This window comes from Desulfothermus naphthae, assembly GCF_054657475.1.
The window spans coordinates 1,150,246-1,207,108 of sequence record NZ_BAAHYQ010000001.1; the positions used below are offsets into that span (position 1 = coordinate 1,150,246).

Consider the following 56,863-nt stretch of genomic DNA (forward strand, 5'->3'; position numbering starts at 1 on the left):
GGACATGGGACCCAATAAGTCAGCTTTTCCTCACAGTCCTCAAAAAACCTGCTGATTGTTCCTTCTTTAACGGTTGGAGAAGATGTCAAAACCGTCTTTTTTGTGTACATGAAGGTCTTTTGCCTCTCCATTGCCAGCTCTACCGGATCCCCTTCTTCCTTAGCATAGGTTGGATACCTTGCTACCTCATCACAAAAAACATACTCAATAGGAGTGCTGGCCAAAGACCCTGGGGACTGAGCACTTGCCAAATAAATAACACAATCGTGAAAATGCATCTCTTCAAGCTTAAATTTGTCTGCACTTGGATGTTTTTTGTCCCTAAGCCTGGGACAAGACTCTATCATCGGTTGAATTCTGGTTGTAGAAACCTTTTTAAGCGTCTTCTCTGTATCATAAACTATCAAAACAGGCCCTGGACTTTCATCTATAACCCACCCCAGACTGTTCAAAATAACTTCTGTCTTTCCAAGCTGGGTACCCCATTTTAAAACAATCATGCGAACCTTTGGATCTGAGAATGCGTCCATGACCTCCCTTAGATAAGGGACCCGTGAAGTCTTCCATCTCCCTGGCTCAGAGCTGGCAAGTCTGCTCAAAATCCTGTATTTATCCGCCCATTTGCTTACTTTTCTGCAAATGCCAGGACGCCAGGAATGCCAAATATCCTGTAAAAGCTCATTATCAGGTCTTAAGCTTGTTTTGGATCGACTTAAAACTTGCGCCATCCGCTAATCCTTCTAAAATTTCATCAACCATTTTTTGTAAAGCTTCCACCTGCTCCGCTGGACTTAACCCAAGTTTGTCACTTTTTTTTGTAAGATATTGTAATTATTGAATTCAATCATCTTTTTCTTCACTACAAATTTATCAATTAATTTTTAAAATGCTAGATAAAGGCTTTAAAGGAAGTTCCAGGGCATTATATATCTCCAGTTGAAAAGATTCTAATTCTGTTATTTGTCTCAGATGGATTGTTTTACCTTCCTGGGTTATCATAGTGGTGGTTACTCTAATTATGGTACTTAACTCTCTTCTTATTGTTTCCCATAATTTTGAAATCCCTCTTTGTCTCAATCTCCTTTGAATAACACAAAGCAGATGATAAGCTAATATGGTTAAAAAAATATGACCTGTTATTCGTTTATCTATTCTATGATAGATTGGTCTTAATTTTAGTTCACTCTTTAAGCTCCTGAATGATGCTTCTACATTTGAAAGAAGATTGTAAATCTCCCATAATTCCTTATTACTTAGCTCTGTCCTGGAAGTTCTAAGTTTGTACGCTCCTGAAAATCTTACATGAAGTTTGTCTTTATCTCTTACTCTCCAGCAAATATCCACTGCTTTGCCATTCTCTTCCTTTACTTTAATCTCATAAAATTGCGACACACTGCTGTATTTCTCTTTTATTCTTCCTATCCTCTCCAGTACCTTCGGATAACTTTTGATTCCTACTTTTCTTGTAAGAGATTGCTTGAGCCTTTGTAAATCTTTTTCCAGGCGCAGTTGAATACGATTTTTTATTGCCTCTTCCTTTTTGGCCCTACCGCTACTTTTACAATATAAAAATACCTCTTCAGGCTCTTCTACTCGTATCGCATATACTTTGCCACTATTACTCTCATGAACTATACTTTCTTCACCTGAGGGAAGTTCTTTTACTCGTCGTCTGTCTACACATATATAATCAAGTCCTTTGGCTCTGATTAGTTTTAAATTCTCTTCTGTGGCTATACCTGCATCTATAACTACTGTAAGCTTGCCTGTAAGCGATCTTGGAGAATTTATAAAAAAATCATCTAAAATCTTCTCCAGTGTTGAGGCTTCCGACACATTACCAGGAAAAATCCTGCTGGCCTTGGGAAAACCATCTTCATCAAGTATTATACCTACTGTCACTAATGGCCTATCATTTCGTTTCTCCTTAGATAGACCTCTCTTTGACAATTCTGAGCTTGTAACCTTCCCCTCAAAATATGTATTAGTCAGATCATATAAAATAAGCTGTTCTCCAAGACCAAAAAGTTCTCTTTCTCTTTTTACCACCTTCTCTTCTATAGCTTCTTTATTGGCTATCAGCTTGTCCAGAGTCCTATATAAACTGGATAGCGATACCACTTTTGCATCAATATTCATTACCTCATCAAGCCCACTTAACCGGTGAAACCATTTATGAATTTCCCTCTCACTCCCACAATTTATCAGACTCCCAACTATAAGAACTTTTGCTCTATCTATATCCTTTCTATTAAAACCTATTTCCTTTAAAATTTTTGTAATCATAAGTTTATCATATGCCCAGGCCCCTACAACTTCTGCTCCAACACATCTGACATCTTCGTTTTTTACTGAAGCAACATCAACCATCTTCCAATGAGCCTCATGTTTTGTTTTCTCCTCACTCTTTTGAAGAGCTTTTTTTCTTATTAAACCTGCAAAACGTCTTGCAGGTTTTTCAATTTTTTCAGGGACTTTTAATAACGACAATTGTCCTTTTAATAATTCCTCAATTCTATTAGCAAGAAATTTTAACTCCTCCCTGGACAGATCCAGTTTTCCAAGGTTTAAAATAGTTCTCTGCCTGGGACCATCAGGGGTTCTGTAAGATTCTACTAATTGATGGTAGAAATAAGTTTTTCCAGATTTGGGATCGGTTTTTCTAACTTTGCGGATAAACATAGGTAAGGATTATATCAAATCGGTTTTTCTTTGTCAAGATGCGAAATATTTTTTCTACCACTACATTCAGTTTTTAAAAAATTTAATTCAATAATTCCAACAGATTATAGCATTTTGCATCACAAAATCAACCAAATTTTTTATAAAAATCTTATTATTTTGACAAACTTGGGTTAAATTTTTCAACACTCCTGGAGCCTTTTTGGGCAATAATAAAAAGGCCCTTTTGGTAATAGCTATCAGCTCAGCCAGGGCATGTTCCACTTTGTCACGTGGAATCAGCTCTTTTTTGAGCCTTTTGACCTCTAGTTCCACTTTATCACCTCGAGCCTTTTCATAACGCAATCGTTCTTCCTGTAAGGTTGGCTCATTTTCATTAAGCGGTGTGTAAATGTTCTCCAACCACCACTGCAAAAATTTTTTAAGGTCCCACTTGCCCCTTCCAATTTGTGCCGACTCTGCCCCTAACCTCTTCCATGTGGTTATAGTCCTCTGGGAAACATCAAAAAGCTCAGCCAGGTCCTTAGTGGATATTACAAACATATTGTCTTTCCTCTAACCCCTTGATATTTGAAGGACTTTTTTGGCCAAAATTTTGACAAAACCTGCGCCACGTTGTGCCGTAACCTGACCCTCCCCAGGAAGGACCCGTCTTTGCATAATCTCTGATTTTGCATACTTTGCCCTATATTTACCTTGCACATTTTGTTATCTTTAAGTTTTAGTTTGTCGTCAATATTTTGACACATTCTTTTTTTTTGCCGTGTTACTTTTTTGTTAGATAATATTCATAATTATGCCAAAACTCTTTTTGGAAAACTTCTTCTATTTTTTGCTTTATGTCAGGCCAAATTTCAGGGGACTGGAAAAGCTGGGGAAATGTTACGTTTTGTGTTACTAATTTAGATATTGGTAACCAACGCTTGGTTTTTCTTTGATAGACATGGCCGCCACCCCAGGACTTTAGTTTCACTGGTATATATTTCCCCCCTTTTTGTTTGATTGGAAGATAACCACCGATAAAGGCAGATTTAATAAGCTTTCTGGGCTCTGTTTTTTTAATTCTCAATGTGACACCCTTTTTTGTTTGTCTAGCTCCAAAGTATTTGAAAGGAATAGGACCGCCTGAAATATGTATAATTGCTTCAGTGTTGTTTTTTGTGGCTCTTCTAATTTTTGTGGACCTCTTTATATCTCCTGCTTTGATATTGTATATAGAGCGAATTTTTTTACTCCCGTATGTAATAGCAGAATTAGCAGCCCTGTTTAACGCTCTGGATACAGCCTTATTAATCACATCAGCATTTAACATAGTCTCTATTTTAGACAATCCATCAATTTTTAAATTAATCTCCATTTTTAACTCCTTTTCTAGGATAGATTTTTTGTATAACAAAACTACCATTTGTTTTTTGAATTTTAAAAACTATCTCACCTTTACTGTTTAGTTCAGGTTCACAGGGCCAGCTTTGAGTATAAATAACGCCCCATTCACCATGGGGGTATGAGAATTTACCAGGTTTAAAGAGTTGGTCTTTAGTCCAACCATGGGATAATAATTTAACCAGATTTGCTTTAACCCATTTTTTTGCTTTAGGATTTGGCTTTATCATGCTATTACCGTCTTATCTTTTTAACCAATTGAAATTATTGACTCTGACCTCTCACGCATTCATAAACGGCTTTATTTTGCATTTTTGGGTCGCATGCATATATAACATTTTTTTTCTTTAAAAGAGAAATTTGAGGCCATTCTGTTTGCGTGAGGCATATTTTTGGCATATGTTCATGTCCCTTAATTTGCTTCACTGACTTCTATCTCCCATCTGGGGTTTGAGTCATAAAATTTTCTTACGATTAAACCGACTATCTGCTTGTCATCCTGCCAGAAGATTTTATTCATGGTGTCCAGGACTTGTTTCGCCAGGTTGTCAATGTCAGGTTTTTTAGCTGGTCTAATTTCGTTGTTTTGAGCTGCTATTTTTTTCCATTTAGGCCAGCTTGAAGGAATGGGTAAATAAGCGTCTATTTTGACATTAAGCGCTTGAGTAAAAGGTTTTTCTGGTCTATGCTGGTAGAGAAAATAAAGAATTTTACTCTCTTCTTGCTTTTGCTTGGAAGATTTATAAGCCTTATGAAAGCGTCCAATACGAGTAAATCTTGGCCTTTGCTGGCCTGTTGGCTCGATTGGCAGAATAATTTTTATCAAAACGGCGCCTCCTCAAGTTCTTCAAAGTTTGCAAATTCTTCACTTTCATCATTTTTTTCTTGCCTTACGGAACTAGCTGGGTTAATATCGAATCTATCAGCTAGTTCACGGATTTTTTCCTGGATTTTGCGGATCCAGGAAAGGGCTCTCTCTGGATTTCCAGAGGGAGCTTCTTTTTTTGCCAGGTCAATTTGGTAAGCAGGGTCGTCTATAACCGCATAGGATATTTCAAGCTCCCCTTGTTGAGTAATGCCAGTGATATAAATGCCATTATCTCGCAGCTCTTGATATATTTTGCCTAATTTTTCTCTTTTTTCAGCAGGAAATTCTTTTGCCAATCTTTTTTCCCTTAAATCAGGGTCTGAGGTGCCATAGTAGATCTTTGCATGTTTTTTTAACGAGTCAAAATTTTTACCAGCTATGTCTCTAAGAGACTTAGCGTTTTTGTAGAGTGGTGGCCTTGTTAGTAACATGCAGCCATCCTCCTTTCACGAGTTTTAACATACGGGCCATAAACCGACTCTAGCTGCCTTCGCCTTCCTTCACACATGGGGGCGATTAATTCTTTCATCAGGTCTATAGGCTCATGATTTGATTTATCTTTTGCTTTATCTGGCCTTTTAAACTCTAATGGCTCTCGCCGTTGTTTAGGCTTTTTTTGCGGTTGAGAACCAGGGGGGTCAGAGTGAGTTGCCTTTTTTTGCTCCTCTTTTTGCTGTTTTTTTCGCTCTTCCTCTTCCAGTATTTTTTTAGCTTTAGCAAGAATATCAGGTGGGACGGTTCTAATATCCATATCGCCAGCCAGCATATTTCGGGCAACTGCTTCTGGAGTGGCATCATTGAACTCAACCAGGTCTTTCCACTTGATTGGCGCGTTATTGTAAGCTTGCATCTCATCTTCATCGTCATAGTTGCCTTCCAGGACTTTTGAAAAATTGATTGACGTTTTAACAATCCAGTCAAAGGTTCCCCGAAATCCTCGGTCGTTATCGCCATTTAAAAAACTCGATCGTGTGGCTTTTTCAAAGAGTTGTTCCCAAATTGCCAGGTCTGGAAACTCTCTCCACCTTGCTCTGAGATGCTTGCCTCTAGAGGATCCAGGATTAAGTGCAACAAGCTTGGGTAAAGCTGACAAATTAGCCTCCACTTTTTCATTCCAGAGGTCTTTGATTTTCTTAAATGGAACAGAAACAGAGTGAGAAGAGGAAGGGGGGTCGGGTGGCGGAGTGAGTTCCACTTCGTCAGGAGTGGAACTAACCCTATCGTCAGATAGGGTATTTTTATCTTCTGTTTCTGTTTCTGTTTTTGTTTCTGTTTCTGTATAAGGGAAGCCTTCCGAAAGGCTTTTGAAAGGCTTTTGAAAGGCTTCCGAAAGGCTTCCGAAAGCCTTCTTAAAGGCTTCATTAAAAGGTTTAGGTAAGTGTTTAATAAAATTTTTAACTATATGATAATATTCAGTTTTTAAAGGAGAAGGTGGCAATTCTTCCCATAGATTTGCCCAACTTTTTAGTACATTTGGAGATTGAGGCGGATTGTATTTTACAAACCCTGGAATAAGGATTACTTGATACCTTTCATCATACTTTACCAAACCTTTTTGAGAGACTTCATAAAAGGCTTTCCGATATCTCTGAATAGGCCATCTTTTTTCTGCTGCTAATGCTTCTAAAGTTATTTTATAACAACCAATAGAATTACTAAACGGAGTAGTAAGGATATGAATAAAAACTAGCTGGGCATCATCGCTTAAAAAGGGGAACTTGTCATCGTTCCATATAAGACAATGAATTTGTCTATAACGACTCATAATTACCTCCTGATTTTTAAATTTTTTGTAAGCAAGAAAAAGTCTTCAAATACCCTTTCAAAAGCCTTCCGAAAGGCTTCCAAAAGGCTTCCAAAAGGCTTTCAAAAGGCTTCTAAAAGGCTTTCAAAAGCCTTGTCTATCTTACTTAAATTTTTAAGTAATCTTTGAAACCCTATTGAATATTTTAAAATTGGTATTAAATAGTTAATATCTTCCTGGATACTCTCAATAATATTTGAATTATAGCTTTGATACTTAGGAAAATTCGGGATAATGATATAACCTTTATCATAAAAGATTTTCCCAGCTTCCTCGAATTTTTTTAAAATCTTTCTAATTATGTCCTGTTCAAGGCCTGTATCAAATGCAATCTTTTTAAGTGGAATTTTATACACGCCTGATATTTTGACTAAAGGATTGGTTAAAAGATAAAGGAAGAGCAATTTCTCTGTTGGATCTAATTCAACAATATAATTGTCATCCCAAAAATGAGATGACACATATTTTTTTGTATAATTTGATGTGTAAGACATACTAAACTCCTTTTGTTACAAATTTTCTTTTGCTGGTTGGAAAAATTGATTTAAGATATATAATATTTGCATTTCTTTAGTCCTGAATTGCTCTTTTGCTTCTTTAATGAGTTTTTCATAAAGCTCTTGATATTCAGTAAAATCCAGAGTCACCGTTTGTCTTTCTTTATTTTCCATTATAACCTCCTCTTTTATTTGTTTTTTCTTTTTTGTATTTTTTGTGCTTCTATAAGCACATGTAGGGCATAGCCATTTATTCATATCTTTAATAACAGTGAATTGCTTACATACAGTACAAGTCCCTATTCTTTTATTAGGATTCCAACCCCATTTTTTTGCTTTATAAATTAATTCTTTTACCTTTTTCCCCATCTCACAGTTTAAGCAATACCTCTTTCCATTATTGGGATCTGCATGGAGTTGGTTATCCCTACATGCAGTGGCAGTGAGATATGCATGTAGTTTTTCGCAATAAAAACAGCGTCTTTGTTTTTCTTGTTCAATTATATCCATTCAGCTTTTCTCCATGGTTGCAATTTAAGGCCTCCTGTTGTAGAGTAAACAAAACCCCCAAAAATAATACCCCAACAGGAGACCTTCATGAGATGGATATAAAAGGAAACCCAACTAAAATGCTGGGCTCCATCCTCGACTTTCTCAAAGAAATTCTTAAAGGAGTACCAGCTATGTATATTATAACAGTTTTTTTTATATTTTCTCTTGTAGGAGCGTATCTTTTTAATGGGTCCGCTATTGGTAAGCTGTTTATAGCAGTAAGTGCATTTTGGGGTAGTATCCTGGTGATGCTCTCTCTTGATTTTATTGTTAGAAAAATCATTAATTGGAGAAAAAATTATAAGATAAAAAGATACATTCCTAACATCAAATGTGAAAAACCGCTTATTAAAATAAAAGACTCCAATTATCCCCAAATAATATGGGTAGTTTGTTATGAAAAGCCAGAATGGGAAATAGTCCCTTCTCTTCATGAGGTTCGAGGCAAACTGGACCCAAAAAGAATTAAATTCGGATTTGTTATTTGTGCTGAGTGTGGAGCGCTGTTTAAAATTGGACTTACACCAAGGGAAGATGCGGTACTGGAGTGTACCCAATGTGGTCAAAAGGTTAATGTCCTTCAGTGGTTTTCCACAATAAAAGAAATCGAAGCCGTTGCTTTGACAAAGATATGAATCAAGTTTCGTGTATTATTTTGCATATAATTATTTTAAGTCTATATACCTTTTTGATGTAGCTTGATTAGCTAATTTTCTAAGACCATCTTTTAATTTTTGGCACTGTTCAATCACATCATTTAATTCACCACGGATTTTTTGAGCTTCAGTTTGGTCGATGAGATTGTCTTCTATGGCTTCAGATACCTGCGAAGCCACATCACCCATTTCTGAGGTAAGATTGTTTACTTCTTTGAGTAGCTCTGGAATATTAGAAAAGGTAGTGCCTGGCTCTTGTGTCTCTTCATTTAATTGAGCCAGAATCCATTTTATAATGATATCGTTTCCAAGGGCCTTACAAAGGCCTGGGATTCGATGGAGTCCTGGGAAATATGAGGTTTCATTCTCTTTAAAATATTGTCTGATGCATTGATAAGGAAAACCCGTAGCCTCCGCTATCTCCTCACAGGTCTTCCCTGATTGGAGTTTAGCTAAATAAAGGGCCTGCTTTGCAGTCATAGTTTTTAAATCATATCCCATCTCATCGCTCCTTTGTTGATATATTGTTCAAAGTTTTAAAAGTGTTATTATGACTTTTAAATATATAAGGGAGAAATCGTGGATTATTCATTTGTTGAAGCTTGGGCTAAATCAAAAACAGATACTTCGCCATTAGTAAACTTATGAATCTTCACAGCCATTGGAAGAGAAGGTCTTCTTTTCCCATGTACATATCGATTAATTACTATCGGATCTAAACCACATCTTAATGCAAATTGTCTCTGGGAAATTTTGTATTTCTCAAGATATTCTTTTAAGGTCATATCGTTCCTCCTGATAGAAGGTGATTTGATTATATAATCCTTTTGGCAATATTTCAAGTCTTTTGTATATATTTTGGAATATTTACCAAAAGGCAATATTAGGGCAATAAATAATTATGATTAATTGGGATATTATTAGAAAAAGAATAAAAGAATGCTGCGAGAAAAAAGGAATAAGTTTAAGGAGTGCCTGTTTGAAAGCTGATGTGACTTATCCTAATGTCCATAGATTTGTTAGTGGTAAAAGAGCAGGAATTTCTTTAGAGGTTTTAAGTAAACTGGCAAACATTTTTGAAGTACCAGTTGGATATTTTATAGGAGAAGTTAATGCAGAAGAAATTACTGGCCGTAAACAAAATCTCACAAAAGAAGTCCACTTTGTAAAACCTAAAATTCTTTATAATGGATCTGAGAATATAGGACCTGTTGATGAGGACTATTATGCTATCCCTTTGGTTTCAGATGCTGAAGCGGGGATTTCTGGCATTATTCCTCAAGAAGAGATAAAAAGCTGGATTTTAGTTTATAGCCCTGCATTACCAGCAAGAATTAGCCAAAATTTGTTAGCCGTTAGAATCGCAGAGAATGAGTTTTCTATGGTCCCCGTTCTCCATCCAGGAGATATTATACTAGTAGATAGACAAGATTTTGTTCCAGAAGAAGGTGGCATTTACCTTGTGCGATTAGCCGAGCCAGATTGGCCTATAAGTGTAAAAAGAGTTAATTTAATTAAGAGGAATGGTCATATCCATATAGTATTTTCAAGTGATAATCCAGACAAAAAGACATATCCACCTATGATTTATGACTTTAAAGATTATGATGAAGACTTCGGAAAGGCCATAATTGGTAGAGTGGTTTGGGCGTGGAGTGACATGACGAAAAAGTAAAATCTCAATGAAAATTCCAAATAAAATTAAAATTTATCATATAATACATGTTGAAAATTTAGAAAATATCATCAAAGAAGGTTATATACTTTCCGATTACGAGATACAAAAAAGAAATAAGGAAATAACCTCTATTGGTATGGCAAAAATAAAAAAAAGAAGGTTAACAGAGCTAAAATTATCTACATATCCAGACCTGTATGTAGGACAATGTGTTCCTTTTTATTTTTGTCCAAGGTCCGTCATGCTATATATAATTTACAAAGGAAATCATCCAGAAATTAACTCGTATTGCAATCAAGAAGAAATTATTCATCTTCAAGCTGATTTTTTTAAAGTCGTTAACTATTTAAACTCCAAAAAAAGAAAATGGGTTTTCACTTTTTCTAATGCAGGATCATACCATTTTGAAGATACCAATCAGTTAGATAAGCTTAAAGACTTGAACTGGGATGCGATAAATGCTAAAGTTTGGACTAAAGTTAGAGAGGAAAAACAGGCAGAATTTTTATGCGAAGAAAAATTTGAATGGCAGCTAATAGAAAAAATTGGCGTTAAGTCTTTAAAAATTGCAAATAAGGTGAGTAATATTTTACAACATTCAAAACATAAACCTCCAATAGTAATAAAAGAGGATTGGTACTATTAGAGCCATGATACAATTTAAAAAAGGCAATATTTTAAACGAAAAAGTGGAAGCTCTTGTTAATACAGTAAATTGTGTGGGTGTAATGGGAAAAGGGATAGCCTTACAATTTAAGAAAAAATTTCCTCAAAATTATTTAGCTTATAAAAAGGCTTGTCAAGAGAAACAAGTAAAAATTGGCAAGATGTTTGTCTATAAACTTCAATTGTTTAGCAATCCTAAATATATAATCAATTTCCCCACTAAAAGACATTGGAAGGAAAAAAGCAAACTAGAATATATTAGAGCAGGCTTAAAGGATCTTGTAACAATAATAAACAAACTTAAAATAAAATCTATAGCTATCCCTCCATTGGGGTGTGGATTAGGTGGACTTGATTGGAATCTTGTAAAAGGACTTTTAGAAGAAGAATTAAAACCAATAAAAGATAAACTAGAGATTATTATATTTACTCCTCAACTAACTGACGTAACAATTTCAGTTACCAGCTCCATAAACTCAAAGCCAAAAATGACTGCTGGAAGAGCAGCTTTAATAAAATTAATAAATATATATTTAGAGGGTCTCCTTGATCCTTATATAACATTACTTGAAATTCATAAATTGATGTATTTTCTACAAGAAGCAGGTTATAATTTAAAATTAAAATTTCAAAAAGGTTATTATGGTCCTTATGCTGAAAATCTTAGACATGTATTAAATAAAATAGAAGGACATTTTATAAAAGGATATTCTGGAGATGAAAATCCCTATAACACCATTGAATTAACTCCTATGGCACTAGAAATGGCGGAAAAGATTCTTGTTAAGAATGTTGATCTTCAAAAAAAATTGAGTAAGGTTGTTAATTTGGTGGAAGGCTTTGAAAGCCCCTTTGGCTTAGAGTTGTTAGCTACGACCCACTGGGTTATAGTACATGAAAATGTCAATCCCACTGTGGAATCTGTAAGCAAGGCATTCTCTCAATGGAATTATAGAAAGAAAAAATTTACCGATAGACAAATTAAATTAGCTATTGATACTCTCAGAAGATCAAATTTTATTTTTTCCAAAGAGCTAAAACAATAGAAACTATAGTGGTAATAATAAAACCTATTGCTGAGACTTTAAAAGTTAACGACATGATTGGATAATTAAAAGCATCCTTTAAAAGGGTACCGCAAAGTGTAAGTCCAAATAGTTGGGTTGTCATTAATGTAAACTTAACCCATTTTTTCTCTTTAAGAATTTCTTGAAGTTCTTTCTTTATCTTCTCTATAAGTAATTGAGTTTCATAATAACGTGTTATTTCATTAACTCTTGCCTGGATGACTTTGCGAAATTCTCTATTATTTAAAGCTTGCTCAAATTTTTTTAAAATTTGAGGTTCTTCATTAGAAAGTCTTAACCACAGATACAAAGCAAGCGAATATTTGATAAACTCTTGAGGCTCATCTTTATCCTTATTAAAGTCCATGTTTTCTACCAATTTCTAAAAGAGGCTGAAAAATCTCGTGAATATCTATATCTTGATAGATTTTAGAATGATAACCTTTATCATCTTGATATTTTTCGTCTAGACCTTCACCATAAATTCGATGAGGTTCCTTTGTGAGGGATAAAAAGAGGATCTGGGCTATTCTTGGACTCCTACCATTTTTTAATGGTATTTTAATTGTAAATTCTGACTGATTAGTTAATAAAATAGGGCAATTCCCCTGATAGCCAGGATTAATATAAGTTGCTTGAAATGATAACCCTAATCTGGTGATACTGCTTCTTGGTAAAATTATTCCTGCAATATAAGAAGGTAAAACAAGCTTTTCATAAATAGAAATAATTATACTTTCTTTAGGTTTAAACTCAATAACATCTTTAATTTCTTTATAGACTTGATACTCTTCTGGTATCTCTTCTCCTAAGATGTATGTCTCCTCAGGGAAATTATACCTAAGAATTTTTCCTCCCAAAGTTAAATCAACTGTAGCTGGTGGAGTTCTTTCTTCTCTTGAATCAAAAGGCTCTATTATAAGTTCTCCTTGTTTAACAAGCTTGTAAACTTCAATAGTTGGTAAAAGTGTCATTTCTTTCCCTTAAAAGGCTTTTATAATGTAATTTATTTTTTATTATGTTGTTCTATTTTTCACAATTACTTCGCATTTACTTTTACCCATTTATTTTCATAAGTCAACTAGGATATTTTTTATAACCCTACCTAAAAAAACTTAAAAGACTTAGTCAGCTTATTATTTTCTTCTCTCAAGCAAGTCAACCCCACAGACAAACTAGATTTTTTGTTTTTGTATATCAATTATGGATAATAACATCTTGACAAATATAACCATTTGGTAATATATTATCTCTCAACACCGCAGCGGAACCACCTCTGGGTGACACCACGTGAAAAGCTGGGTGTAGGGGATGAGGTCAGCTCAACCGAAGGCATAGCCTCGGAAGGGCAGAGAGGTAAACCTAAAACAAAAGGAGATTAAAAATGCAAAATAAAAAGTTCAAAATCAAATTCATAGAGCCGTGGGCAAAATGTTTTGCCACGGAAATAGGAGAATTGAAGGATAATGTCTTAGAGATACCTATAGATACTTGGAACGTTATAAATACTGTTCCAACGAGTCACTTGGCTAAAAGATGGAATACACAAAATAGCTATGCAAAAGTTAAAGAGATAAGAGACTAAAAGGAGGCTTTATGTTACCAAATAAAGTAGAGGAAAACAATTCTGTCCTTCCTTCAGTAGTAAATATTGAAGATTATGCCATGCCTGTTGAGTCATTAAAGAAACAAGTCAGTTTAATTCAACAAGCTATGAAATCCGTAATGAAGAAAGATGAACATTATGGAGTGGTTCCTGGGACTAAAAAACCTACTTTGCTCAAGCCTGGAGCGGAGAAGCTGTGTCTCCTTTTCAGGCTGTCTCCAAAATACGAGATAATTAGAGAAGTGAGAACAAATGACCATATCGCTTATACTGTCAAATGTGACCTTTACCATGTCCCTTCTCAAAATTTTGTTGCCTCTGGTGTTGGTAGTTGTAACTCCAGAGAGTCCAAATACCTATATCGCTGGGAAAATACAGGAAAGTTGGTCCCTAAAAAATACTGGGAGACCAGGGATAAAGATTTGCTGGGGGGAGAGGAGTTTGAACCCAAAAAAGTGGGAGATAAATATATGATTTTCAAAAAGGTGGTAAATGAGAATCCCTGGGACCTGGATAATACTCTTATCAAAATGGCTTGTAAGAGAGCGCTGGTTGCTGCTGTATTAAATGCTACCTAAAATTTGCATCATAAGATAATGTTTAGCTTGACAATATAGTGAATTAATGGTATAAAGTGTTTCAAATAGGAAGTATGAAGGAGGCACTGATTCTATGCGTAGATTCCATGTTAAGTTCACTGAAAAAAATCTTACGGGCAACGCCGGACTGGTATTGCTGGGCCTGTTTGCTGACAAACTGAAGCTTCCCAAGATGCTTGAGCAACACATTACTATTAAGCGGGGAGCTACCGCACAGTATAAGGTTTCCGACATTATCATGATTTTGATGATGGCAGTGTTAGCTGGGGCTAAGCATATGAGCCATGTATTTATCCTAAGATCTGATTTAGCATTGAGGTCGCTTTTTAAATGGGAAAGGTTTCCTGACTATACTACCATAAATCGGGTTTTTAAGTTGTTTAATCCCCGACATTGCAATGAGCTCTCCGATGTAGAAACAAAAGTGCGCAAAAAGGTTTGGGGTAAAAAATGGTTTAGCCGCATCACTTTAGATTTGGACTCTACAGTGCGTGGGGTGTATGGGAAACAGGAAGGTGCCGAGAAGGGTTACAACCCCAAGAAGCCAGGACAAAGGGGATATCATCCGCTCCTTTGCTTTATTGCTGAGACGCGGGAATGTCTTCACAACTGGTTTAGAGCCGGAGATGCTTATTCAGCCAATGGTTGTGTAGAGTTTATGCAAGAGTGCTTTGCCAAGCTTCCAAGGAGAGTCTGGAAAATTATTGTACGTGCAGATTCCGCCTTTTTTAATGGAGAACTTTTAGACTACTTAGAAGAGGCTCATGCTTTGTACTTAATCAAGGTTAAGATGCGAGGACTCACTCAGCTTTTAGAAGCTCAGAAATGGCACAAGGTTAAAAATAGACCTGGCTATGAGAAGACCGAATTCACATACAAATGTGAGAGGTGGAAACACCCCCGCCGGTTTGTGGCCGTACGTCAAGTAATAGAGAGCAAATTTAGTTGCTTTTTTTTCAGCGTTACAAAGACTGAGTATGATTATTTTTGTTATGTAACAAATATGAACCTGAGTCCCTGGGACGTCCACAGGTATTATTGCCAACGGGGGGCCAGTGAAAACTGGATTGAGTGGTGTAAGGGACAGATGGCCTCTGGAAGCATTTTGACACAGGATTTTTGGGCCAACTCCGCCATATTCCAGACCTGTATTCTGGCTTACAATCTACTGGTTTGGATGATGTGGCTCAACGATGAAGATGGTTTTAGAGAAGAGCCCAACACAATCCGCATGTTTCTAATCCATGTTCCAGCTCGGCTGATGCATGCGGGACGACAATGGTTCCTTCGATTATCGAGGGATTATTTTTTCAAAGAACGTTGGATAAAGATAGAAAATTCCATCCGGTCATTACAATTTGCTTAATCTTTTTTTGAGAGTATCCTCCAAAATAGGATTTTGCGTAAGTCCATGTGCAGTGGTGTGCCTTTACACACCCGTAAAGAGTGCCACTGACCGCAGCTTCTACCTGAAAAAGCCTTCCAAGTCACAATGAGGGAGACATATCCTTTAACATAACAGCTCCATATCTAGGTATCTCTGTCCAGAACAATCAGTTGCTTACGATTGAACTGTAATTGCAGATTTTAGGTGCTACTGCTGCTAGTGATATATTTACTCAAGACCTAGAAGATATGGAATTGGATTTGTCTTCTCCCCAACCATCTAATCAATCCAAAACTACTTCTGAGACTAATCAATAATCTTCTCTCAAAGAAAAAAACGATAAAGTTACTCAATCGCAGTTAAAAATGATGTGGGTGCTGTTCAATAAATTAGGCATAACAAATAGGGATGAAAGACTTGCCAATGTATCAAATATAATAGGCAGAGAAATAAGCTCCTCTAATGACTTAACAAAAGAGGAGGCTAGCAGAGTGATTGAAGAACTTAAAACCGCTGAAGAGGCTATGGAGTAAAAAAATGACTAGAAAAGAGCTTATACAAGAACTCAGGCAACGGGGAATAGATAAGGTCTATGGCCGTGCTCTGTCCCGCTGCCTTAAATCAGAGCTAGAGAGTTATTATCATAGGCTCCAGGAAGAGGCAACTATGCCCCACTTATCTGTATCCCAAATAAACATGTATCTCCGTTGTGGCCTTCAGTATTTCTATCGTTATGTGATGGGTATGAAGCTCCCCCCAGCTGGAGCCATGGTATTGGGTGGTGGAGTACATAAAGTAATTGAAGAAGACTACAAAGAAAAAAAAGAAAAGGGGCAAAACAAGGCCTTATCAGAAAAGCAAGATATGTTTGTTGAAGAGTTTAAGGAAAGGATCAAAGAGGCTGAACTTAGAGAAGATGAAAAACCCGAGGAGATGGAAAAGCAGGGCGTGGGTCTTATTAAAGTCCATCATGAGGAAGTGGCTATTGCAACAGAGCCCCTGGAAGTAGAACAACCTTTTGAAATCCACTTTGAGGGCAAAGACTATTCTTTAATCGGTCGAATAGATCTGGTTACCATAGAAGGAGTAATAGACCATAAAACAGCTTCCAGAAAATTCAATCAAAATCAGGTAGAGACAGATCTACAACTGCCCATCTATAGCTTTGTAACAGGGATTAATGACGTTGGCTTTGATGTTTTAGTGAAGACCAAAAAGCCAGCAGTCCAGAAGATCAGGGCAAAATGTGATGAGGCCAAAGCTAAAAGGGTAAAAGCTTATATAGCCAAAGTGGCAGAAGCTATTGAAAGGCAGGTATTTCTCCCTGCCCAGCCAGGCTCTTGGGTATGCTCGCCCAAGTGGTGTGGGTATTGGGAAATTTGTCATAAGGATTTGGGATAAAAGATAGGAGGCTTTTGGATGGATTTTAACGAAGTTTTAAAGAAGATGAAAAAGATCCATGAAGCAAAAAATCATGATTATTCCAGAGATGGGGAGTTTGGGAATTTTAAAGAGAGTGAGAAGATAGGAATCCCTGCATGGAAAGGTGCTTTTGTGCGATTGCAGGACAAATATACCAGAGCATGTAATTTAATATCTGGAAAAGAGGCAAAAGTAAAAGATGAGAAGCTGGAAGACACCTTATTGGATTTGGCCAATTATGCAGTAATAGTTTTATGTTTGCTTAAAAATCAAACAAGAGATGATGTAGTAGGGGCAATTCATGAATTGCCCCTACGTGATGAATTAGCCAAGAGGTAAATATATATGAGTAAAGTCGTAATAGATGCAATAGAAAAAGAAATAGCAAAAAAACAGAAGCAACTGGCTAAAGTGAAGCGTGAGGTGGATATATGGATTAATGGATATAGTTATCTTGTTGAAGGCCAGATTAGTGCGATAGAAGAAGCAAAAGAAGCCAATAAGAAAGGAGATTACAAAAAAGCATTAGGGATATTAGAAACATTTCAGAAGAAGCGAGTTGAAATAATTAGAATATTACAAAAGGATAGTACAGAATTATTTGATGAGGTGTTTCGGCTAGAGAGCGAAATAAAAGAATTAGAGACTGAATTGTATCGCCTTAGAAGGGGCAATTCATGAATTGCCCCTACGTGATGAATTAGCCAAAAGATAAATATAAAGGAATCTTAATGATATGCAGAATATGTTCATCACAAATGTTTTTATGTGCATATAAAAATTTTAATTATACATGGTCAGGGTTTATCTGTCCCAATTGTGGCAGGATAGTAACCGTAAAACCAAGGAGAAATAGAGATGATCGCAGAAAAAATTTTAAACGCAATATTCGCAATAGATGCCATGGCTCATGAATTTACCCCTGAACAATGGGAAAAGATAAGACTTATTAGAGAAGAGTTAAAAGATGCCCATGTTACAGCGTTTGAGATGGAAAAGAGGATGCCAATTAATGTGATATTAAAAACAGATACGCAGATTTTAGATAAGGATATAGATAAAATGCCAGCATATATAGAGGTAGTAAGTCATGGCTAGTGTCAAGATATTAAAAAAACAATCTAAAAAACAGAAAAACAAGATACAGGGTGAATGCAAAAATACCCTGAATGTTGTGTTATCCTTTGTTGAGGTGGGAATAAATGATATTCATGAAAAATCAAAATTAAATAAAAAAGAGCAACACCAATTAAAAAAAATAAAGCGCTGGCTGAAGGAAAGCTGGGGATATATCCATTTGCCATCCTTCAGCCAGACACACAGAAAAAGAGCAGACCAAAAAATCCAGGCAATCCAAAGTATCTTAACTCATTATTGGAGTCAATCCAAAGACGATTTGGACGGTGTAGGCATTTATGCCACCATGTGGATCTTAATTTCAATGTTGGTGGATGATGCCCCAAGAATTGTTTGGGCAAAAGTTCCCAGGGAGTGGCAATATCTTCAAACCACTATAGCCACATGGACATCGCATCTTTTAAAATTGACCAAAACTCCAGACAAGGCAGAAGAGGTTGGCGGGGCAATTGCCCTGTCAGCCTGGGACGTTTTGTTGTTGCCACTAAAGAAAAAAATATCTATGGGAAAAATAAATGAACACCAAAGAAATTAAAGAAATAATCATTCAGGCTTTACAAGAAATAAATTTTGTTTGGCCTCGCTGGCTGCCAACAAAGATGGCTAGTCGTTATTCTGGTTTGTCTGAAAAGACCTTACGCAACCTTTACAAAACAGGGGATATTTACGCTACTTCTATTGGTGGAGGCAAACTTTTATTTGATAAAGAATCTATAGATCAATTTATGTTAAGAGAAAAAGCAGTAATTAACGCCCATGTTGACAAACTTAAAAAATCTCTTTTACTATAAAAAACATGAAGCTTTTTAAAAGAAAAAATGGATATTGGTATATACGTTTTGCAAGAGGCAAAGAGAAGTCTCTTAAGACTAAGGATAAAAAATTAGCGGAGAAATTATTTCGTGCACTATATAAAGAAGCACTTGAGGGAAAACTTATTTTACTAGAAAAATATCAAAAAATTACTCTCCAAAATTTTATAAAGGAATACTTGGAATATTCTGCCTCGATTAAATCCCATGCTACTTACAAAAGAGATAAAATAGCACTTAAAAAATTGTTAGATTTTTTAGGAGATATTCCATTAAAAATAATAACTCCAAAAAAAATAGAGGAATTTCATACTTTTTTGTTACGAAAAGGGCATAAGCCCTCTGGAGTAAATGTAGAAATAAGACATATTAAAGCAGCTTTTAACAAAGCAGTTTTCTGGGGATATCTTAAATCAAATCCTTATGGTAAAATAAAACTTTTAAAAGTTCCTAAACGTCCGCCTAAATTTTTAAAAGAACAAGAAATTGAGTTAATCCTAAAGTCAATAGATGACCAGAATTTTAAAGAGTTAATCATTTGTTATCTTGAAACAGGATGTAGGAGACAAGAACTTCTAAATCTTAGAAAGGAAGATGTTGACTTACAAAATGGTTTTATACGAGTTAAAGGGAAAGGGGATAAAATAAGATTAATCCCCTTGACTAAAACTGTTAAAAAAATCCTCCAAAAAAGGCTATCGACGGTAAAGGGGGAACAATTATTTTTATATCACCCAGATACAGTAACACATAAATGGATTAAGTTGATGAGAAAATTAGGATTAAATTATAGATTACATGATCTGAGACATACTACTGCCTCTTATTTGGCCATTCAAGGGATCCCTTTAAAATTTATTCAAGAATTGTTAGGACATTCCGATATTACAACAACACAAATATATGCACACTTACGACCAGAAGATTTACAGTCCGCTTTAAATATTTCTATTCTTTCAAAGTCAAAAAATGCAGGCAAAATGCAGGCATGCCCTTTAAAAATTCTTAAATAATAATAAAAATCATATTACTACGAATCCAAAGGTCGGGGGTTCAAATCCTCCCTGGCGCATCCCTCCCTTAATCAGGACTTTCCCTTTTTTAAAGAAAATTTTGTTAATTAGTCGATGCTTAAAAAATATATAATTTACTGAAAATACTTTACAAAATGTTTGTTATAATGTAATATAAACGACCAGAAAATGTTTAAAACAGGTAAAAAGGTGGTAGAAAAGAATAAAAAAATGGAAGGGAAATTATATGCAGACATGTATGCCAAAGCGTAGAATACCACATTTGATATGTGGAGATTTATTAGATTTTATTAATCCTGATGATCCTTTGATAATTTTATCTAAAAAAATTCCATGGAAAGAATTTGATAAAGCATTTGCGAGTAAATATAGTAAGCGGGGTCGTCCTGCCAAATCTACTAGATTGATGGTTGGACTTTTAATGTTAAAACACTTGTATAATTTAAGTGATGCAAAAGTAGTGCAGATGTGGACACAGAATCCATATTTTCAAGCTTTTTGTGGAGAAAGTAGATTTAGATGGTCTCCTCCATGTGCTCCATCAGAGCTTACACATTTCCGAAAACGCATAGGAGAAGATGGTGTAAAGAAAATATTTGAAATATCTGCTCAATTACATAAAGACAAAATTCAAGAAAAAGAGATAGTTGTAGATACTACAGTTCAAGAGAAAAATATTACATTTCCAACAGATACAAAGTTAATGTGTAAAATTATTTCCAAATGTAGAAAAATAGCTAAAGAAGAAGGAATAGTTTTACGTAGAAGTTTTAGAAGAGAGTTACCTGAGTTGTTAAAAAAAATAAGATTTAACAAGAGGTCAAAGGATAAGAAAAAAGTTAAAAAAGCCAGAAAAAGGATTAAGACTATAGCTGGGATATTGATTAGAGAAATAAAACGTAAATTGCCAGAAGATGTTTATCCCAAGTATGTAAAACAAATAGAACTATTTGAAAAAGTGCATTCTCAAAAGAAAAAAGATAAAAATAAAATTTATAGTCTTCATGAACCAGGAGTCTATTGCATAAGCAAAGGTAAAGAACATAAGAAATATGAATTCGGTTCAAAGGCAGCTATAGCAATGACAAAAAATAGTGGAGTAATAGTTGCTGCAGTAAATTTTGAAAGAAATCAATATGATGGTCATACATTGCCAAAAGTATTGTGTCAAACAGAGGAGATAGTAGGAAAAAGACCAGAGGTGGCCATTTGTGATAGGGGATTTAAAGGTAAAAGCAAAATAGGCTCAACAAAAATTATTATCCCAAAGAGTCCTAAAAAGAAAGCAACACCCTATCAAAAATCCAAGATGCGTAAGAGATTTAGACGAAGGGCGGCGATAGAACCAGTAATAGGCCATCTAAAATCAGATTTTCGTTTAGCCAGAAACTTTCTAAAAGGGACAATAGGAGATACAATCAATTTACTGTTGGCAGCAGCAGCTTATAACTTCAAAAAGCTGATGGATCAGCTTGCCTTTTTTTTGTTTCTTTTTATTTTTCGTCCTTTTTTTACAAAAAAATATCAAAATTAAGAGCCGATGAATGAATCTTGAGCTTAATCTAAAGTGAGTATGGAAAAAATTTTAGAATAAAATTTAATAAAAGGCTTTTTTTAAGCATCGACTACCTATGAGGAATTGAAACTACCAGTTAAAGCAGTAAGATATTATGGCGCCAGGGGTTTTTACATTACCTATGAGGAATTGAAACTTCAATCCCTTCAATTCCCTCTTCTGGTTTTGCAGCTGGTTTTTACATTACCTATGAGGAATTGAAACATAAACTAGTAACAACATTCAGACCACATATAAAAGGTTTTTACATTACCTATGAGGAATTGAAACTAAGCTTTTTGAAATAGAGAGTGTTTACATTTAGATAGAAATATAATATAAGTTATCCCAACCAAAATAATGGGAGGGAGAAAATGGTTGTATGCAAGCATTGTAATTCAACGCAAGTCGTCAAAAATGGTTTTGTTCGTAAAAAACAGCGGTATCTTTGCAAGAACTGTTCACGAACTTTTGTGATAGGAGATGCAAGGAGAAAAGAATCTCTGAAAGTAAAAAAAGCCCTTGCAGTTATTCTTTATTCTCTTGGTAAAGCATCATTTGGCTTTTTAGCTAAATTATTTGGAGTTTCTCGTTCATTGACTTACCGATGGATAAAAGAGGAAGCCGAATCACTTCCAGAACCAGTTATATCTAATGAGATAAAAGAAATAGAATTTGATGAGATGTGGCATTTTATCCAGTCAAAAAAAACAAAATATGGATTATCAAGGCGTTGGATCGTAGCAGAGGGCGAACTATTGCCTGGGTTATTGGCAATCGTGATGCTTCAACCTTCAGACGGTTACACAAAAAACTTGAACAATTGAAGGACTGTGTTTTTTATACAGATGATTGGGAAGCTTTTAAGAAGGTATTGCCGCGAGAGCGCCATATAATAGGAAAAAGAGGAACAGTAACAATAGAAAGAGATAATAGCAATACAAGACATCATCTTGGACGAATGACACGTAGGACGAAAGTTGTATCTAAAAAGGAAGAAATGGTTCATGCATCAATGAAATTATGGCATGCATTAACTGATCCTGAAATTTTTGCCCAATATCAGCAAAGATTTTTATCTATCTTTAGGTGAACACTCTCTGTTTTTTTTGACTGGATAAAATGCCACATCTCATCAAATTCTATTTCTTTTATCTCATTAGATATAACTGGTTCTGGAAGTGATTCGGCTTCCTCTTTTATCCATCGGTAAGTCAATGAACGAGAAACTCCAAATGTCTTGCCTCAGACGGAATTGGAATTTTCCTCAAAGTGTGTTAGCAAGAATTAAACTTTGAGGAGGAAAGTGATGAGTAAAAAAAGAAGACATTACACCCCAGAAAAAAAAGTGATAATTTTGAAGAAAAATTTATTGGAAAACGTGCCTGTATCGGATGTATGTGATGAATATAATATACATCCTACACTTTTTTATAGATGGCAGAAGGAATTTTTTGAAAAAGGTAGCATGGTCTTTGAAAAAGAAAAAAAGGGTCATGTTTCTAGATTAGAGAAAAAGATTGCTGCTTTAGAAGACAGACTTTCTCAAAAGAATGAAGTGTTGGCTGAGCTCATGGAAGAATATGTAAGTTTAAAAAAAAATTTTGGGGAAATTTATAAGGATATGTGGGTGGCACACGATATTAGAGATAATGTAGTGGATTTTGTTAATTATTGGTCTAAAAAAACCGAAATCAAAATCAGTAACTTTATAAGGTGGATTGGCATAGGTACAAGCAAGTTCTATGATTGGAAGAAAAGATATGGAAAGGTCAACGAGCATAACTCATGGATACCACGGGATTTCTGGCTTGAAGAGTGGGAGAAAGAGGCTATTATTAAATATTTTTTAGAACATCCCAATGAAGGCTATAGAAGATTAACCTTCATGATGATAGATGAAGATGTGGTGGCTGTTAGTCCAAGTAGTGTATATAGGGTACTTAGTAAAGAAGGATATTTACGGAGGTGGAATAATAAATCATCGAGAAAAGGAAAGGGTTTTAAGAATGCCAAAGGCCCTCACGAACACTGGCATATAGATATATCCTATTTGAATATCAGAGGGACTTTTTATTATTTGTGTAGTATTTTAGATGGTTATAGTCGATATATCGTGCATTGGGAGATAAGGGAGAAAATGAGAGAAGCAGATGTGGAGATAATACTTCAAAGGGCAAAGGAGAAATTTCCAGACAATAGTCCTCGTATAATATCTGATAACGGTCCTCAATTTATTGCAAAAGATTTTAAGGAGTTTATCCGAGTAATGGGAATGAGTCATGTACGCACTTCTCCTTATTATCCTCAGAGCAATGGAAAAATAGAGAGATGGCATCAAAGTTTAAAGAAAGAGTGTATACGGGTCCACTGCCCTATCTCCCTCAGTGATGCCAGGAGAATAGTAGGTGATTTTGTAGAATACTACAATTCTAAACGTCTTCATAGTGCCCTAGGATACATAACGCCAAAAGATAAGCTTGAAGGAAAAGATAAAGAGATATTTGAAGAACGAGATCGTAAACTTTATGAGGCTAGAGAACGTAGAAAAGTAATGCGTCAAAAGAGAAAAAAATTATGCTTAAGGTAGAATACAAAAAAATAATAGTCCCTTCGCCAGAGGTAAAGGAAGAGTCGGCGTCCCCCCGCCGTCGGCACCTTCAGAATCAACACACGAAAAAGGGGTGTCAAGGATGCGCCAAAGGCGCACCTGAAAGGCTTGTCCTTGACAACCCTTTGATGTGTGTTACAGGGACTTCTATCTTTTATACGCCTTTTGGGAAATTAAAATTAGCTTATTTTTATCCGGGAAAATTCCATTTCACGCTGAACCAAGACAATACTTGGGATAAACATCTTCTGGCAATTTACGTTTTATTTCTCTAATCAATATCCCAGCTATAGTCTTAATCCTTTTTCTGGCTTTTTTAACTTTTTTCTTATCCTTTGACCTCTTGTTAAATCTTATTTTTTTTAACAACTCAGGTAACTCTCTTCTAAAACTTCTACGTAAAACTATTCCTTCTTCTTTAGCTATTTTTCTACATTTGGAAATAATTTTACACATTAACTTTGTATCTGTTGGAAATGTAATATTTTTCTCTTGAACTGTAGTATCTACAACTATCTCTTTTTCTTGAATTTTGTCTTTATGTAATTGAGCAGATATTTCAAATATTTTCTTTACACCATCTTCTCCTATGCGTTTTCGGAAATGTGTAAGCTCTGATGGAGCACATGGAGGAGACCATCTAAATCTACTTTCTCCACAAAAAGCTTGAAAATATGGATTCTGTGTCCACATCTGCACTACTTTTGCATCACTTAAATTATACAAGTGTTTTAACATTAAAAGTCCAACCATCAATCTAGTAGATTTGGCAGGACGACCCCGCTTACTATATTTACTCGCAAATGCTTTATCAAATTCTTTCCATGGAATTTTTTTAGATAAAATTATCAAAGGATCATCAGGATTAATAAAATCTAATAAATCTCCACATATCAAATGTGGTATTCTACGCTTTGGCATACATGTCTGCATATAATTTCCCTTCCATTTTTTTATTCTTTTCTACCACCTTTTTACCTGTTTTAAACATTTTCTGGTCGTTTATATTACATTATAACAAACATTTTGTAAAGTATTTTCAGTAAATTATATATTTTTTAAGCATCGACTAGGTAATGTAAAAACTTGTCGGGTCGAGGTGAGGGAAAGGCAAGGGAGTTATGTTTCAATTCCTCATAGGTAATGTAAAAACTACGATACCACAAAGCCTTTGCTGTCTTGTATCTCTATGTTTCAATTCCTCATAGGTAATGTAAAAACGCAAAACAAGTCCTTCAACATGGACAAAACTACTAAGTTTCAATTCCTCATAGGTAATGTAAAAACAATAATCCAAGTCGTATTGGACGTCGCCACTTTCTTGTTTCAATTCCTCATAGGTAATGTAAAAACCCAAATGCCTTACAATTGGAAGGTAGTGGGAAGATTGTTTCAATTCCTCATAGGTAATGTAAAAACGCAGCAGTTGTTTGAGATGTTGATGCCTTCTGGTGGGTTTCAATTCCTCATAGGTAATGTAAAAACGACATCTTTTACCCCCAACATGACAAAAAACCGCACTTGTTTCAATTCCTCATAGGTAATGTAAAAACTTTTTACTATCAACATACTAACTCCTTATTTAAGTTGTTTCAATTCCTCATAGGTAATGTAAAAACGAAATAATAGAAACACATAGAATCACAACACTAGCCAGTTTCAATTCCTCATAGGTAATGTAAAAACTGGGAAGAATATTTTGGCAGCTCAAGCAGGGTCCCGTTTCAATTCCTCATAGGTAATGTAAAAACCTTGTGCCAAAGCGATCCTGGCTTTAAATATGGGAAGTTTCAATTCCTCATAGGTAATGTAAAAACTTTTTACTATCAACATACTAACTCCTTATTTAAGTTGTTTCAATTCCTCATAGGTAATGTAAAAACGAAATAATAGAAACACATAGAATCACAACACTAGCCAGTTTCAATTCCTCATAGGTAATGTAAAAACCTTTAATAGTTCTCCAAAAATTTTTGTGGGGATAGAGTTTCAATTCCTCATAGGTAATGTAAAAACACAGAGAGGGTTTTGTCAGAAGGATTTGTCAGTACAAGTTTCAATTCCTCATAGGTAATGTAAAAACGTGTTATGGGCTTGTTTAAAGTGTCATATTTAGCCGGTTTCAATTCCTCATAGGTAATGTAAAAACGTTAGAGATTCCGTTGTCTGATTTGGTTGCATTGTCGTTTCAATTCCTCATAGGTAATGTAAAAACACCTACCAGTAAGTAACTAACCGAACGGTAAGTAACGTTTCAATTCCTCATAGGTAATGTAAAAACTCAAGCGATGATAGAAAAACAAAACACACAATCAAAGTTTCAATTCCTCATAGGTAATGTAAAAACGGAATGTCGCTGTGCGGCAAATATAAACAAACAGAAAAGTTTCAATTCCTCATAGGTAATGTAAAAACATTTAATCTGTTGTCCTTCCGTTTGAATAATTTCAGGTTTCAATTCCTCATAGGTAATGTAAAAACTTCAAAGACGATTTGAACATAAAATAAAGCTTATTAGTTTCAATTCCTCATAGGTAATGTAAAAACAAAACTGGGAAGGGTTTGGGTATCACTACATCTTTTGTTTCAATTCCTCATAGGTAATGTAAAAACAGAGTATTATTTATCGTTTCTTTGTGGCCTATGCAAGTTTCAATTCCTCATAGGTAATGTAAAAACGGCTCTTGCTTTAATAAAGCCATGTCCACTTCATATTTAGTTTCAATTCCTCATAGGTAATGTAAAAACACGATTTACAGTTGTCGAAACTATTTGGCTGAAGAGGTTTCAATTCCTCATAGGTAATGTAAAAACATCTCATAAAGGTTTTTTAATTGTAAAAAAAAGATAGTTTCAATTCCTCATAGGTAATGTAAAAACAGGTGGAAGGCTTTCTAAAGAGCAAAAAGATTGGTGTTTCAATTCCTCATAGGTAATGTAAAAACTACGGTCTCTACAAAAAGGTTAGAATCGTCAGAGCTTGTTTCAATTCCTCATAGGTAATGTAAAAACAAAAAAAGAACAAGAATTTTTAACCCTATTAGAATAGTTTCAATTCCTCATAGGTAATGTAAAAACAAATTTTGCTATATTTATCAATCCCATTTTTTTTAAGTTTCAATTCCTCATAGGTAATGTAAAAACAAACACCAATATTCTTGGATGCATCTATACCGTATGCGTTTCAATTCCTCATAGGTAATGTAAAAACTGTAGACTCAACATGGAGCTGCTCGCCATCAGTGATGTTTCAATTCCTCATAGGTAATGTAAAAACAACCCATTGCCAAAATAACAAAACCGTCTCTGGTCAGTTTCAATTCCTCATAGGTAATGTAAAAACTGTCTTTAGATGTCCAAAAATATCTCACATTAGAGCCGTTTCAATTCCTCATAGGTAATGTAAAAACGATTTTATCTTTGATATAGCGCTTAATGTCTTTACTGTTTCAATTCCTCATAGGTAATGTAAAAACAGACATATCTTAAAAGAGTCCTGTTTAAATTTGTTAAGTTTCAATTCCTCATAGGTAATGTAAAAACGGATTTGAAGAGGCAAAGAGAACAATTTTAGATTATTGTTTCAATTCCTCATAGGTAATGTAAAAACTACAAGAGGTAATTGTTGTCTTTCTGTTGATACTAAGTTTCAATTCCTCATAGGTTGTTAAAGTCAATCAAAAATCCCCATGTTAGGGCCCTTAAAATTCCCCACCCTATTTAGACTAATTTTTAGATTTATTTAACTCCTTCATTCTATAACTTTTACCTAATATTTTTATTATATGAGAATGATGGACAATTCTATCTACAATAGCAGATGCAAGGACAGCATCGCCAAATATATTAGCCCATTCTTCAAAAGGGCGGTTAGTGGTGATTATAATAGATCCATTTTCATAACGTCTTCTAATAACTTCAAAGAATTCATCTACAGAATTTTGAGGAATTTTCTTAAACCCTATTTCATCAATTATGAGTAGGTCCACTTTAAGCAGGTCTTTTAGGACAGCATAATAAGTACCATCGCCCCTAGCAGACATAAGCTTTGAAACAATATCATTAGCATGAACAAAATAGACTTTATAGCCCTGTTTTAGGGCTTCAATTCCCAATGCATTGGCAAGATGAGTTTTCCCCACACCAGGATTTCCCATAAAAATAATATTCTTTTTTTCCTGAATAAAACGGCAAGAAGCCAAATCAAGTATTTGTTTTTTATTTAATTCTGGCTGATATGTAAAATCATAGGTTTCAATAGTTTTGGAAGTATCTAGTTTGGATTTATTTAGTCTTTTATTATAAGAATTTGAACGCCTGTTGGCATATTCATCTTCAATTAATAACTCAAGAAAATCTATATAACTTAATTGATTTTCTATGGCATACTTATTTCTAGATTCTAAAGTCTTAACAATACCGGAGAGTTTAAGATTTTGTATTTTCTTTTTTAATTGATTCATTTGAAAGCCCCCCACTAATTTCTATCATAATCTCTAAGATTATTACCATACCCGCCACCTATAGCAGATGTATCTATTTCAGCAGGAGTTTCAAATAACCCTTGTTCACAAATCTTCTTCACTGATTTAAAAGAGTAACAACCAAATTTATCTGCTCTAATGCATGCAGAATTTATTATGGAATCACTGTAATATCTACGTAAAGAAAGAACACCCTGAATAAGCCTAAGATATTCATTAGGCTTGTGGCTCTTTAAATTCTTGAAAAAAGAAACAGCACCCATGCCTATCTGACTACACTGTTGTTCATAATATTCTGAACTTCTTCGTTGTTTCCTCTTAGGTATATGTTCTTCTCTTGTTATAAAATTGCCAGTGCCTTTATCAATTGGATGGACTGCTATTTCATTATGTTCTCTATCATAGATTTTTAAAATATCTCTACCTGCTTTAATGGTTACTTCCTCACCTACATATTTATAAGGGACTGAGTAATAGTTATATCTATAAGAAACATGACCATATCTGTTAACTCGTCTGTTTTCTATTACATATGTTTCATATCTCTTTGGCGGAAGACTTATCATACAAGGCTTTTCTTTATTCTTAAACTCTTCTGCAGGTATCTTTCTCGTAGTACCGTGAATCCTCTTATTACAAGTGTTTTCCATCCATTCTTTGAGTTTTTTCCTGGCAGTTTCTAAATCTTTTGTTTCAAGAGATTTTAGAAAGTTATTTTTTACATACTTAATTGCTGATTCAACCTTGCCTTTTTCCTCAGGTCTTCTTACTTTGCAAGTAATTGGACTGCTACCATAATAAGAAAGCATGTTAGCATATTCATGCTGGATCTCAGGTTCATAAAAATTGGCCTTTAAAACACCAGATTTAAGATTATCTATCTTTACTATCTGAGGTACTGCTCCAAAGTATTCAAAAGCATTTATATGACACCTGATAAATGTAGGAACATTCTGGCTTGTTACCAATTCATAATAATCATATCTACTAAAGCTTAGCCTCATACAGAATATCCAGGTCTTGACCTTTTTCCCACCATAGTTAAAATAACCAGCATAACCAAAATCTACTTGAGCTTCTTTACCAGGTGGGGAAACTATAGGGACATAAGTATCTCTAGGGCCCTTTAGTTTCCTCACATATTTTTTCACCCCGCTATAAGAAATATCTACACCTTTTTCTGTTAGTTTCTGATGAATTAATACTCCTGAAAACCCCTTCTCAAGATAGCCAATAATCTCTTCTTTATAAGTGTCTAATTTACTTTTTCTCTTCATAACAGGAGTCTTTATTTCCCCATTTTTCACCCTATCTCGTATTTTGCGGACAGTCTTTCGGTCAATGCCAAGATCTCTAGCTATAGCTGAAATACTCTTACCGTGCTCAAGCATTGTTTTTACAGTGTAATACATAGCTACCCCCTTCATCTTTATTTCACCTCCGAATAAAATATTTTCAGAGGTGATTATCATATCAGGTGGGGAATTTTAAGGGCCTTTTCCTGGGGAATTTATTTTACCTTTGACACATAGGTAATGTAAAAACTCCTATTTCTATTGGTATGGCGTATGCAAGTAGTAGGTTTCAATTCCTCATAGGTAATGTAAAAACCCAAAATAGTATGTGGCTATATTTCAAATATAGCCCGTTTCAATTCCTCATAGGTAATGTAAAAACAACTTTCCCTGATAGTATAATCAATAGAGATTTGGAGTTTCAATTCCTCATAGGTAATGTAAAAACCTTACTGACTCCAGACTTGGATGATTTCTTGGAGTGGTTTCAATTCCTCATAGGTAATGTAAAAACTGTCCACATTCCGAGCCTACATGGAAGTATATATGATGTTTCAATTCCTCATAGGTAATGTAAAAACAATTGAAGATTTAGCTGAATAAAAGGAGATATAAAAGTTTCAATTCCTCATAGGTAATGTAAAAACTGGATGGTATTGGCCTACTGGTGTCTTTGGAGTTGGGTTTCAATTCCTCATAGGTAATGTAAAAACCTGTAGGTTGCCTGTCCTTTACATCAGGCGGTAAGGGTTTCAATTCCTCATAGGTAATGTAAAAACTATGGATGAAGAATTTTTGAAGAAATTAGATAAAGCTGTTTCAATTCCTCATAGGTAATGTAAAAACAGCCATTAAAAAAGTATCTTATGATGTTTATTGTAAGTTTCAATTCCTCATAGGTAATGTAAAAACATGCGACAACATCGGATTTAGCGGATTATCTTGCAGGTTTCAATTCCTCATAGGTAATGTAAAAACTAAGGAAAAGAGGATTATTCGTTCTTATCTTTCTGGGTTTCAATTCCTCATAGGTAATGTAAAAACTAAAAAACAAATAATTAATGCATTAAAAGATATAGGTTTCAATTCCTCATAGGTAATGTAAAAACACAGTCTTTGGATGTGCTTAAGTCCTATGCTTTCCTGTTTCAATTCCTCATAGGTAATGTAAAAACGAGTATCATCTTCTAATTCAAAATCAAGTACTCCCCAGTTTCAATTCCTCATAGGTAATGTAAAAACCTGGAATTCTGCCCTCTGCCATTCAAAGGGCTAAGTTTCAATTCCTCATAGGTAATGTAAAAACGAGAAAGCGCAGGATCCCCACCCTTGACCATAACCTGTTTCAATTCCTCATAGGTAATGTAAAAACTACAATATATAAATAAAACCTAAAATTTGCATCATAAGATAATGTTTAGCTTGACAATATAGTGAATTAATGGTATAAAGTGTTTCAAATAGGAAGTATGAAGGAGGCACTGATTCTATGCGTAGATTCCATGTTAAGTTCACTGAAAAAAATCTTACGGGCAACGCCGGACTGGTATTGCTGGGCCTGTTTGCTGACAAACTGAAGCTTCCCAAGATGCTTGAGCAACACATTACTATTAAGCGGGGAGCTACCGCACAGTATAAGGTTTCCGACATTATCATGATTTTGATGATGGCAGTGTTAGCTGGGGCTAAGCATATGAGCCATGTATTTATCCTAAGATCTGATTTAGCATTGAGGTCGCTTTTTAAATGGGAAAGGTTTCCTGACTATACTACCATAAATCGGGTTTTTAAGTTGTTTAATCCCCGACATTGCAATGAGCTCTCCGATGTAGAAACAAAAGTGCGCAAAAAGGTTTGGGGTAAAAAATGGTTTAGCCGCATCACTTTAGATTTGGACTCTACAGTGCGTGGGGTGTATGGGAAACAGGAAGGTGCCGAGAAGGGTTACAACCCCAAGAAGCCAGGACAAAGGGGATATCATCCGCTACTTTGCTTTATTGCTGAGACGCGGGAATGTCTTCACAACTGGTTTAGAGCCGGAGATGCTTATTCAGCCAATGGTTGTGTAGAGTTTATGCAAGAGTGCTTTGCCAAGCTTCCAAGGAGAGTCTGGAAAATTATTGTACGTGCAGATTCCGCCTTTTTTAATGGAGAACTTTTAGACTACTTAGAAGAGGCTCATGCTTTGTACTTAATCAAGGTTAAGATGCGAGGACTCACTCAGCTTTTAGAAGCTCAGAAATGGCACAAGGTTAAAAATAGACCTGGCTATGAGAAGACCGAATTCACATACAAATGTGAAAGGTGGAAGCACCCCCGCCGGTTTGTGGCCGTACGTCAAGTAATAGAGAGCAAATTTAGTTGCTTTTTTTTCAGCGTTACAAAGACTGAGTATGATTATTTTTGTTATGTAACAAATATGAACCTGAGTCCCTGGGACGTCCACAGGTATTATTGCCAACGGGGGGCCAGTGAAAACTGGATTGAGTGGTGTAAGGGACAGATGGCCTCTGGAAGCATTTTGACACAGGATTTTTGGGCCAACTCCGCCATATTCCAGACCTGTATTCTGGCTTACAATCTACTGGTTTGGATGATGTGGCTCAACGATGAAGATGGTTTTAGAGAAGAGCCCAACACAATCCGCATGTTTCTAATCCATGTTCCAGCTCGGCTGATGCATGCGGGACGACAATGGTTCCTTCGATTATCGAGGGATTATTTTTTCAAAGAACGTTGGATAAAGATAGAAAATTCCATCCGGTCATTACAATTTGCTTAATCTTTTTTTGAGAGTATCCTCCAAAATAGGATTTTGCGTAAGTCCATGTGCAGTGGTGTGCCTTTACACACCCGTAAAGAGAGCCACTGACCGCAGCTTCTACCTGAAAAAGCCTTCCAAGTCACAATGAGGGAGACATATCCTTTAACATAACAGCTCCATATCTAGGTATCTCTGTCCAGAACAATCAGTTGCTTACGATTGAACTGTAATTGCAGATTTTAGGTAAAATTAGAACAGTTAAACAAGTTTCAATTCCTCATAGGTAATGTAAAAACCAGAATTACAAACACAAAAACAAAATAAAAATATTAGTTTCAATTCCTCATAGGTAATGTAAAAACTTTCTGATACAGGGACTATGACTATGACAAAGTCTGGGTTTCAATTCCTCATAGGTAATGTAAAAACATATGAAGACAATTACGATTTCTTTAGGTTATGATTGTTTCAATTCCTCATAGGTAATGTAAAAACTAGGTGTGGTAATGTAATTACAACACAATGTTCGGAGTTTCAATTCCTCATAAGTAATGTAAAAACGGCGATATAAAGTGGATCACTGATGATTATGCAACCCTGTTTCAATTCCTCATAGGTAATGTAAAAACCCAGAGTGTGGGCACTTATCACTATCCTTTATGGAGGGTTTCAATTCCTCATAGGTAATGTAAAAACTGGGAGTTTTAAATGCGCAGAGGTCTCTTCTGCCAAGTTTCAATTCCTCATAGGTAATGTAAAAACCGATGAATAAAGAGATTATTGGAGCATCTACATGGACGTTTCAATTCCTCATAGGTAATGTAAAAACGTCTTTTGAGGGAAAAGACATTTTTGTCGTTTTCTCGTTTCAATTCCTCATAGGTGAGAGTGTTTACATTTAGATAGAAATATAATATAAGTTATCCCAACCAAAATAATGGGAGGGAGAAAATGGTTGTATGCAAGCATTGTAATTCAACGCAAGTCGTCAAAAATGGTTTTGTTCGTAAAAAACAGCGGTATCTCTGCAAGAACTGTTCACGAACTTTTGTGATAGGAGATGCAAGGAGAAAAGAATCTCTGAAAGTAAAAAAAGCTCTTGCAGTTATTCTTTATTCTCTTGGTAAAGCATCATTTGGCTTTTTAGCTAAATTATTTGGAGTTTCTCGTTCATTGACTTACCGATGGATAAAAGAGGAAGCCGAATCACTTCCAGAACCAGTTATATCTAATGAGATAAAAGAAATAGAATTTGATGAGATGTGGCATTTTATCCAGTCAAAAAAAACAAAATATGGATTATCAAGGCGTTGGATCGTAGCAGAGGGCGAACTATTGCCTGGGTTATTGGCAATCGTGATGCTTCAACCTTCAGACGGTTATACAAAAAACTTGAACAATTGAAGGACTGTGTTTTTTATACAGATGATTGGGAAGCTTTTAAGAAGGTATTGCCGCGAGAGCGCCATATAATAGGAAAAAGAGGAACAGTAACAATAGAAAGAGATAATAGCAATACAAGACATCATCTTGGACGAATGACACGTAGGACGAAAGTTGTATCTAAAAAGGAAGAAATGGTTCATGCATCAATGAAATTATGGCATGCATTAACTGATCCTGAAATTTTTGCCCAATATCAGCAAAGATTTTTATCTATCTTTAGGTGAACACTCTCTCATAGGTAATGTAAAAACTTGAGCAGAAAAAACAAGTATGGGAGCAGTTATTAAAGTTTCAATTCCTCATAGGTAATGTAAAAACCCCGATTGCAAACTTATGTAGCCAAGGAAAATAACTGTTTCAATTCCTCATAGGTAATGTAAAAACCTCTTTTTACCCTTTCTTATCCTTCTTGCAATAGAAGTTTCAATTCCTCATAGGTAATGTAAAAAACCTGGAAATATGACTATAGATTGGGGAGAAGGTGAGGTGTTTCAATTCCTCATAGGTAATGTAAAAAACTATTTATGGACACACAATCAATATTGATTTTTGTAAGTTTCAATTCCTCATAGGTAATGTAAAAAACTCTTTGCGACATTCTCACCCCCCTGAACTGCACCGAAGTTTCAATTCCTCATAGGTAATGTAAAAAACTCATGGATCAGTTTACCCGATTCAAACAGGAGGTGAGTTTCAATTCCTCATAGGTAATGTAAAAAACAGTTAATTTAGAAGATTTAAAAGATTTTACTCCAAGGTTTCAATTCCTCATAGGTAATGTAAAAAACGGCCTAGGAAGAAGCTAGAGTTTGGCGTCTTTGCCAGTTTCAATTCCTCATAGGTAATGTAAAAAACGCAGGCAATATGGCTCAGATATTTTCAAATCTCTAGTTTCAATTCCTCATAGGTAATGTAAAAAACCATAACGGGCAGCGCTTCGCGGGCCGAAAAGGCCAGTTTCAATTCCTCATAGGTAATGTAAAAAACTTGAATGTTGCGAAATACTTTACAATGGAGTGCCTTTGTTTCAATTCCTCATAGGTAATGTAAAAAACAAGTATAAATTTTGTTGTTCTCTTTTATATAAACCTCGTTTCAATTCCTCATAGGTAATGTAAAAAACTTGTGTAAGAGAAGGAATTCCCTCTGGGGAAAAACAGTTTCAATTCCTCATAGGTAATGTAAAAAACAGGGGACTTTAGCCCAGGGCAAATCATCTTATACGGGTTTCAATTCCTCATAGGTAATGTAAAAAACCACGGAAATATTTAAAAAAATTTTTTATCCTATTAAAAAATTCCTCTTGTTGAGCATTTTTTCAGGTGTAAATATCAACTTTTTTCCGTCATAGCAAGCAGTTTTTTACACCATCTCAGACTGACAGAAGTTTGTGACTACTCCTCGCCCTAAAGGACGAGGCTTCTACCCTACACCTTAACAAGGTGCTCGGAGAGACTGTAGCCCCAGTCTCAGAATATTTAGAGCTGCGTTATGGTCTCGATTAGCCACAAAACCACACTCAGGACAGACGTGAGTGCGAATTGATAGACTCTTCGAGACTACACAGCCACAATTGCTACAAATTTGTGAGGTTTGCCTGGGATTTACAAACAAAACTTTTTTACCCTGTTCCAAAGCTTTATAGATGAGAATATCAAAAAATTTGCTCCAACCAGCATCAAGAATGGATTTGTTGAGACCTGCTTTCCAGGATGCACCATTGGGAAGATATTTACCGTTCTCATCTTGTATTGGCTTAGGACGTCTGACCATATTTTTAACTTTAAGTTTTTCACACACAACGAGGTCAGTATGAGACAGAAGGAAATTAACGGTCTTATGCAAAAAATCGAGCCTAGCACATCTGATACGGTAATGAGTTTTTTGAATAGCCTTGAGGAGTTTATACCAGCGGGGAGTATATTTTCTCTCCCTGGAGAACCTGCGTTGCAACTTTCTAAAATTTTGCTCTTTTCGTCTCAGATGCTTCGGACAGGGCACATGGAGGCCATTGCTGGCATATACAAAGTCAAGAAGACCCATGTCTATCCCTATGGGTGGAAGTTCCTGCTTAGGCTCAACTTCAAGCTCTTGCTCGAAGGAGAAGCAGGCAAACCACTTGCCAGCCTCATAGGATATAGTGAGGGTCTTTATCTTTGCGTTAGTTGGGATTTCTCTATGATAGCGAATTTTAATTTGACCGATTTTGGGGACTCTAATGTATCCGTATCTACCTTCAACAACAGGTCTATCATAGAATTGTGGATAGGTGATGGAATTCCACTGTCCTCTCTTTTTGTATTTTGGAAATCCCGGTATTTCACCTTTTTTGACTCTACGAAAGAAATCTTTAAATGCTTTATCGAGTCTTTTGAGGACGTTTTGAAGAACCTGGGAAGGTATCGACTTGAACCATGGACGTTCTTTTTTGAGTTGTGGAAGCCAATTTGCCTGGTGGTAGTAGTTAATGCTTTTCTTTGTAGATTGGTAAACTTCTATTCTTTCTTTGAGAGCCCAGTTATAGAGGTAACGAGACATGGAGAACTGATTGAGAATACGTGTTTCCTGAGAACGTGTTGGATATATTCTGTATTTATATGCTTTTTTCATGTTCATCATTATACAAAACAAAAAGAAAAAAGATAAGCCTGCTACATCCCATACCTAAAGGAAGGGGTCTTGCAGGCTTAAATTAGATAAATTATAATGTCCAAAGTAGATATTTGATAATTCAGGATCACAGCTTTCTGCTAAACCCCTCGCCCTCCTTATAAGATGACTCAAACATGTCTGCCTGGAATTAACCCACTTCTTATAAAACACCATAACCATCACTAACAAGTATCCCTTCCCATTGCCCTATTAACTCTTTAAATGCTTCTTTTGAACGTCTCTTAAGAACCATAAAAAAGCAATCGTACTATTTACCATCACCCATAACCAGTATAAATCCCCACACTTATACCCCGTCGTTTCATCTACATGATTCACTTTTGATGACCTAGCCTTGTCCCGAATCGCTTTATAATGAGGTAAAATAGCTTCTGAACCACGGTTCATTACTTTCTGGATTGCTCCAAGACTGATACACAGCCCAAGCACTGAATGGCAAAAACCCTGAACCATCCGACGACTATTTCCGGCTATCCCACCAAGTTCAACTATAAACGCCGAAAGATGAGAACCATACCCTGTCCGGTATTCCGAAGGAACATAACCTTTTTGCTCCCTACCTCATGACTTGCACTTCCCTTTATAAAGATGAAAATGGGATACTTCCAGTTGAATCTTAGGTAATTCAATATGCTGATGGGTGTAATAATGCTCAATATCTTTAAATTCACAACAACCGCACTTACACCGCTCAGGATAAATATGTTCTTCCTTTGTGGGCTCCAATAACTGCTGCCTTACTCCACCATGACCTTTCTTCCTCTTCCCTGCCTTTCCCTTTTCTTTGTTTGCCCTTGGCCTACGATAAGGATTATCTGATGACGGAGGTTGATTTGAATTGGAAGAGTTACGCTTTGATAGTTTTTCAACACCCCTTTCAAGTTTCTTCACTCGTTCCGAAAATTCGGCTATCCTCTTTTCACGCTCAATTATAAAACGCCGAACCGATGAGGGGGTTGCCTTCCAGTCTTCTTCTGAAAAAGGCTATCCCAAAGCTTCTGCCCTTGATGAAATATCAACAGTGACTGTTTTTCTCTTTTTCAATTTTTTCTCCTAAAATCACTACTTTCTTTACACTAAAAAACACCCTCTGTAAAACAAAAATTTATCCCCCATTATGACATCCTGTGAACGTTTACGACAGAAGTTTATAAAAATTTAGAATCTTCCTTTTTATCATTTCCTAACACTTCACGTTTACTATAAAGCAAACTTCTAAATGAGTAAATTATTACAGAATCGCCATCTTCTTTAACCAGGATTTCATTTATCTCACTTTTTAACTTTTCTAACCTAGCGCGAGTAATCTCACCTTCAAAAACAGAATTTTGCACCCATTCTAAATATCTCCTGCACAATTTTAACATCTTATTGCATCTTTTTTGATTAACATCATAATATAAAATAACAAACATTTTACCATTCCATTACAAAGGGTTTATAATCTTCATCACCAATAAGGTATTTCTCTAACTTATAAAGTTCTAGCCTTATAAGCCTTCTGTAACTTACTTTTTTATTTATTTTTCTATAGGTTATGGTCCTAGACAAAAACTCTTCCATCTTTTCCAATATTTTTCTTCGTCCCTTATCTGACAATATTATCTTTTCAAGACCTTTATCAAAATCTTTTCTAGTTATTATACCATGTTTTATTAGAGAAATTAACAATCTATCACCAATCACTACCTTAAATATTTCTGCTATATCTAGATTAAGAGAAAATCTTCTAAAATTAGTAGTATGCAAAAAACCAATTCTAGGATCAAGATGGGTTTGATATATTTCACTTAAGACATAAGTATATATTAGGCTATTTACAAAACTAATAAGAGTATTCAAATAGTCCTGTGGAGGACGACGAGTCCTTTTGTTAAAACAAAAATCTTTATTATCAAGAATTTTATTAAAACTATTATAATATATTCCTTTAGCTTTGCCTTCAAAGCTCATAAGCTCTTCTATGCTAATACATTTTTCTACATTCACAAGAACTTCTTCCAACATATTTATCTCAAGGTCAAGATCATATTCTCTACGTTTATAGTATTTAAGTATTTTTAGACTATTTTTAATAGCCCCTTCTACAAATCTTTTAGCCAAATACAAACGCTTATTGCTATCATCATAAGACCGCACCTGATTTAAAATCATAAACCCCGAATTATAGTGTTCTCTGGGATAAAAACTTCCAGAATAGTACCCATAATAATTAAAATAATGTAAAATAATTTCTTTTTGAGTTAAAAAATTTAACAATTTTGTATTAAAAGAAACCTCTCCAAATATGAAAATTTCTTTAATATTCTCTACAGGGAGAAACTTCTTTTTACCGTCTTTTGTTTCAAAAAATAGAGTATTATCCCTTCTTTTTAGGTGTCCACTGGAAAAGATATAAAGTGTTTCTCTCATTTGACTAGCTCCAACAAAATTCTAAATAAGAACATTTTTTACATTTAGAAGTAAATTTCTTTTTTGGAGATTTATCCCGAGAAATTAATTTATGTATATCTACTAAATATTTCTCCAGCTTTGAGATAGAACCTTCGTCTAATTCAACAGTAAAAATCTTTTTGGACCTAGGGATATGAATTTCTCCTTTTACAGAATACCCTTTTTTACTTAATTCTAAAAGATAATATAAAAGCTGAGCTTTAGCTGCTTCTAAAAATTTTTCACTCTTTTTTACTTCTATCAAGGTAAAAGTTCCATCCTTATTTCTTATAAAATCTATCTTACCTCCTTCTATTAAGATTTCTTTTTTTTCTCGCTTATAACTATCAGATGCAATTAATCTACCAATAGCCAAAAACTCATTATATTGATTGCCTGTAATTTGGCGTGACATTAGCCAGGCCTGTCTTGGGCAGAATAAGTAAGCTTCTATTAGAGAACCTGTAATTTTAAAGTTATTAACCATAATTTTTACCAAAATAATGTTTCTTTTTTAAAATCTTCTTTTTCATCTATAAGCCCCAATTCCTCGCTGTATTTAAGATAAATAACATAGATGTTATTTGTTATTAACTTATCGTTTAATTCAATTACAAATTTTTCCTCACTTATAATTCCTTCTTTTAAAAATTTATAAAAAAGATTTCTATTTAAATTTACCAATAATTTTTCGGCTTCAATAAAATTATAATTTTGCAATAACTCTTTATACTCATTATAGAAAGCAACTGGTAAAACTTTAATATCTGTAAATCTACTATAAAATTTCTCTTCTCCTTCTTTACAGTAAGAAAAAGGCATTAATGTTTTTAATGACTCATCAAACAACTTGATTGTTTCATCAAAAAGTTTTTGTTCTTGTTCTGTCCAAGATGGATAAACTGTATCCAATAACTCCTGTAAAATCTTCTCGTCAAGATTATCATTTATTTTTGATAATACAGATACAGTCGCTTGAATTTTTTCTATAGGATAAACAAATTTATCATTTTTGCCTCCAATTTCACATAAATATATAGGAGAGATTTCTTTTTTTGCTTTTCTATTTACTCTTCCAAATCTTTGAACTAAAGCATCCAAAGGTGCTGGCTCTGTAATCATTACATCATAATCAATATCAAGACTAACCTCTATTGTTTGAGTACCCACAAGAACTTTTGTATTTTCATCTTGAAGTTTTTGTTCTTTAATATTCCTATCTTTTTGATTAAATCTTCCATGAACTAGAACAATATCGTCTTTTTTAAATAAGTTAGTGTTTAAAATTTTTTTATATACCTCTTGAGCACGTGAAACAGTATTGCATACAAAAATATATTTTTTTGATTTATCATAATTAGTTAAGAACTCATTTTGCAAAAAATTAATGATATCTCCTTTATATAATATTATTTTATGTCTTTTTAAATTAGAAAGTAAATTATCGTCAGCATAAATAACAGTATCTATTTCAAGATAATTTTTTATAATTTCAATCATAAAGGTTGGTAATGTTGCAGTCATTATAAAAATGTCGTTATAAAAGTATTTCTTTAAAAATCTTAACATTACAATAAGTTGAGCAAATGTTTGAACATCATAAGCGTGAATCTCATCAAATATTAATTTAGCTCCAGAGAGAAAAAACAATCCCTTTTCAAAGCCTTTTATTCCAAAAAAATACTTTAACAACTGAAATGGAGTTGCAACAATTACTGGAGAAAGCAAGGTTTTATACTGCGCTACCAATTTTTTTATCTTTTTATTTCGTTTAATATTCTCTTCTTTAGAATTCACATCTGTGAAATATTCAGAGATATAATGAGAAATATTACCATGTAATAAACCTACAATATTTGAGAATTCTTTTTCTTTATTGGACACTTCAAAATCCATATAATTCACCAATCTTTTGTGCATTGCATTGATTGAAGCAGTATAAGGTAACACATAAAATACCCTGCCTTGCTTTTTCTCCAATACATTTTTTAACCATCCTAATGCTGACTCTGTCTTCCCTGATCCTGTTGGTGCAATCAATATTGATGAAGTATTTGCTTTAAAACTTTCTTTTTGGTGTTTATAAAGTCTATATTTAGCTTTAAAAGCATCAATAAATTTAAAATTACCTTTATTTAAAAGATAAATTTTCTTTATTTTAGCGGAACCAAGATGATCTGAAATTTTTAGTCCAGCCCATAGCATAAGATTTTGAAAATATTCTTCACTTAAAAAATTACACGAAAAATTACAATACTTATTAATAGGGTTTTTTAACGTATCAACTTTTATTGGTTCTTCTTTTAACGTATAAGGAATGTTGAATAATTTTCTTTTTTGTTCAAACAAACTTAAATATTCATTTAAAACTTCTTTGGAAAAATTGTGTTTGAGATTCTCTAAAAAATCTTTTGGGTGATATTTTATTTTATTTTTCCATTGCGTTTGATATTCAAATTCAAGATCTTCCTCATTTATTAAGGATTTTTTTAACTCATCAAAACTTTTATGATGTGCCAAGATTGCTTTTGCAATTAAATCTTGTTTCCATTCCGGAATATCTAATTTATAAACAAATGGAATAGAATAGATTTCATGTCTCTGACCTTGCCAGTAATTTTTTTCTCCTTTTAATTTCTTTTGAAATTCTGAATGCATTTTCCCAAAATCATGAAAAAATATAGCACAAAAAAGTAACTCCCAAAATCTTTTTAAGTTAGTAAGTTCAGACGCAACAGGTAAAGAATTTTTTAATTGTTTGAATATAACTAAATCATCATTGATATGTTCAGAAAGTGTTGTTCCATCAGACTTTGCTAAAATAAAATCAATAAGTTTTTTTTCACTCATCTTTTAAAATTCTTGCCATAGAACATCCCAGTCTTTTTCACTATCATAAAAACCATTTGCTTTAGCACTTACAAATCCACTTTTATAATCTAAGACTGTATAAGGTTCTGTTCCTATATTCCTTCTTGGTATCGTGTTAGAAAAATATTTTGGTAAAGCCTGAATAATTCCTGGGATAAGACCATATTTAAGAGGAACAATTGTTCCTTTTAATTTATCTAAAATATTTTTCTCTACTACTTCCAGTTCAACAATCTCATTAACACTTGCCAAATCAGAACTTCTACCTATCAATACAGGGAACTTAGGTTTTTTTAGCCAATCAACTATATATCTAGAATCAGTATACAAGAAAAGCTCTGTATCAAATAAAATTTCTCTTTTTATTACATTTGATTTTATTTCCCTTAATTTCCCGTACTTGATTTGATAAATTGTCTCTAAATCAGTAGCTTTAGTTTTATATAAAAACACGTATCCAATTTTTTCAACTTCAGGAATAAAATAAGAACCTTTAGCAGCTGAAATTAAACCTATAATTGTAGATAATGGTGGTACAGGTAAAGTAGGTTGATAGTTCGTAATCAAATTTGGATACCTAAAAGAGGCTGTCCAACTTGAAATATTTACCCTATAGACTTTCATTTGCACCTCTTCAGATTTTTAATTCATTGACAAATTTATCAATAATTTCGTTTACTGCCCCATATTTAATTTTATTTTCATCTTGTAATTTTACAAATTCATCATTTAATTCATCCATAAATCCAGATCTTTTGCCAACATAAATTTTACCTTCAATATCATCCTGATATTCCCTAATTACTTCCTTTAGAGCATCAATTGAAAACACAGGTTTACCAAGTTCTTCTTTAGCAAGATGAGAAAAAGGATGATTTCCAGAGGCAAATTTGCACAATATTATTAGTTTAGGCGTTACATCAGCCATATTTGTTGTTTGCTTAGCACCGCCAGATATATATTTTAAAGCAGAGATTGTATCTTTTATTCTTTTTAATCTTTCTGAATCATCAATTCTAATTAATTTAATTGGGTTCCCTTTCTTGTCTTTTAGGTAAGGGTCATCAATTTCTATTGCTCCTTTTTGTAAATACAATTTCCTCATCTCTTCATTAATATTCTGAAAACCTGATCTTTCTATAGGTGAAAATGTGCCTACCATATCAATATCAATTGAAAACATTCCTTTCATAACAGCACAATATTCATCTTTTCCATAAGGGACTGCATCTCCTTCCTGCCTGGACATAGAGGACCAAAACTGAACAATTGGATTGTAATTAACCGCTATTAAAGCAGAATTTTTTAAGGGCGAAACTCTTGTAAGAGTTGCATTAACAGATTTTTCTTTGCCGGTATCAGGGTCAATTATTTTTTTCTTTCCAGCTCTCATATAACCAAACATATCATCATCAGGATAAATCATAGGATCAGCCTCTGTGTAAGCAATTCTTTTTTCTCTAATTATTGGAGACATATTCCAATTAAATTTTTTCTCCAATGTTTCTCTCCACCAATATCTCCATGCCTGTCCAGAGACATAAGGATATTCTTTGCCATTTTTCCTTATTTTTTTTGTCATTACAGCATTATCAAGATGTGTTGATGTGTCATTTCCGGCATTGTTTAAAGCTGCTACATCAACATCAATCATTACAAATCCTTGAATAGTCTTCATTTTTATACCTCCTTTAAAATTCTGTTAACTCTTCTTCTGGCTCTGTAAAATTTATTTCTTCAACATTGATTCCTTCAATATTTTTTTTATGAAGTAGTTCATAAAGGTAAATAATAAGTATATCTCTAATCTCAGACCAGTAAGTTCCATCAGGAAACAAATAATTTACATATTCTTCCAGGGTGATAAGTGGCTCTTTTTCTCCATTTAGGTAGTGCTTTTTTATAAGTGAAATAATAACAGCCCTTAATTGAAAAGCCTTACTGGCACTCTCAATCATAGTTAAATATTTTTTGAAATTATTGTCATCTTTTTTAGCAATCTCAATTATTGAATTTCCAAGCTTTTTGATAAGTTGGATCTGCTCAGCATTCATATTCTTAACCTCCTTTAAGTAGTAGTCGAACATTAACGTACTTACGTTTTTATGTTTTAAAAAACACTCTCTGTAAAACTTTCTAAAAGTGGGCACCAAATTTACTCCATTTAATAATTTTTCAACTATTTCATTTTTATTATCTTTATAGTCCTTATAGTCAATTTCATCATTTTTTTTATCTCTCCATACTTCATTTATATCATCCCATTCTGCTTTATTAATTTTGTAATGTTTATTAAAAAATAAATACCAATCTTTTTTACATGATTTTAACACCTTATTGAGATAACTAAAAACAGGACTAGGCAAAATATAAATCTCACAATTAGGTTTAGCGGCATAATTAGTAAAATAATATAATTGTAATGTTTCTCTTTCACAGTTGAAATTAATTATTAAATCTGTAGCCATATTAAAAAGAGCATTTTTGGGATTTTTAAAATCAGATTGTAAAATGCCATCTGAAATACCTTGAGAAAGCTTGTTTAAATTTGTTTTAATTACCTTCTCTGTCCAATAATTGATGGTCTTCTCATTAGTTAAATGAAGCAGTGCAAGGTTTCCCCCCATTTGGAGAACGGAAAGAGGTAAAAAAAATAGTTTAACAATACAATCTTTACAAATTAAAATACCCTCTTCATGACAATGGTGGTAATTAACAAACGCCCCTGACCCGGAAAGGGGATAAATATCTCTACCAGATCTAAAAAGCTTTTCCTCTTTTCCGCATATTCTACAATTTCCAAAAGAAACAGAGCTGTTTCCTTTTCCATGTAAGTCATTGAAAAAATCCATTGTTTCCTGTTTTGCTCTTTTTCTTTTATGAACATTTGTTATGTTTGAATTAAGTTGAAGAGAATCAAGTTTGCCTTTCCAATTATGAATAAACCAATCACTTACCATATCTATGAGATCTATAATAGATTTATTTTTAAAAACTCTTTTTAATTCTTCAATTACTGCATTACCTGCATCAACAAATGGATCACCTGTAATCATAAACATATTTTTATACCTCTTTTTCCTTTTTAAAACACCATGCTTCTTTTTTCAAAAAACTCCTTCTGCCATCTATAAAAAAGTGTAGGATGTATATTATATTCATCACATACATTTGATACGGGCACATTTTCCAGTAGATTTTTCTTCAAAATCATCACTTTTTCTTGTGGGAGTGTCATGTCTTCTTTTCTTACTCATGATTTTCCTCCTCAAAATTTAGTCTTAGCTAACATACTTTGAGGAAAATTCCAATTCCGTCTGAGGTAAGACAATTTTACCCTCCAAAAAATATTTCTTATTTGTAACAGCGAGTAACATTATTTTACAATTTTTAATCTAATCTTAATAACGCATTTATTCCCTTTTCATCCATCTATCTATTACTTCCCACATCCCAAATCCCATGGAATTTCTTTCTCCAAGTCCTGTATCATAGGCAAATTTCAAAAACTCTGGCTCTCCTGACAGTTCAAACACTCCTTTCCAGCCCTCGATCACTGCGCCTTTTTCTCTATTTCCATACCAAATAGCGGCCTTCTTTATTTGAATAGGCTCAATCCTTAGCTCATAGGGGCACTCTTCTTTTTTTAAAGCAACCCATTTTTTTTGTAGATTTTTGCTAATTGACTCGGAAAATCTATCTCCTGGAGGGCAGAGTTTATATTTTCCATCATCTCCAGTAGAACGCATGGCGATTGGATTTAGGGATTTAATTTTAATTTTAGGCCCAAACCTTTTAGGTGGTAACACTGCAATGGAGTTTAAAAAAACTTTGTTCTCACCCAAAAAAAACTCATCTCCTGTTATAAAATTTCCGGCTACTTGCTCTAAAATCCAATTTACAGGAGATGAGATATAAAAGCTAATTTTTGGAGGAAATGAAAACATATTATTTTTCTTATCTAACCTTCCTTTTTCCAATATTGAAGAAAAAGTAAAAAGTTTAAATTTTCTCTTTTCATATCTAAAACCTTCATTATGAAGCCAAATAGCGGAAGGACCATCTAATAGATTGTAGATTAAACCTTGTAGGGTCCTTAAAAAACCCTTTTTAAGATGAATAAGACCATTTGAATTCAATTCAACTTTTATTCTCATACAATCTCCATAAGTACAGTTTTTATTTTATGCTATAAAATTTATTTTTGGTTTTCAATAGTTGGAGCTAAAAATTTAATTGTCAGTTGAAAAAAAAATCTACTCTTCCTTATATTGTTTCCAAAAAAGTTAGAAGGAAAAAGAAGAAGATTATGAGTATAGCCGTAGGTTGAGCCTGCTTAAATTCTATCTTCCTATACTCATCAAGAACTGTTGAATCATAGTAAGCAATTCTCAATTGAATATGTATGCCAAAGATTCAATTGGTACTAGAAAAAATATTTTTGTACAAAATAAAATAAATTTTATTATTTTTGGATCAAAAAATAAATAAAGAATGGGGTACCTATGATTGAACTTATAACACCAATTGGTATTTCTGTTGAGGGGAGCATTATTCTTGAAATTATATCACATATAATTAAAAAACTTCCTCCTAAAAAAAAGGACCCCCAGAATATATATTTATTGTTTGCCCCAACTAACAATCTTACTACATGAGGAATGATAAGTCCTACCAAACATATTGGACCAGTTAAACTAACAATTGCCCCAATGATTAGTGATGATGAAAAAATAAAAATAAAATAATAAAAAGTAATATTCACTCCTCTAGAAAGAGCAATCTCATCACCCATTGCAATAAAATTAAGTTTAGATAGATTAAAAAATATAAGCAATATTCCAACACAAAACATAGGCAATATATTTTTAATACTGGTAAATCCCAAAATATCAATTGAACCAATAAGCCAATGAAGTATCTCCTTAGTTTGGGTGAAATTTGCAAAATACTGACATAATATAATTAGTCCAATAAACATAAGATTTAATGCAAATCCTGCCATAATCAATGAATGGGAATTAACAGTAGAAGTATTTTTTTTAGAAATAAAATATATAACATAGACTGTAAATATTGCTCCTAAAAATGCTAAAATAGATTGAAAGGATATATATGAATAGGTCAATGAATTTATGCCCAGAAGGATGCTTATCACAGTCCCACAAGATGCTCCAGTAGATATCCCCAAGATAAATGGAGAAGATAAAGGATTTTTGAAAATTGCTTGAAAAACCATTCCACACACTGCAAGTCCTCCACCTGCAATTATACACAAGATTATCCTGGGAATCCTTATTGTAATTAATATGCTTGCTTCCACACTTTCCCAATTTTCCAGTGCATAAACTAAATTAATGTGTTCTCTCCCAACAACCATTCCACCAAAAATTGTAGCAATAAAAAAAAGAAAGAATAAGAAAGTCTTTCCTTTTATTATGGTCTGGGAGAGTTCATATTCTTCTAAACTCATATTTTAGTATACCATGGGTAAATATTTTTTATAGGTTTCATCTAAATTATATATGTTTTGCGGGAAAACAATATGAAAGGTTGTTAATTTGCCAGGATGGCTGTGGACATATATACGACCCCCATAAAGCCTCACCAGCCTTTTAACTAAAAATAGACCAATGCCATTTCGTTTTTCTGGTTTTGTTGTGAAAAAGGGTATAAATATTTTTCGTATCTCTTCTTCTTTTATCCCAGGACCATTATCTTCTAATTGAATAAAAATCCTTTTTTTTCTTATAAAACATCTAACAGTAATTGTTTTTTCTTTATTTGGAGTATTGTTCTGTTCAAGAGCATCTATACTATTTAAAATTAAATTTTCTAAAATAGAACGTAAATGTTCTTTGTTGATTTGTAAAATGAAATTATCTTCAATTTCCATATTAAATTTAATTTTGTTTTTTCTCAAAGTTTCAAAGTTTGATTCATATATATCTAACAGAATCTCATTTAAATTTGTTATGTTACTAGTGTCTCTTTTTAATTTTGTATAGTTATTAATAAAATAAGTTAAAAACATAATTCTATTTAACGCTCTTAAACACACATTAATCTGTTTTTTTAATTTTAATAATAATGAATTATTATATACAATCTTTGTTATATCTTCAGAAACTGATTTATCAATTTTATCAATCGTTAAATACCGCATTACTTTTTCCATACTATCATCAACATTAGAAGGTATTTCCTGAATTATTTTTTCAAGTACCATTTTAGGACCTTGTATGGCATTTTTAATTTCCTGGATAAATCCACCTATTAAATAATTTTCTGTGATCTGTTTATCTTCTTCAATTACAGAAACCAATGATTCTTTACTTTGAGATAAAATATCAGGTAAGAATATTTTGCTCGTTTTGCTTTCAAACAATATAATAGATGTATCAAATATATCTTCAATAATATCTTCTCTTATTTTTTCTGGAGAGTCTACTTCATATACTATTTTTCCTTTTTTCAAAAAAAATATTCTCTGACAAAACCTGATTGCCATGTTGATGTCATGGAAAACAATAACTATGGTCTTCTTCTGTGTTTTATTAAGTGAATATAAAATGTTTAATACCTTTGTTTGATAATTTATATCCAAATTGGATACAGGTTCATCAAGTAGCAATATTTCAGTATCTTGAGCAAAACAGGTTGCTATAGCGACTCTTTGTAACTCTCCTGTAGATATTTCAGTCAATTTTCTATCTGCAATGTGTTCAATTTCAGTGAGTTCTATTGCCTTTTCAACTGCTTCTTTATCCTGTTTGGATAATATATTAAAAGGACCTAAATAAGGAAAGCGACCAGATAAAATAGTTTCATACACAGTAAAAGGAAAATAAACAGGCATATATTGAGGAACAAAACCAATTAATTTTGCCCTATCCCTTGGTTTATATTGAGTTATTGGTTTTTTATTTATAAAGATTTTACCAGAGTGGGGAGAGAGAATACCAGATAAAACCTTTAAAAGAGTGGTTTTGCCACTTCCATTAGGACCAAGTATTCCTACTATTTCCTCTTTTTTAATAGTTAAACTAATATCACGTAAAACATCTTTATAATTATATCTAAAGCTAACTTTTTCTAATTGTATCATTTTTTTTATTTTTTACCGTAAATACAATTTATAAAATCCCTGGCAATAAATGGAATTCGTGGCCCTGGAATTGTTATGTATGGTTTAGATAAAACATAAATCCTTTTATATCTAACTGCATTAATTTGACCTAGTTTAGACCATAATAGTAAAGACTTTTTCGGGTCTATACCGAGATTTATGCTAGAAGCTTCAATAATTATATCAGGATTTCTAGCAAGAATTTCTTCCAATGATACCTTTACATAAGGTTTGTCTATATCTTGAAAAATATTTTGAACCCTACATAATTTCAATATCTCTCCTAAAAAACTTTTATCAGTTGCTATCCATATATCTTTTAATTTATTTATTTCTCGGTAAACAACTAAAAGTACTCTAAATCTATACTTTTTATCTATTTTATCCAATTTACTTAAAACCCTATTAAGTCCCATTTTTATATTATTTATCAATAAATTAGCTTTTTTCTCTATTTTAAAAGCCTTTCCAATTGTATAAATTGAATTGTAAATATCAGATAAAGAATTGTACGTAACTTCTATATACCTTATATTCATTTTTTTACAAAATGTTTTTAATCTGGAATTTCCTTTTAATAAAACTACACATGTTGGCTGGAGAAGTGTAATTTTCTCTAAATTAAAGTTAAAATTACCTCCAATGCGGATTTTTTCCCTTGCTTCTTTAGGATAATTACAAAAGTCTGTCACCCCTACCACATACTCACCTAAATCCAGAGCAAAAAGTATTTCTGTGGTCGATGGAGCAGTTGATACAATCTTCTCACGGGCCAGAGATGAAGATGGTAATAAAAATAATATGAAGACAACCAGGAAGGTTTTTAACTTCCACATTAAACTTCTATTATTTTTAAATATCTATAGTAACTATCAATATTATAAACTGCAGCCAAAGGATTGTGTCCAAGCAACCTGTCTTTTACAGCTAGTACGGTGCTGGGTGATTCTGAATACTTTAAAAATAGCGTGTCATGTCCAACACAGAGACCTAAAAGTATATTTAAATCTGTTTTTTCTGAATTTAAGACCATTGCCTGCAATATAGGATTGCACATAGACTCATAAGTTCCAATAGCTATTTTCTGGTCATCAGAAATCCCAATGACTTCTTTTGGAACTGAACCAACCTTGCACACCACAGAAACTACTTCAAATCCTAAATTTGAATATAACTTTTCCACAACCTTGGCTTCATTTCTTAAGCCCACACAAAATGCTATTCCCAGCCGTTTAAAGTTCATTTTTTTTGCATATTCTGCTATTTCCAGCACCCTTGGCTTCAGGGGATATAGTTTTTCATATCCCTTGTCCCTATTTCCATAACATTCTGCTTCTTGTAAAGAGGCATTTTTAGCTAAAAGATAAATATCTTCTTTTTTGTATTCCTTTATGCTCTTTTCAATTAAGTCTTTTTTTAGAATTGTGGGACAATTTTTGGGGTGCTTCCCTTTACCTTTTTCTTTATCACATCTGCAAATCCTTTCTGAAATTTTTATTGAACATGTTGCACAAGTAGGTTTTAATTCCATTTTCAAAGCTCCTTTTATTATTTTGAAACTAAACTTTTTTTAAAAACTTAGCAAGGAGTTTTGTATTTTGAAATTGGTTAATTTTATGGGTTTTTAAAACAGAAACAAGCCACTCTTCATCTTCAGGAACCTCATCTATTTCTAAGTAATTGCCAATAGTTCCTACACAAAAAGGTAAATGACTGTCTGTATTAAACACTTCCTTAAGATTCCATTTATCCCTTACCTCATTATATAAATCAATTTTAACCGGTTTAAAAAACTCATTTTTTTGTCTCTTATACCCGGTAAGCAGAATATTAATAGAGTTCATTTCTATTCCATGTATATGTGGGAATATCTTTTCTTCATCAAAATCAAGATAATCACTCCATCTAAATAAATGGGCAACAAATATGAAACTCTTGGATATATCCAGAGAGGGGGTATTTAAAAGTTCGTCAAAAGAAATCATAAAAGGAATATTTAATCCTTTATTTTTTGTTATAATCACTAGATCAATTCCTTCTCTCAGGGTAACTTCCAGCCCTGCATACAATTTAATTTGAGGAAATTCATTTTGAAGTTCCTTGATTTCCATTTCATTCCATTGTATTTGATGTTCTGTTATTACAAGGGCGTCAAACCCCCTTTTTACAGCTAAAAAGCAAGCATCCTGGGGAGTTAGATGGGAACAGGGGGAATATCTGGTTGTGTGGAGATGCAAGTCAATTATCACAATTCCTCCTTAAAATTTTTTTAATTTTTTTAAATCAATTATTTTTGGAGTGCAAGAGATGAAAATAGGAAGAAATGATCCATGTCCCTGTGGCAGTGGCTTAAAATATAAAAAGTGTTGTATGAGAAAAGACAAAGCAGCGCGGTCTTTTCAGGATTTAAAGGACCTTTATTGGAAAAAATATAAGATCAGGCTCAAAGAAAAAAAAGATATTCTAGGAATAAAAAAGGCTGGAGAGCTGGTGGTTAAGACCCTTGACATGGTGGAAAAAGAAATCCGTCCAGGGATTACAACTGATTATATTAATACTCTGGTTCATGAATTCACTATCTCCCATGGTGGTATACCTGCACCATTAAATTACAATGGATTTCCCAAAAGCGTGTGTGTTTCTGTAAACGAAGTTATATGTCATGGTATTCCTGGTGAAAGGGTGCTTAAAGAAGGCGACATTGTGAATGTGGATGTAACTACCAGGTTAAATGGTTATTATGCTGATGCCAATAAGACCTTTTTTGTTGGTAAAGTTTCTGAGGATGCTAAAAAAATTGTTCATGTTGCCAGGGGATCTTTAAAAAGGGGACTTGGTCAGGTGAAGCCAGGAAATACTATAGGCGATATTGGCTGGGCAATCCAGCAATATGCAGAAAGAGAGCAGGGATGTTCAGTGGTCAGGGAGATGGTAGGACATGGAGTAGGCTTTGAATTTCATGAGCCACCTCAAGTCCCTCATTTTGGGAAAAAAGGACACGGTATAATTCTGGTTCCTGGGATGGTATTTACTATTGAGCCAATGATTAATCTTGGCAAGAAAGACCTTGTTATACTTCCAGATAAATGGACAGCAGTGACCAAGGACGGATCACTTTCCGCCCAATTTGAGCAAACCGTGGTGGTTACAGAAACAGGATATGAAAGTTTGACCCCTTATGAGTTGTAAACAAGGTGGAAAACGCATAAACTTATGCGTTTTCCACCAAGGTCTCTATTAAATTTATTCTTTTTTCATGCCTTCCGCCCTCAAACTCCTCTTCCAAAAAAGAATCCACAATACTTACTGCTAAATCAGATCCAATTACCCTTGCCCCTAAACACAAAACATTTGCATTATTATGTCTTCTGCTCATTCTTGCCATATACTCATTAACACAAAGGGCGGCCCTAATCCCCTTAATCCTGTTTGCTGAAATTGACATTCCTATTCCTGAGCCACAAATAAGTATCCCCAGACAAGAATTATCTAAAACCTGTTGGCAAAGCTTATAAGCAAATTCAGGGTAGTTACAGGACTCTTCACTGTGACAACCAACATCTAAACTCTCATACCCTTTGCCTTCTAAATACTTCTTTAACTCCTCTTTTATAGAATAACCCGCATGATCTGAGCCAATAATAATTTTCTTTTTCATATCTTCCCTGATAACATATGGTTCTTTACATTATTAATAAAGTATTAGGCTTAATTTATAAATCTTCTATTCTCTTCTTAACGATTTGACTCTTTAACTCTTCAATCTGTTTTTCAAGAGAAGCTATTTCTTTTTCAAGAAATTCAATCTGATTTTTAGTAAGTTCAATTTGTTCCTGTTGTTTTTCATCACCTTCTTCAAGGTTGTAATAAAGTTTTCCTAAGTTAATATATTCCCTATCCAGTCTCTTTTTTAAATCTTTTATTTCCCATCCTCTAAGGCTTCTTATTATGTTAAAATGTACTTCACTAATAATAGCCTTAATACTTAAAGGAATTGATTTTAAGACAGAAGGCTTCATGGTGCTGGTGCAAACGTTTTCTTTTGACATAGAGCTCTCCTTTTTTTGTTTGTTTTAATTTGTCCTTTAATAAACACCTCTTTAATAATATTTGATGGGATTTTTAGATTAAAATCCTTTAGATCAAATTTGTCCTTCACGCATGTCTTCCTTTTTATTTTGAAAACCATCTCACCAAGGTTAGCATCTCTTAAAAGGACCTTTGAGTCGTCAAATATATCTATCCCTATACCGCCACTGTGCCAGATAAATACCCTGTTCTGCTCGTAATATAGTTTTATCTCTTTGACTAAGTTATCACAAAAATAATATTTAATCCCATCAGAAAGTTGTTCTATTTTTTTGGGAGTAGTCATAAATGTTTTCCATTCACCAGTCAATAATTTTAGCAGAAATTCAGGCGGTATTTTTACGTTTATTCCAAAATACATTAATATCTCTTTAGAATTATTTATAATATAAAGTTTTTTTTCTCTTATACAAAGTATTTGAACTAAATTTTTTTCTATTTTGAGAACATATAGGGTAGTTCCAAAAGGAGATTTTATTTCCACAAGCCATGGAAACCACTTATTTCCCTTAAGATAAAACTTACCCCTAAAATTTTGTTTTCTAGAAAAAAAATAAATTACACCTTGAATCTCATATGCCTGACATATGTCATTTTTTTTTGACGTCCTGTATTTTTTCAGAAGATCTTCAGGTGAGGGCCTGATATATGTTTTTTTCAAACCAGCGCAACTGCATGTAAGTAATAATAAGACAGAAAGACTAATAATTCCTTTTATTTTTATTAGTTCCATATAAGGGAGAAAATATTTTATTATTTAAGTGCCTTTAATTTTTTTTTGATTTTAGAAGGGTCCTCGGGCTTATTTAATAAGGCATTTTTATACCCCTTTTTTGCTTCTTTTAAATTTTTAATCTTTACAGCAATATCTCCATAGTGTTCCCATATTGTGGGATCTAGTTTTGTGTTTTGCACGGCCTTTTTTATATATTCCCAGGCCTTTTTGTACTCTTTTGTTTTATAGTAATACCAGGCTAAAGAATCTAAAAAATATCCATTATTTGGTTCAATTAAAAGGGCCTTTTTTACAAGTTCATAACCTCTTTTTAAATCCGTTCCCATATCAATAAGGGTGTATCCTATAAAATTCAAGGCAGAGGCGTCATCAGGATCTTTTTTTAATATTTTTTCCATAATAGACAGTGATTTATTTATGTCTTTTAGTTTATAATAAATAGTACCCAATTGAAAAAGAAGTTTTTTATCTCCTGGATTTTGTTTTAAACCTTCTTCTATTATTTCTTTTGCCTTGTTAAATTTTTTATCTAACATATATATATCGCTTAAAAAAATCCTTAATTTTTTGTTATTTGTATATTTTTTTAGTTGTTGTTCCAAAATTTTCTCTGCAACACTATATTGTTTATCATATATTAAGATTTTTATTTTAAGGTCCAATGCATTTAAATAAATATTACTATCTTCAGGAATTTCATTAATTGCTTTAATAGCTCCATCTTTATCTTTGTACTTTTTTAATTTTATTATTGCATTAAAATATGAAATCTGAGGATACTCATCTTTAAAATTCTCTATTGTCTTAATTAATCCTTCTGCCTGGTCGTAAAGACCTTCATTTAAAAACATTGCTATTACATCTATTAAATCCTTTGGATCTGACAGATAGTCCTGGGCAATTGAATATGCTTTGTCTATGTTTCCAAGTTTAATATTTATCTCTATCACTCTAAATATTAACTGTTTATTTGTAAATCCTCGTGAAATTAATTTTGAATATATCTTTTCAGCAGATACTAAATCATTTTCAAGTTCATATAAATAAGCGAGTTCAGCCCAACCTCTCAAAAATTTTGGATTTAACTCTGTAGCTTTTTTAAAATGGTATATGGCTTTTTTTCTGTTATTTAAATTTACATAACATTTTCCTAAAACAAAATGGGTCCTATAAGTTCTATTTTTCTGCGGAATTTCTAACAAGTATTTAATAGCTCTATTGAAATTTTTTTCTTGAAATAATAGATTGGCTATCTTTTCCTTTGCAAGGTAATCTTTTGGATGTTCCTTAATATATATTTTTAAAAGGGAATAGGCATTGTAATTTTCCTTTTCATAGGTATAAACATCTGCCAAAAAAAATATCAAATCCCTATTTCCGGGATTTTTTTGCAAGCCAGCTTTTAATATATCCTCTGCATCTTTGATTTTAGTCTTAGATATAAGAAGACGAGCATATTCTAAATAAAATTCTGGGTCAGGTCTATAACTAATAGCTTTTTTTAGAGAGTCTTCAGCCTCCTTGTACTTTTTTTGTTTTGCTAGATCTAAAAATTTCAAATAATGGTATGTAGCTAAAGCATCTACATTAAGTGGTGTGGTCGTAAATAGAACATTATTTTTTTTCAAACCACACCCAGCCACTAACAACACAAGAATAATAGTAATTATTTTTTTTCTTCCCATAGTTTCACCAACTTTTGGTATACAAAATTCCCAATTTGAAGTCCTACTTCAATAAATTCTGGTCCATAGATTTGGCCTGTATCTGTCCTAAAGGTATCTGAAATTGACTTAATTATTTCAATGCCTTTGGGAAATCTTTCAATTATTTTTTCTAAAGGCCATTCCTCATAGTCACAGATTTCCCACAGAGTGGTGGTAAAATTATCTGGCCCCCATCTAAATTTATCCGCATCATATAAGACATCACTCAGTAGCTTGGCCTCAGCAGATGAGGGAGGCTCAAGTAGTTTAAAGGCTTCGTGGGTTTTTATTGCATAATAGATGGCTTGTTTTTCTTCATCAGACAGAGGAAAATCTCTGATTATCTTCATGGCCAGATCTGCCCCTTTCTCAGCATGATCTGGTTCTAGCCTGCAGATATCGTGCATAAGTCCACTTAGTTGCGCAAGTAGCACCAGGTGCCTACAATAGGCAACATCATTTGGAAAATGTTCTATTAAAACCAATGCCCCAGCTTCTATAGCAACTTTTTTTGAATGGTTAATGCCATGTCCAAACTCATCATGTAAAAAAGGCAATACATCTTCACGACACCTTATAATAAGGGGATGATCAAAAAAGAGTTCTTTTGAATAGGAAAGTTCTGCTGGAAAATGTTCGTAAAAACTCAGATTGAATTTAGAAGCATAGGCCTTGGTCTCGTTTTTTAAAATTTCTAATATTTTATTCTTCATGAATCCAATCTTTTGAAAAGTCTTTTATAGATGATGAAAAATGCTCCTTTAATTTCTGGAGCAATCTATTTTCTATCTGTCTTACCCTTTCCCTGGTGATCCCATATTTCTCACCTAATTCCCTCAAGGTCAAGGGGTTTGATGCAAGTAATCTTAAATAAAGGATATCTTTTTCCTTTTCATTAAGTTTTGGCTCTATTTCTTTTATTTTCTTTTTTAGATGTTCAGATATTTCCTGTTTGGCGAACCTCTCTTCAATACTGGCCTCTAAAGCTGGAACCATATCCAGATGGGTAACATTTGAATCTTCACTACCAAAAGGAGTATCTAAAGACATATCTTGATGTGCCATCCTCTGGGCCATTTCTATTACTTCTTTTTCATCAACATCCAGCCTTTCAGATAGGATTTCCACATCGGGCTTAACTCCCAATTTTTGTAGTTCTTGACGCTCTTTGTTTAAATTATAGAAGAGCTTTCTCTGATTTTGAGTAGTTCCGATTTTAAC

The 56,863-nt window shown here is 33.7% G+C and carries 64 protein-coding genes and 4 CRISPR repeat arrays (2 of these 68 running past the window's edge); of the genes, 23 read left to right on the plus strand and 41 right to left on the minus strand.

Annotation, left to right across the window (positions count from 1 at the left end):
- The 10 genes from ACYQ1E_RS05550 to ACYQ1E_RS05595 all read right to left on the minus strand — a co-directional run.
- Positions 1–728: the beginning of a terminase gpA endonuclease subunit gene (locus ACYQ1E_RS05550; protein ID WP_459876300.1), read on the minus strand. The gene continues 1,216 nt to the left of window position 1, outside the view; 728 of the gene's 1,944 nt are visible here — the first part of the coding sequence; the start codon lies at positions 726–728; its stop codon lies beyond the left edge, outside the window.
- 142 nt (positions 729–870) lie between these two features.
- The gene (locus ACYQ1E_RS05555) at positions 871–2,682 is read right to left on the minus strand and encodes an IS1634 family transposase (RefSeq protein ID WP_459874731.1); all 1,812 of its coding nucleotides are present in this window, start codon (positions 2,680–2,682) and stop codon (positions 871–873) included.
- Positions 2,683–2,769: 87 nt separating this feature from the next.
- The gene (locus ACYQ1E_RS05560; RefSeq protein WP_459876303.1) at positions 2,770–3,225 is read right to left on the minus strand and encodes a hypothetical protein; all 456 of its coding nucleotides are present in this window, start codon (positions 3,223–3,225) and stop codon (positions 2,770–2,772) included.
- Positions 3,226–3,448: 223 nt separating this feature from the next.
- Complete coding sequence (locus tag ACYQ1E_RS05565; RefSeq protein WP_459876306.1) at positions 3,449–4,039, minus strand: phage tail protein; 591 nt, start codon at positions 4,037–4,039, stop codon at positions 3,449–3,451.
- Positions 4,029–4,295, minus strand: a complete 267-nt coding sequence (locus ACYQ1E_RS05570; protein ID WP_459876309.1) for a hypothetical protein — start codon at positions 4,293–4,295, stop codon at positions 4,029–4,031. Before ACYQ1E_RS05570 ends, ACYQ1E_RS05565 begins: the two co-directional genes overlap by 11 nt.
- 182 nt (positions 4,296–4,477) lie before the next feature.
- Entirely contained in the window at positions 4,478–4,891 is a 414-nt protein-coding gene (locus ACYQ1E_RS05575; RefSeq protein ID WP_459876312.1) for a RusA family crossover junction endodeoxyribonuclease, read from the minus strand.
- The gene (locus tag ACYQ1E_RS05580; protein ID WP_459876314.1) at positions 4,888–5,364 is read right to left on the minus strand and encodes a hypothetical protein; all 477 of its coding nucleotides are present in this window, start codon (positions 5,362–5,364) and stop codon (positions 4,888–4,890) included. Before ACYQ1E_RS05580 ends, ACYQ1E_RS05575 begins: the two co-directional genes overlap by 4 nt.
- Entirely contained in the window at positions 5,355–6,698 is a 1,344-nt protein-coding gene (locus ACYQ1E_RS05585; RefSeq protein WP_459876317.1) for a hypothetical protein, read from the minus strand. The genes ACYQ1E_RS05580 and ACYQ1E_RS05585 overlap by 10 nt, the downstream gene beginning before the upstream one ends.
- 101 nt (positions 6,699–6,799) lie before the next feature.
- Positions 6,800–7,231 carry a hypothetical protein gene (locus ACYQ1E_RS05590; RefSeq protein ID WP_459876320.1) on the minus strand — a complete coding sequence of 144 codons (432 nt, stop codon included), beginning with the start codon at positions 7,229–7,231 and terminating at the stop codon, positions 6,800–6,802.
- A 15-nt stretch (positions 7,232–7,246) separates the two neighbouring features.
- Positions 7,247–7,744: a hypothetical protein gene (locus ACYQ1E_RS05595; protein WP_459876323.1), complete on the minus strand. Its 498-nt coding sequence runs from the start codon at positions 7,742–7,744 to the stop codon at positions 7,247–7,249.
- A 92-nt stretch (positions 7,745–7,836) separates the two neighbouring features.
- Between ACYQ1E_RS05595 and ACYQ1E_RS05600 the strand changes: the two genes are divergently transcribed.
- The gene (locus ACYQ1E_RS05600) at positions 7,837–8,421 is read left to right on the plus strand and encodes a hypothetical protein (protein ID WP_459876326.1); all 585 of its coding nucleotides are present in this window, start codon (positions 7,837–7,839) and stop codon (positions 8,419–8,421) included.
- A 30-nt stretch (positions 8,422–8,451) separates the two neighbouring features.
- On the opposite strand, the gene ACYQ1E_RS05605 is transcribed toward ACYQ1E_RS05600, so the two are convergent.
- Together ACYQ1E_RS05605 and ACYQ1E_RS05610 are read right to left on the minus strand one after the other, a co-directional pair.
- Positions 8,452–8,943 carry a phage regulatory CII family protein gene (locus ACYQ1E_RS05605; RefSeq protein WP_459876328.1) on the minus strand — a complete coding sequence of 164 codons (492 nt, stop codon included), beginning with the start codon at positions 8,941–8,943 and terminating at the stop codon, positions 8,452–8,454.
- An 83-nt stretch (positions 8,944–9,026) separates the two neighbouring features.
- Positions 9,027–9,227, minus strand: a complete 201-nt coding sequence (locus ACYQ1E_RS05610) for a helix-turn-helix domain-containing protein (RefSeq protein WP_459876331.1) — start codon at positions 9,225–9,227, stop codon at positions 9,027–9,029.
- Positions 9,228–9,343: 116 nt separating this feature from the next.
- Between ACYQ1E_RS05610 and ACYQ1E_RS05615 the strand changes: the two genes are divergently transcribed.
- From ACYQ1E_RS05615 to darG, 3 genes are read left to right on the plus strand one after another with little or no spacing between them, the layout of a single operon-like run.
- Positions 9,344–10,117, plus strand: coding sequence for an XRE family transcriptional regulator (locus ACYQ1E_RS05615; RefSeq protein WP_459876334.1), 774 nt, complete (start codon positions 9,344–9,346; stop codon positions 10,115–10,117).
- Between the two features lie 7 nt (positions 10,118–10,124).
- Entirely contained in the window at positions 10,125–10,766 is a 642-nt protein-coding gene (gene darT / locus ACYQ1E_RS05620) for a type II toxin-antitoxin system toxin DNA ADP-ribosyl transferase DarT (protein WP_459876336.1), read from the plus strand.
- A 4-nt stretch (positions 10,767–10,770) separates the two neighbouring features.
- Positions 10,771–11,832, plus strand: a complete 1,062-nt coding sequence (darG, locus tag ACYQ1E_RS05625) for a type II toxin-antitoxin system antitoxin DNA ADP-ribosyl glycohydrolase DarG (RefSeq protein WP_459876339.1) — start codon at positions 10,771–10,773, stop codon at positions 11,830–11,832.
- Here the strand turns inward: darG and ACYQ1E_RS05630 are convergent.
- The gene (locus ACYQ1E_RS05630; protein ID WP_459876342.1) at positions 11,804–12,220 is read right to left on the minus strand and encodes a hypothetical protein; all 417 of its coding nucleotides are present in this window, start codon (positions 12,218–12,220) and stop codon (positions 11,804–11,806) included. The two genes, darG and ACYQ1E_RS05630, sit on opposite strands and share 29 nt — an antisense overlap.
- Positions 12,210–12,827 carry a dCTP deaminase gene (gene dcd, locus ACYQ1E_RS05635; protein WP_459876345.1) on the minus strand — a complete coding sequence of 206 codons (618 nt, stop codon included), beginning with the start codon at positions 12,825–12,827 and terminating at the stop codon, positions 12,210–12,212. The genes ACYQ1E_RS05630 and dcd overlap by 11 nt, the downstream gene beginning before the upstream one ends.
- Before the next feature lie 410 nt (positions 12,828–13,237).
- Between dcd and ACYQ1E_RS05640 the strand changes: the two genes are divergently transcribed.
- From ACYQ1E_RS05640 to ACYQ1E_RS05705, 14 genes are all read left to right on the plus strand, one after another.
- Entirely contained in the window at positions 13,238–13,438 is a 201-nt protein-coding gene (locus ACYQ1E_RS05640; RefSeq protein ID WP_459876348.1) for a hypothetical protein, read from the plus strand.
- Between the two features lie 11 nt (positions 13,439–13,449).
- Complete coding sequence (locus ACYQ1E_RS05645) at positions 13,450–14,037, plus strand: hypothetical protein (protein WP_459876351.1); 588 nt, start codon at positions 13,450–13,452, stop codon at positions 14,035–14,037.
- Positions 14,038–14,131: 94 nt separating this feature from the next.
- On the plus strand, positions 14,132–15,424 hold the full coding sequence (locus ACYQ1E_RS05650; protein ID WP_459874805.1) for an IS1380 family transposase: 1,293 nt from the start codon (positions 14,132–14,134) through the stop codon (positions 15,422–15,424).
- A gap of 386 nt (positions 15,425–15,810) precedes the next feature.
- Positions 15,811–15,978 (plus strand): hypothetical protein, encoded by a 168-nt coding sequence (locus tag ACYQ1E_RS05655; protein ID WP_459876353.1) that lies wholly within the window; start codon positions 15,811–15,813, stop codon positions 15,976–15,978.
- A 4-nt stretch (positions 15,979–15,982) separates the two neighbouring features.
- On the plus strand, positions 15,983–16,846 hold the full coding sequence (locus ACYQ1E_RS05660; protein ID WP_459876356.1) for a RecB family exonuclease: 864 nt from the start codon (positions 15,983–15,985) through the stop codon (positions 16,844–16,846).
- Positions 16,847–16,864: 18 nt separating this feature from the next.
- Complete coding sequence (locus ACYQ1E_RS05665) at positions 16,865–17,206, plus strand: hypothetical protein (RefSeq protein WP_459876359.1); 342 nt, start codon at positions 16,865–16,867, stop codon at positions 17,204–17,206.
- A 6-nt stretch (positions 17,207–17,212) separates the two neighbouring features.
- Complete coding sequence (locus tag ACYQ1E_RS05670) at positions 17,213–17,548, plus strand: hypothetical protein (protein WP_459876362.1); 336 nt, start codon at positions 17,213–17,215, stop codon at positions 17,546–17,548.
- Between the two features lie 177 nt (positions 17,549–17,725).
- Positions 17,726–17,965, plus strand: coding sequence for a hypothetical protein (locus ACYQ1E_RS05675; protein WP_459876365.1), 240 nt, complete (start codon positions 17,726–17,728; stop codon positions 17,963–17,965).
- Positions 17,958–18,539 carry a hypothetical protein gene (locus tag ACYQ1E_RS05680; RefSeq protein WP_459876367.1) on the plus strand — a complete coding sequence of 194 codons (582 nt, stop codon included), beginning with the start codon at positions 17,958–17,960 and terminating at the stop codon, positions 18,537–18,539. Before ACYQ1E_RS05675 ends, ACYQ1E_RS05680 begins: the two co-directional genes overlap by 8 nt.
- Positions 18,520–18,795, plus strand: coding sequence for a helix-turn-helix domain-containing protein (locus ACYQ1E_RS05685; protein WP_459876370.1), 276 nt, complete (start codon positions 18,520–18,522; stop codon positions 18,793–18,795). Before ACYQ1E_RS05680 ends, ACYQ1E_RS05685 begins: the two co-directional genes overlap by 20 nt.
- A gap of 5 nt (positions 18,796–18,800) precedes the next feature.
- The gene (locus ACYQ1E_RS05690) at positions 18,801–19,829 is read left to right on the plus strand and encodes a tyrosine-type recombinase/integrase (RefSeq protein WP_459876372.1); all 1,029 of its coding nucleotides are present in this window, start codon (positions 18,801–18,803) and stop codon (positions 19,827–19,829) included.
- A 259-nt stretch (positions 19,830–20,088) separates the two neighbouring features.
- On the plus strand, positions 20,089–21,384 hold the full coding sequence (locus ACYQ1E_RS05695) for an IS5 family transposase (protein WP_459876375.1): 1,296 nt from the start codon (positions 20,089–20,091) through the stop codon (positions 21,382–21,384).
- Positions 21,385–21,779: 395 nt separating this feature from the next.
- Positions 21,780–22,232, plus strand: a complete 453-nt coding sequence (locus ACYQ1E_RS05700; protein WP_459874971.1) for an IS1/IS1595 family N-terminal zinc-binding domain-containing protein — start codon at positions 21,780–21,782, stop codon at positions 22,230–22,232.
- The gene (locus ACYQ1E_RS05705; protein WP_459876378.1) at positions 22,139–22,498 is read left to right on the plus strand and encodes an IS1 family transposase; all 360 of its coding nucleotides are present in this window, start codon (positions 22,139–22,141) and stop codon (positions 22,496–22,498) included. Before ACYQ1E_RS05700 ends, ACYQ1E_RS05705 begins: the two co-directional genes overlap by 94 nt.
- Here the strand turns inward: ACYQ1E_RS05705 and ACYQ1E_RS05710 are convergent.
- Positions 22,468–22,623: a hypothetical protein gene (locus ACYQ1E_RS05710; RefSeq protein WP_459876381.1), complete on the minus strand. Its 156-nt coding sequence runs from the start codon at positions 22,621–22,623 to the stop codon at positions 22,468–22,470. The genes ACYQ1E_RS05705 and ACYQ1E_RS05710 overlap by 31 nt on opposite strands.
- 91 nt (positions 22,624–22,714) lie before the next feature.
- Here ACYQ1E_RS05710 and ACYQ1E_RS05715 point away from each other — a divergent pair, with 91 nt between their 5' ends.
- Positions 22,715–23,995 (plus strand): IS3 family transposase, encoded by a 1,281-nt coding sequence (locus ACYQ1E_RS05715; RefSeq protein ID WP_459876383.1) that lies wholly within the window; start codon positions 22,715–22,717, stop codon positions 23,993–23,995.
- A 231-nt stretch (positions 23,996–24,226) separates the two neighbouring features.
- Here the strand turns inward: ACYQ1E_RS05715 and ACYQ1E_RS05720 are convergent, their stop codons facing one another.
- The 3 genes from ACYQ1E_RS05720 to istA form a co-directional block, all read right to left on the minus strand.
- Positions 24,227–24,937 (minus strand): transposase, encoded by a 711-nt coding sequence (locus ACYQ1E_RS05720; RefSeq protein ID WP_459876385.1) that lies wholly within the window; start codon positions 24,935–24,937, stop codon positions 24,227–24,229.
- A gap of 202 nt (positions 24,938–25,139) precedes the next feature.
- Positions 25,140–27,626: direct repeats of the CRISPR family, unit length 30 nt; unit sequence GTTTCAATTCCTCATAGGTAATGTAAAAAC.
- A 115-nt stretch (positions 27,627–27,741) separates the two neighbouring features.
- Entirely contained in the window at positions 27,742–28,479 is a 738-nt protein-coding gene (gene istB / locus ACYQ1E_RS05725) for an IS21-like element helper ATPase IstB (protein ID WP_459876387.1), read from the minus strand.
- Between the two features lie 14 nt (positions 28,480–28,493).
- Positions 28,494–29,927, minus strand: coding sequence for an IS21 family transposase (gene istA / locus ACYQ1E_RS05730; protein WP_459874997.1), 1,434 nt, complete (start codon positions 29,925–29,927; stop codon positions 28,494–28,496).
- A 154-nt stretch (positions 29,928–30,081) separates the two neighbouring features.
- Positions 30,082–31,167: a CRISPR direct-repeat array (repeat unit 30 nt; unit sequence GTTTCAATTCCTCATAGGTAATGTAAAAAC).
- A 117-nt stretch (positions 31,168–31,284) separates the two neighbouring features.
- On the opposite strand from istA, the gene ACYQ1E_RS05735 reads away from it, so the two are divergent.
- From ACYQ1E_RS05735 to ACYQ1E_RS05745, 3 genes are all read left to right on the plus strand, one after another.
- On the plus strand, positions 31,285–32,577 hold the full coding sequence (locus ACYQ1E_RS05735) for an IS1380 family transposase (RefSeq protein WP_459874805.1): 1,293 nt from the start codon (positions 31,285–31,287) through the stop codon (positions 32,575–32,577).
- A gap of 248 nt (positions 32,578–32,825) precedes the next feature.
- Positions 32,826–33,389: direct repeats of the CRISPR family, unit length 30 nt; unit sequence GTTTCAATTCCTCATAGGTAATGTAAAAAC.
- A 121-nt stretch (positions 33,390–33,510) separates the two neighbouring features.
- Positions 33,511–33,963: an IS1/IS1595 family N-terminal zinc-binding domain-containing protein gene (locus tag ACYQ1E_RS05740; protein ID WP_459874971.1), complete on the plus strand. Its 453-nt coding sequence runs from the start codon at positions 33,511–33,513 to the stop codon at positions 33,961–33,963.
- Entirely contained in the window at positions 33,870–34,229 is a 360-nt protein-coding gene (locus ACYQ1E_RS05745) for an IS1 family transposase (RefSeq protein WP_459874973.1), read from the plus strand. The genes ACYQ1E_RS05740 and ACYQ1E_RS05745 overlap by 94 nt, the downstream gene beginning before the upstream one ends.
- Before the next feature lie 64 nt (positions 34,230–34,293).
- Positions 34,294–35,261: direct repeats of the CRISPR family, unit length 30 nt; unit sequence GTTTCAATTCCTCATAGGTAATGTAAAAAC.
- Between the two features lie 178 nt (positions 35,262–35,439).
- Here ACYQ1E_RS05745 and ACYQ1E_RS05750 read toward each other — a convergent pair.
- From ACYQ1E_RS05750 to ACYQ1E_RS05830, 17 genes are all read right to left on the minus strand, one after another.
- The gene (locus tag ACYQ1E_RS05750; protein ID WP_459876389.1) at positions 35,440–36,615 is read right to left on the minus strand and encodes an RNA-guided endonuclease InsQ/TnpB family protein; all 1,176 of its coding nucleotides are present in this window, start codon (positions 36,613–36,615) and stop codon (positions 35,440–35,442) included.
- Between the two features lie 252 nt (positions 36,616–36,867).
- On the minus strand, positions 36,868–37,131 hold the full coding sequence (locus ACYQ1E_RS05755; protein WP_459876391.1) for an IS66 family transposase: 264 nt from the start codon (positions 37,129–37,131) through the stop codon (positions 36,868–36,870).
- Between the two features lie 108 nt (positions 37,132–37,239).
- The gene (locus ACYQ1E_RS05760; protein WP_459878463.1) at positions 37,240–37,611 is read right to left on the minus strand and encodes a DUF6444 domain-containing protein; all 372 of its coding nucleotides are present in this window, start codon (positions 37,609–37,611) and stop codon (positions 37,240–37,242) included.
- A 215-nt stretch (positions 37,612–37,826) separates the two neighbouring features.
- Positions 37,827–38,093: a CRISPR-associated endonuclease Cas2 gene (gene cas2, locus ACYQ1E_RS05765; protein WP_459876394.1), complete on the minus strand. Its 267-nt coding sequence runs from the start codon at positions 38,091–38,093 to the stop codon at positions 37,827–37,829.
- Position 38,094: 1 nt separating this feature from the next.
- Entirely contained in the window at positions 38,095–39,090 is a 996-nt protein-coding gene (gene cas1b, locus ACYQ1E_RS05770; protein ID WP_459876397.1) for a type I-B CRISPR-associated endonuclease Cas1b, read from the minus strand.
- Positions 39,091–39,094: 4 nt separating this feature from the next.
- Entirely contained in the window at positions 39,095–39,598 is a 504-nt protein-coding gene (cas4, locus tag ACYQ1E_RS05775) for a CRISPR-associated protein Cas4 (protein WP_459876400.1), read from the minus strand.
- A 5-nt stretch (positions 39,599–39,603) separates the two neighbouring features.
- On the minus strand, positions 39,604–41,961 hold the full coding sequence (gene cas3, locus ACYQ1E_RS05780; protein ID WP_459876403.1) for a CRISPR-associated helicase Cas3': 2,358 nt from the start codon (positions 41,959–41,961) through the stop codon (positions 39,604–39,606).
- A 3-nt stretch (positions 41,962–41,964) separates the two neighbouring features.
- A complete protein-coding gene (cas5b, locus tag ACYQ1E_RS05785; protein ID WP_459876406.1) occupies positions 41,965–42,606 on the minus strand; it encodes a type I-B CRISPR-associated protein Cas5b in 642 nt (213 codons plus the stop codon).
- A 10-nt stretch (positions 42,607–42,616) separates the two neighbouring features.
- A complete protein-coding gene (gene cas7i / locus ACYQ1E_RS05790; RefSeq protein ID WP_459876409.1) occupies positions 42,617–43,660 on the minus strand; it encodes a type I-B CRISPR-associated protein Cas7/Cst2/DevR in 1,044 nt (347 codons plus the stop codon).
- A 13-nt stretch (positions 43,661–43,673) separates the two neighbouring features.
- Positions 43,674–45,044 (minus strand): type I-B CRISPR-associated protein Cas8b1/Cst1, encoded by a 1,371-nt coding sequence (gene cas8a1, locus ACYQ1E_RS05795; protein ID WP_459876412.1) that lies wholly within the window; start codon positions 45,042–45,044, stop codon positions 43,674–43,676.
- 23 nt (positions 45,045–45,067) lie between these two features.
- Entirely contained in the window at positions 45,068–45,166 is a 99-nt protein-coding gene (locus tag ACYQ1E_RS05800) for a hypothetical protein (protein ID WP_459878466.1), read from the minus strand.
- 229 nt (positions 45,167–45,395) lie between these two features.
- Positions 45,396–46,139 (minus strand): CRISPR-associated endoribonuclease Cas6, encoded by a 744-nt coding sequence (gene cas6 / locus ACYQ1E_RS05805; RefSeq protein ID WP_459876416.1) that lies wholly within the window; start codon positions 46,137–46,139, stop codon positions 45,396–45,398.
- Positions 46,140–46,447: 308 nt separating this feature from the next.
- Positions 46,448–47,455, minus strand: a complete 1,008-nt coding sequence (locus tag ACYQ1E_RS05810; RefSeq protein ID WP_459876419.1) for a FecCD family ABC transporter permease — start codon at positions 47,453–47,455, stop codon at positions 46,448–46,450.
- A gap of 3 nt (positions 47,456–47,458) precedes the next feature.
- On the minus strand, positions 47,459–49,090 hold the full coding sequence (locus tag ACYQ1E_RS05815) for an ATP-binding cassette domain-containing protein (protein ID WP_459876421.1): 1,632 nt from the start codon (positions 49,088–49,090) through the stop codon (positions 47,459–47,461).
- A 5-nt stretch (positions 49,091–49,095) separates the two neighbouring features.
- On the minus strand, positions 49,096–49,947 hold the full coding sequence (locus tag ACYQ1E_RS05820; protein ID WP_459876424.1) for an ABC transporter substrate-binding protein: 852 nt from the start codon (positions 49,945–49,947) through the stop codon (positions 49,096–49,098).
- Positions 49,947–50,642 (minus strand): DUF1847 domain-containing protein, encoded by a 696-nt coding sequence (locus ACYQ1E_RS05825; protein WP_459876428.1) that lies wholly within the window; start codon positions 50,640–50,642, stop codon positions 49,947–49,949. Before ACYQ1E_RS05825 ends, ACYQ1E_RS05820 begins: the two co-directional genes overlap by 1 nt.
- A gap of 28 nt (positions 50,643–50,670) precedes the next feature.
- The gene (locus ACYQ1E_RS05830; protein WP_459876431.1) at positions 50,671–51,360 is read right to left on the minus strand and encodes a PHP domain-containing protein; all 690 of its coding nucleotides are present in this window, start codon (positions 51,358–51,360) and stop codon (positions 50,671–50,673) included.
- Between the two features lie 58 nt (positions 51,361–51,418).
- Between ACYQ1E_RS05830 and map the strand changes: the two genes are divergently transcribed.
- Positions 51,419–52,300 (plus strand): type I methionyl aminopeptidase, encoded by an 882-nt coding sequence (map, locus tag ACYQ1E_RS05835; RefSeq protein WP_459876434.1) that lies wholly within the window; start codon positions 51,419–51,421, stop codon positions 52,298–52,300.
- A 22-nt stretch (positions 52,301–52,322) separates the two neighbouring features.
- On the opposite strand, the gene rpiB is transcribed toward map, so the two are convergent.
- The 6 genes from rpiB to ACYQ1E_RS05865 all read right to left on the minus strand — a co-directional run.
- Positions 52,323–52,769: a ribose 5-phosphate isomerase B gene (gene rpiB, locus ACYQ1E_RS05840; RefSeq protein ID WP_459876437.1), complete on the minus strand. Its 447-nt coding sequence runs from the start codon at positions 52,767–52,769 to the stop codon at positions 52,323–52,325.
- Positions 52,770–52,824: 55 nt separating this feature from the next.
- Positions 52,825–53,160, minus strand: coding sequence for a hypothetical protein (locus ACYQ1E_RS05845; protein WP_459876440.1), 336 nt, complete (start codon positions 53,158–53,160; stop codon positions 52,825–52,827).
- Positions 53,127–53,861, minus strand: a complete 735-nt coding sequence (locus tag ACYQ1E_RS05850; RefSeq protein ID WP_459876443.1) for a hypothetical protein — start codon at positions 53,859–53,861, stop codon at positions 53,127–53,129. Before ACYQ1E_RS05850 ends, ACYQ1E_RS05845 begins: the two co-directional genes overlap by 34 nt.
- Positions 53,862–53,953: 92 nt before the next feature.
- The gene (locus ACYQ1E_RS05855; protein WP_459876445.1) at positions 53,954–55,621 is read right to left on the minus strand and encodes a tetratricopeptide repeat protein; all 1,668 of its coding nucleotides are present in this window, start codon (positions 55,619–55,621) and stop codon (positions 53,954–53,956) included.
- Positions 55,603–56,355 carry an HD domain-containing protein gene (locus ACYQ1E_RS05860; protein ID WP_459876448.1) on the minus strand — a complete coding sequence of 251 codons (753 nt, stop codon included), beginning with the start codon at positions 56,353–56,355 and terminating at the stop codon, positions 55,603–55,605. The genes ACYQ1E_RS05855 and ACYQ1E_RS05860 overlap by 19 nt, the downstream gene beginning before the upstream one ends.
- Positions 56,345–56,863 carry the 3' portion of a sigma-70 family RNA polymerase sigma factor gene (locus tag ACYQ1E_RS05865; RefSeq protein ID WP_459876451.1) on the minus strand. It continues 477 nt past the right edge of the window, so 519 of the gene's 996 nt are visible here — the last part of the coding sequence; its start codon lies beyond the right edge, outside the window; it ends in the stop codon at positions 56,345–56,347. Before ACYQ1E_RS05865 ends, ACYQ1E_RS05860 begins: the two co-directional genes overlap by 11 nt.

Coding starts and splice junctions, on each gene's coding strand:
- ACYQ1E_RS05700 (WP_459874971.1), top strand. CDS start 21,780: ATGGTTGTATGCAAGCATTGTAATTCAACGCAAGTCGTCAAAAATGGT.
- cas2 (WP_459876394.1), bottom strand. CDS start 38,093: ATGTTTGTTATTTTATATTATGATGTTAATCAAAAAAGATGCAATAAG.
- ACYQ1E_RS05660 (WP_459876356.1), top strand. CDS start 15,983: ATGACTAGAAAAGAGCTTATACAAGAACTCAGGCAACGGGGAATAGAT.
- ACYQ1E_RS05570 (WP_459876309.1), bottom strand. CDS start 4,295: ATGATAAAGCCAAATCCTAAAGCAAAAAAATGGGTTAAAGCAAATCTG.
- darG (WP_459876339.1), top strand. CDS start 10,771: ATGATACAATTTAAAAAAGGCAATATTTTAAACGAAAAAGTGGAAGCT.
- ACYQ1E_RS05595 (WP_459876323.1), bottom strand. CDS start 7,744: ATGGATATAATTGAACAAGAAAAACAAAGACGCTGTTTTTATTGCGAA.
- darT (WP_459876336.1), top strand. CDS start 10,125: ATGAAAATTCCAAATAAAATTAAAATTTATCATATAATACATGTTGAA.
- ACYQ1E_RS05555 (WP_459874731.1), bottom strand. CDS start 2,682: ATGTTTATCCGCAAAGTTAGAAAAACCGATCCCAAATCTGGAAAAACT.
- ACYQ1E_RS05645 (WP_459876351.1), top strand. CDS start 13,450: ATGTTACCAAATAAAGTAGAGGAAAACAATTCTGTCCTTCCTTCAGTA.
- ACYQ1E_RS05860 (WP_459876448.1), bottom strand. CDS start 56,355: ATGAAGAATAAAATATTAGAAATTTTAAAAAACGAGACCAAGGCCTAT.
- ACYQ1E_RS05580 (WP_459876314.1), bottom strand. CDS start 5,364: ATGTTACTAACAAGGCCACCACTCTACAAAAACGCTAAGTCTCTTAGA.
- ACYQ1E_RS05855 (WP_459876445.1), bottom strand. CDS start 55,621: ATGGGAAGAAAAAAAATAATTACTATTATTCTTGTGTTGTTAGTGGCT.
- istB (WP_459876387.1), bottom strand. CDS start 28,479: ATGAATCAATTAAAAAAGAAAATACAAAATCTTAAACTCTCCGGTATT.
- ACYQ1E_RS05815 (WP_459876421.1), bottom strand. CDS start 49,090: ATGATACAATTAGAAAAAGTTAGCTTTAGATATAATTATAAAGATGTT.
- cas1b (WP_459876397.1), bottom strand. CDS start 39,090: ATGAGAGAAACACTTTATATCTTTTCCAGTGGACACCTAAAAAGAAGG.
- istA (WP_459874997.1), bottom strand. CDS start 29,927: ATGAAGGGGGTAGCTATGTATTACACTGTAAAAACAATGCTTGAGCAC.
- ACYQ1E_RS05685 (WP_459876370.1), top strand. CDS start 18,520: ATGAACACCAAAGAAATTAAAGAAATAATCATTCAGGCTTTACAAGAA.
- ACYQ1E_RS05825 (WP_459876428.1), bottom strand. CDS start 50,642: ATGGAATTAAAACCTACTTGTGCAACATGTTCAATAAAAATTTCAGAA.
- ACYQ1E_RS05750 (WP_459876389.1), bottom strand. CDS start 36,615: ATGAAAAAAGCATATAAATACAGAATATATCCAACACGTTCTCAGGAA.
- ACYQ1E_RS05845 (WP_459876440.1), bottom strand. CDS start 53,160: ATGTCAAAAGAAAACGTTTGCACCAGCACCATGAAGCCTTCTGTCTTA.
- ACYQ1E_RS05665 (WP_459876359.1), top strand. CDS start 16,865: ATGGATTTTAACGAAGTTTTAAAGAAGATGAAAAAGATCCATGAAGCA.
- ACYQ1E_RS05735 (WP_459874805.1), top strand. CDS start 31,285: ATGCGTAGATTCCATGTTAAGTTCACTGAAAAAAATCTTACGGGCAAC.
- ACYQ1E_RS05820 (WP_459876424.1), bottom strand. CDS start 49,947: ATGTGGAAGTTAAAAACCTTCCTGGTTGTCTTCATATTATTTTTATTA.
- ACYQ1E_RS05720 (WP_459876385.1), bottom strand. CDS start 24,937: ATGCCAAAGCGTAGAATACCACATTTGATATGTGGAGATTTATTAGAT.
- ACYQ1E_RS05565 (WP_459876306.1), bottom strand. CDS start 4,039: ATGGAGATTAATTTAAAAATTGATGGATTGTCTAAAATAGAGACTATG.
- ACYQ1E_RS05740 (WP_459874971.1), top strand. CDS start 33,511: ATGGTTGTATGCAAGCATTGTAATTCAACGCAAGTCGTCAAAAATGGT.
- ACYQ1E_RS05670 (WP_459876362.1), top strand. CDS start 17,213: ATGAGTAAAGTCGTAATAGATGCAATAGAAAAAGAAATAGCAAAAAAA.
- ACYQ1E_RS05655 (WP_459876353.1), top strand. CDS start 15,811: ATGATGTGGGTGCTGTTCAATAAATTAGGCATAACAAATAGGGATGAA.
- cas4 (WP_459876400.1), bottom strand. CDS start 39,598: ATGGTTAATAACTTTAAAATTACAGGTTCTCTAATAGAAGCTTACTTA.
- ACYQ1E_RS05695 (WP_459876375.1), top strand. CDS start 20,089: ATGCCAAAGCGTAGAATACCACATTTGATATGTGGAGATTTATTAGAT.
- ACYQ1E_RS05715 (WP_459876383.1), top strand. CDS start 22,715: ATGAGTAAAAAAAGAAGACATTACACCCCAGAAAAAAAAGTGATAATT.
- cas7i (WP_459876409.1), bottom strand. CDS start 43,660: ATGAAGACTATTCAAGGATTTGTAATGATTGATGTTGATGTAGCAGCT.
- cas3 (WP_459876403.1), bottom strand. CDS start 41,961: ATGAGTGAAAAAAAACTTATTGATTTTATTTTAGCAAAGTCTGATGGA.
- dcd (WP_459876345.1), bottom strand. CDS start 12,827: ATGACACTTTTACCAACTATTGAAGTTTACAAGCTTGTTAAACAAGGA.
- ACYQ1E_RS05675 (WP_459876365.1), top strand. CDS start 17,726: ATGATCGCAGAAAAAATTTTAAACGCAATATTCGCAATAGATGCCATG.
- ACYQ1E_RS05810 (WP_459876419.1), bottom strand. CDS start 47,455: ATGAGTTTAGAAGAATATGAACTCTCCCAGACCATAATAAAAGGAAAG.
- ACYQ1E_RS05585 (WP_459876317.1), bottom strand. CDS start 6,698: ATGAGTCGTTATAGACAAATTCATTGTCTTATATGGAACGATGACAAG.
- ACYQ1E_RS05640 (WP_459876348.1), top strand. CDS start 13,238: ATGCAAAATAAAAAGTTCAAAATCAAATTCATAGAGCCGTGGGCAAAA.
- rpiB (WP_459876437.1), bottom strand. CDS start 52,769: ATGAAAAAGAAAATTATTATTGGCTCAGATCATGCGGGTTATTCTATA.
- cas8a1 (WP_459876412.1), bottom strand. CDS start 45,044: ATGTTTATGATTACAGGTGATCCATTTGTTGATGCAGGTAATGCAGTA.
- ACYQ1E_RS05680 (WP_459876367.1), top strand. CDS start 17,958: ATGGCTAGTGTCAAGATATTAAAAAAACAATCTAAAAAACAGAAAAAC.
- ACYQ1E_RS05630 (WP_459876342.1), bottom strand. CDS start 12,220: ATGGACTTTAATAAGGATAAAGATGAGCCTCAAGAGTTTATCAAATAT.
- cas6 (WP_459876416.1), bottom strand. CDS start 46,139: ATGAGAATAAAAGTTGAATTGAATTCAAATGGTCTTATTCATCTTAAA.
- ACYQ1E_RS05610 (WP_459876331.1), bottom strand. CDS start 9,227: ATGACCTTAAAAGAATATCTTGAGAAATACAAAATTTCCCAGAGACAA.
- ACYQ1E_RS05690 (WP_459876372.1), top strand. CDS start 18,801: ATGAAGCTTTTTAAAAGAAAAAATGGATATTGGTATATACGTTTTGCA.
- ACYQ1E_RS05650 (WP_459874805.1), top strand. CDS start 14,132: ATGCGTAGATTCCATGTTAAGTTCACTGAAAAAAATCTTACGGGCAAC.
- ACYQ1E_RS05615 (WP_459876334.1), top strand. CDS start 9,344: ATGATTAATTGGGATATTATTAGAAAAAGAATAAAAGAATGCTGCGAG.
- ACYQ1E_RS05600 (WP_459876326.1), top strand. CDS start 7,837: ATGGATATAAAAGGAAACCCAACTAAAATGCTGGGCTCCATCCTCGAC.
- cas5b (WP_459876406.1), bottom strand. CDS start 42,606: ATGAAAGTCTATAGGGTAAATATTTCAAGTTGGACAGCCTCTTTTAGG.
- ACYQ1E_RS05755 (WP_459876391.1), bottom strand. CDS start 37,131: ATGGTTCAGGGTTTTTGCCATTCAGTGCTTGGGCTGTGTATCAGTCTT.
- ACYQ1E_RS05605 (WP_459876328.1), bottom strand. CDS start 8,943: ATGGGATATGATTTAAAAACTATGACTGCAAAGCAGGCCCTTTATTTA.
- ACYQ1E_RS05560 (WP_459876303.1), bottom strand. CDS start 3,225: ATGTTTGTAATATCCACTAAGGACCTGGCTGAGCTTTTTGATGTTTCC.
- map (WP_459876434.1), top strand. CDS start 51,419: ATGAAAATAGGAAGAAATGATCCATGTCCCTGTGGCAGTGGCTTAAAA.
- ACYQ1E_RS05590 (WP_459876320.1), bottom strand. CDS start 7,231: ATGTCTTACACATCAAATTATACAAAAAAATATGTGTCATCTCATTTT.